General features: G+C 67.3%; 60 protein-coding genes (2 of these 60 running past the window's edge). 28 read left to right on the plus strand and 32 right to left on the minus strand.

Going from position 1 to position 55,053, the window contains the following annotated elements; all coding sequences use genetic code 11:
• On the plus strand, positions 1–93 hold the 3' end of the coding sequence (locus tag C491_RS03690; protein WP_005553871.1) for a DUF368 domain-containing protein. Its footprint begins 870 nt before the window's first position; 93 of the gene's 963 nt are visible here — the last part of the coding sequence; the start codon falls outside the window, past its left edge; the stop codon is at positions 91–93.
• A gap of 51 nt (positions 94–144) precedes the next feature.
• Positions 145–933 (plus strand): enoyl-CoA hydratase/isomerase family protein, encoded by a 789-nt coding sequence (locus C491_RS03695; RefSeq protein WP_005553873.1) that lies wholly within the window; start codon positions 145–147, stop codon positions 931–933.
• On the opposite strand, the gene C491_RS03700 is transcribed toward C491_RS03695, so the two are convergent.
• The gene (locus C491_RS03700) at positions 934–1,836 is read right to left on the minus strand and encodes a glycosyltransferase family 2 protein (RefSeq protein WP_005553875.1); all 903 of its coding nucleotides are present in this window, start codon (positions 1,834–1,836) and stop codon (positions 934–936) included.
• Positions 1,837–1,890: 54 nt separating this feature from the next.
• Positions 1,891–2,598, minus strand: coding sequence for a class I SAM-dependent methyltransferase (locus C491_RS03705; RefSeq protein WP_005553877.1), 708 nt, complete (start codon positions 2,596–2,598; stop codon positions 1,891–1,893).
• Between the two features lie 267 nt (positions 2,599–2,865).
• Between C491_RS03705 and C491_RS03710 the strand changes: the two genes are divergently transcribed.
• Together C491_RS03710 and C491_RS03715 are read left to right on the plus strand one after the other, a co-directional pair.
• Complete coding sequence (locus C491_RS03710) at positions 2,866–3,147, plus strand: MarR family transcriptional regulator (protein WP_005553878.1); 282 nt, start codon at positions 2,866–2,868, stop codon at positions 3,145–3,147.
• A 66-nt stretch (positions 3,148–3,213) separates the two neighbouring features.
• Positions 3,214–3,999, plus strand: a complete 786-nt coding sequence (locus C491_RS03715) for an MBL fold metallo-hydrolase (protein WP_005553879.1) — start codon at positions 3,214–3,216, stop codon at positions 3,997–3,999.
• On the opposite strand, the gene C491_RS03720 is transcribed toward C491_RS03715, so the two are convergent.
• Positions 3,983–4,246, minus strand: a complete 264-nt coding sequence (locus C491_RS03720) for a hypothetical protein (protein ID WP_005553881.1) — start codon at positions 4,244–4,246, stop codon at positions 3,983–3,985. The two genes, C491_RS03715 and C491_RS03720, sit on opposite strands and share 17 nt — an antisense overlap.
• 118 nt (positions 4,247–4,364) lie before the next feature.
• Here C491_RS03720 and C491_RS03725 point away from each other — a divergent pair, with 118 nt between their 5' ends.
• Positions 4,365–5,108: a YkgJ family cysteine cluster protein gene (locus C491_RS03725; RefSeq protein WP_049891455.1), complete on the plus strand. Its 744-nt coding sequence runs from the start codon at positions 4,365–4,367 to the stop codon at positions 5,106–5,108.
• A gap of 61 nt (positions 5,109–5,169) precedes the next feature.
• On the plus strand, positions 5,170–5,934 hold the full coding sequence (locus tag C491_RS03730) for a heptaprenylglyceryl phosphate synthase (protein WP_005553885.1): 765 nt from the start codon (positions 5,170–5,172) through the stop codon (positions 5,932–5,934).
• 410 nt (positions 5,935–6,344) lie between these two features.
• Here C491_RS03730 and C491_RS03735 read toward each other — a convergent pair whose 3' ends face one another.
• The 5 genes from C491_RS03735 to C491_RS03755 form a co-directional block, all read right to left on the minus strand.
• A complete protein-coding gene (locus C491_RS03735) occupies positions 6,345–8,927 on the minus strand; it encodes an efflux RND transporter permease subunit (RefSeq protein WP_005553887.1) in 2,583 nt (860 codons plus the stop codon).
• Between the two features lie 4 nt (positions 8,928–8,931).
• Entirely contained in the window at positions 8,932–9,453 is a 522-nt protein-coding gene (locus C491_RS03740) for an ATP-binding cassette domain-containing protein (RefSeq protein ID WP_152421277.1), read from the minus strand.
• Between the two features lie 177 nt (positions 9,454–9,630).
• Positions 9,631–10,542: an ArsR/SmtB family transcription factor gene (locus tag C491_RS03745; RefSeq protein ID WP_005553891.1), complete on the minus strand. Its 912-nt coding sequence runs from the start codon at positions 10,540–10,542 to the stop codon at positions 9,631–9,633.
• Positions 10,543–11,069: 527 nt separating this feature from the next.
• On the minus strand, positions 11,070–11,477 hold the full coding sequence (locus C491_RS03750) for a TRAM domain-containing protein (RefSeq protein ID WP_005553893.1): 408 nt from the start codon (positions 11,475–11,477) through the stop codon (positions 11,070–11,072).
• A 99-nt stretch (positions 11,478–11,576) separates the two neighbouring features.
• Positions 11,577–13,331: a radical SAM protein gene (locus C491_RS03755; protein ID WP_005553895.1), complete on the minus strand. Its 1,755-nt coding sequence runs from the start codon at positions 13,329–13,331 to the stop codon at positions 11,577–11,579.
• A gap of 238 nt (positions 13,332–13,569) precedes the next feature.
• Here C491_RS03755 and C491_RS23115 point away from each other — a divergent pair, with 238 nt between their 5' ends.
• Entirely contained in the window at positions 13,570–13,728 is a 159-nt protein-coding gene (locus C491_RS23115; RefSeq protein WP_005553897.1) for a DUF7559 family protein, read from the plus strand.
• Positions 13,729–13,877: 149 nt separating this feature from the next.
• On the plus strand, positions 13,878–14,345 hold the full coding sequence (locus C491_RS03765) for an Hsp20/alpha crystallin family protein (protein ID WP_005553898.1): 468 nt from the start codon (positions 13,878–13,880) through the stop codon (positions 14,343–14,345).
• Here C491_RS03765 and C491_RS03770 read toward each other — a convergent pair.
• The 8 genes from C491_RS03770 to C491_RS03805 form a co-directional block, all read right to left on the minus strand.
• Entirely contained in the window at positions 14,342–15,529 is a 1,188-nt protein-coding gene (locus C491_RS03770) for an NAD(P)/FAD-dependent oxidoreductase (RefSeq protein WP_005553900.1), read from the minus strand. The genes C491_RS03765 and C491_RS03770 overlap by 4 nt on opposite strands.
• Positions 15,526–16,290 (minus strand): creatininase family protein, encoded by a 765-nt coding sequence (locus C491_RS03775; protein ID WP_005553902.1) that lies wholly within the window; start codon positions 16,288–16,290, stop codon positions 15,526–15,528. Before C491_RS03775 ends, C491_RS03770 begins: the two co-directional genes overlap by 4 nt.
• Positions 16,291–16,526: 236 nt before the next feature.
• Complete coding sequence (locus C491_RS03780; RefSeq protein WP_005553903.1) at positions 16,527–17,306, minus strand: DUF7388 family protein; 780 nt, start codon at positions 17,304–17,306, stop codon at positions 16,527–16,529.
• 136 nt (positions 17,307–17,442) lie between these two features.
• Positions 17,443–18,033 carry an NUDIX hydrolase gene (locus C491_RS03785; RefSeq protein WP_005553905.1) on the minus strand — a complete coding sequence of 197 codons (591 nt, stop codon included), beginning with the start codon at positions 18,031–18,033 and terminating at the stop codon, positions 17,443–17,445.
• A 4-nt stretch (positions 18,034–18,037) separates the two neighbouring features.
• A complete protein-coding gene (locus C491_RS03790) occupies positions 18,038–18,535 on the minus strand; it encodes a DUF7109 family protein (RefSeq protein ID WP_005553907.1) in 498 nt (165 codons plus the stop codon).
• 143 nt (positions 18,536–18,678) lie between these two features.
• Positions 18,679–19,806, minus strand: coding sequence for a glycosyltransferase family protein (locus tag C491_RS03795; RefSeq protein ID WP_005553909.1), 1,128 nt, complete (start codon positions 19,804–19,806; stop codon positions 18,679–18,681).
• Positions 19,807–19,905: 99 nt separating this feature from the next.
• Positions 19,906–21,093, minus strand: a complete 1,188-nt coding sequence (locus tag C491_RS03800) for a DHH family phosphoesterase (RefSeq protein ID WP_005553911.1) — start codon at positions 21,091–21,093, stop codon at positions 19,906–19,908.
• A gap of 64 nt (positions 21,094–21,157) precedes the next feature.
• The gene (locus C491_RS03805; protein ID WP_005553913.1) at positions 21,158–22,042 is read right to left on the minus strand and encodes an SDR family oxidoreductase; all 885 of its coding nucleotides are present in this window, start codon (positions 22,040–22,042) and stop codon (positions 21,158–21,160) included.
• Between the two features lie 240 nt (positions 22,043–22,282).
• Between C491_RS03805 and C491_RS03810 the strand changes: the two genes are divergently transcribed.
• Positions 22,283–22,579 (plus strand): HalOD1 output domain-containing protein, encoded by a 297-nt coding sequence (locus tag C491_RS03810; RefSeq protein ID WP_049891420.1) that lies wholly within the window; start codon positions 22,283–22,285, stop codon positions 22,577–22,579.
• Positions 22,580–22,607: 28 nt separating this feature from the next.
• Here C491_RS03810 and C491_RS03815 read toward each other — a convergent pair whose 3' ends face one another.
• On the minus strand, positions 22,608–23,033 hold the full coding sequence (locus tag C491_RS03815; RefSeq protein ID WP_005553916.1) for a DUF5791 family protein: 426 nt from the start codon (positions 23,031–23,033) through the stop codon (positions 22,608–22,610).
• A 375-nt stretch (positions 23,034–23,408) separates the two neighbouring features.
• On the opposite strand from C491_RS03815, the gene C491_RS03820 reads away from it, so the two are divergent.
• The 5 genes from C491_RS03820 (at position 23,409) to C491_RS03840 (ending at position 29,028) form a co-directional block, all read left to right on the plus strand.
• Positions 23,409–24,290: a coiled-coil protein gene (locus C491_RS03820; protein WP_005553918.1), complete on the plus strand. Its 882-nt coding sequence runs from the start codon at positions 23,409–23,411 to the stop codon at positions 24,288–24,290.
• Between the two features lie 280 nt (positions 24,291–24,570).
• Entirely contained in the window at positions 24,571–25,872 is a 1,302-nt protein-coding gene (locus tag C491_RS03825; protein ID WP_005553919.1) for a carboxylate--amine ligase, read from the plus strand.
• Positions 25,873–25,940: 68 nt separating this feature from the next.
• Complete coding sequence (gene sppA, locus C491_RS03830; protein WP_005553920.1) at positions 25,941–26,936, plus strand: signal peptide peptidase SppA; 996 nt, start codon at positions 25,941–25,943, stop codon at positions 26,934–26,936.
• Positions 26,937–26,973: 37 nt separating this feature from the next.
• On the plus strand, positions 26,974–28,248 hold the full coding sequence (locus tag C491_RS03835) for a DUF373 family protein (protein WP_005553921.1): 1,275 nt from the start codon (positions 26,974–26,976) through the stop codon (positions 28,246–28,248).
• Positions 28,249–28,302: 54 nt separating this feature from the next.
• Positions 28,303–29,028 carry a diphthine--ammonia ligase gene (locus C491_RS03840; RefSeq protein WP_005553922.1) on the plus strand — a complete coding sequence of 242 codons (726 nt, stop codon included), beginning with the start codon at positions 28,303–28,305 and terminating at the stop codon, positions 29,026–29,028.
• 20 nt (positions 29,029–29,048) lie between these two features.
• Here the strand turns inward: C491_RS03840 and C491_RS03845 are convergent, their stop codons facing one another.
• The 3 genes from C491_RS03845 to C491_RS03855 are packed head-to-tail and all read right to left on the minus strand — an operon-like array spanning position 29,049 to position 31,179.
• Entirely contained in the window at positions 29,049–29,411 is a 363-nt protein-coding gene (locus C491_RS03845) for a DUF7344 domain-containing protein (protein ID WP_005553923.1), read from the minus strand.
• Positions 29,412–29,465: 54 nt separating this feature from the next.
• On the minus strand, positions 29,466–30,161 hold the full coding sequence (locus tag C491_RS03850; protein ID WP_005553924.1) for a bacterio-opsin activator domain-containing protein: 696 nt from the start codon (positions 30,159–30,161) through the stop codon (positions 29,466–29,468).
• A 55-nt stretch (positions 30,162–30,216) separates the two neighbouring features.
• Entirely contained in the window at positions 30,217–31,179 is a 963-nt protein-coding gene (locus C491_RS03855) for a sugar phosphate nucleotidyltransferase (protein WP_005553925.1), read from the minus strand.
• Positions 31,180–31,340: 161 nt separating this feature from the next.
• Here C491_RS03855 and C491_RS03860 point away from each other — a divergent pair, with 161 nt between their 5' ends.
• The 3 genes from C491_RS03860 to C491_RS03870 all read left to right on the plus strand — a co-directional run bounded on the left by C491_RS03860 (position 31,341) and on the right by C491_RS03870 (position 33,647).
• On the plus strand, positions 31,341–32,738 hold the full coding sequence (locus tag C491_RS03860; RefSeq protein WP_005553926.1) for an RNA-guided endonuclease TnpB family protein: 1,398 nt from the start codon (positions 31,341–31,343) through the stop codon (positions 32,736–32,738).
• A gap of 126 nt (positions 32,739–32,864) precedes the next feature.
• Positions 32,865–33,155 carry a transcriptional regulator gene (locus tag C491_RS03865; protein ID WP_005553928.1) on the plus strand — a complete coding sequence of 97 codons (291 nt, stop codon included), beginning with the start codon at positions 32,865–32,867 and terminating at the stop codon, positions 33,153–33,155.
• 132 nt (positions 33,156–33,287) lie between these two features.
• The gene (locus C491_RS03870) at positions 33,288–33,647 is read left to right on the plus strand and encodes a DUF7344 domain-containing protein (RefSeq protein WP_005553930.1); all 360 of its coding nucleotides are present in this window, start codon (positions 33,288–33,290) and stop codon (positions 33,645–33,647) included.
• Here C491_RS03870 and C491_RS03875 read toward each other — a convergent pair.
• Positions 33,644–34,072, minus strand: a complete 429-nt coding sequence (locus C491_RS03875) for a Rieske (2Fe-2S) protein (protein ID WP_005553931.1) — start codon at positions 34,070–34,072, stop codon at positions 33,644–33,646. The two genes, C491_RS03870 and C491_RS03875, sit on opposite strands and share 4 nt — an antisense overlap.
• 84 nt (positions 34,073–34,156) lie before the next feature.
• Between C491_RS03875 and C491_RS03880 the strand changes: the two genes are divergently transcribed.
• Together C491_RS03880 and C491_RS23120 are read left to right on the plus strand one after the other, a co-directional pair.
• Positions 34,157–35,248 (plus strand): saccharopine dehydrogenase family protein, encoded by a 1,092-nt coding sequence (locus C491_RS03880; protein WP_005553933.1) that lies wholly within the window; start codon positions 34,157–34,159, stop codon positions 35,246–35,248.
• Between the two features lie 68 nt (positions 35,249–35,316).
• On the plus strand, positions 35,317–35,484 hold the full coding sequence (locus tag C491_RS23120) for a hypothetical protein (RefSeq protein WP_169331728.1): 168 nt from the start codon (positions 35,317–35,319) through the stop codon (positions 35,482–35,484).
• A 59-nt stretch (positions 35,485–35,543) separates the two neighbouring features.
• On the opposite strand, the gene C491_RS03885 is transcribed toward C491_RS23120, so the two are convergent.
• The 6 genes from C491_RS03885 to C491_RS03910 all read right to left on the minus strand — a co-directional run bounded on the left by C491_RS03885 (position 35,544) and on the right by C491_RS03910 (position 40,535).
• Positions 35,544–35,753, minus strand: a complete 210-nt coding sequence (locus C491_RS03885) for a hypothetical protein (protein ID WP_049891422.1) — start codon at positions 35,751–35,753, stop codon at positions 35,544–35,546.
• Positions 35,754–35,806: 53 nt separating this feature from the next.
• Positions 35,807–36,673, minus strand: coding sequence for an aminotransferase class IV (locus tag C491_RS03890; protein WP_005553935.1), 867 nt, complete (start codon positions 36,671–36,673; stop codon positions 35,807–35,809).
• Positions 36,670–37,326, minus strand: coding sequence for an anthranilate synthase component II (locus tag C491_RS03895; RefSeq protein ID WP_005553937.1), 657 nt, complete (start codon positions 37,324–37,326; stop codon positions 36,670–36,672). Before C491_RS03895 ends, C491_RS03890 begins: the two co-directional genes overlap by 4 nt.
• Positions 37,319–38,857, minus strand: coding sequence for an aminodeoxychorismate synthase, component I (gene pabB, locus C491_RS03900; RefSeq protein WP_005553939.1), 1,539 nt, complete (start codon positions 38,855–38,857; stop codon positions 37,319–37,321). The genes C491_RS03895 and pabB overlap by 8 nt, the downstream gene beginning before the upstream one ends.
• A gap of 49 nt (positions 38,858–38,906) precedes the next feature.
• Complete coding sequence (locus tag C491_RS03905; protein ID WP_005553940.1) at positions 38,907–39,659, minus strand: helix-hairpin-helix domain-containing protein; 753 nt, start codon at positions 39,657–39,659, stop codon at positions 38,907–38,909.
• Positions 39,660–39,734: 75 nt separating this feature from the next.
• Entirely contained in the window at positions 39,735–40,535 is an 801-nt protein-coding gene (locus tag C491_RS03910) for a shikimate dehydrogenase (RefSeq protein ID WP_005553941.1), read from the minus strand.
• A 105-nt stretch (positions 40,536–40,640) separates the two neighbouring features.
• Between C491_RS03910 and C491_RS03915 the strand changes: the two genes are divergently transcribed.
• The 4 genes from C491_RS03915 (at position 40,641) to ftsZ (ending at position 44,824) form a co-directional block, all read left to right on the plus strand.
• Positions 40,641–41,585: a calcium/sodium antiporter gene (locus C491_RS03915; protein WP_005553943.1), complete on the plus strand. Its 945-nt coding sequence runs from the start codon at positions 40,641–40,643 to the stop codon at positions 41,583–41,585.
• Positions 41,586–41,637: 52 nt separating this feature from the next.
• Positions 41,638–42,105 carry an NUDIX hydrolase gene (locus C491_RS03920; protein ID WP_005553945.1) on the plus strand — a complete coding sequence of 156 codons (468 nt, stop codon included), beginning with the start codon at positions 41,638–41,640 and terminating at the stop codon, positions 42,103–42,105.
• Between the two features lie 60 nt (positions 42,106–42,165).
• On the plus strand, positions 42,166–43,485 hold the full coding sequence (locus tag C491_RS03925; protein WP_005553946.1) for a D-aminoacyl-tRNA deacylase: 1,320 nt from the start codon (positions 42,166–42,168) through the stop codon (positions 43,483–43,485).
• Between the two features lie 157 nt (positions 43,486–43,642).
• Positions 43,643–44,824, plus strand: coding sequence for a cell division protein FtsZ (gene ftsZ, locus C491_RS03930; protein ID WP_005553948.1), 1,182 nt, complete (start codon positions 43,643–43,645; stop codon positions 44,822–44,824).
• Between the two features lie 382 nt (positions 44,825–45,206).
• Here the strand turns inward: ftsZ and C491_RS03935 are convergent, their stop codons facing one another.
• Positions 45,207–45,533 carry a 2Fe-2S iron-sulfur cluster-binding protein gene (locus tag C491_RS03935; protein ID WP_005553950.1) on the minus strand — a complete coding sequence of 109 codons (327 nt, stop codon included), beginning with the start codon at positions 45,531–45,533 and terminating at the stop codon, positions 45,207–45,209.
• A gap of 123 nt (positions 45,534–45,656) precedes the next feature.
• Between C491_RS03935 and C491_RS03940 the strand changes: the two genes are divergently transcribed.
• From C491_RS03940 to C491_RS03950, 3 genes are all read left to right on the plus strand, one after another.
• Positions 45,657–47,060: a geranylgeranyl reductase family protein gene (locus C491_RS03940; protein WP_005553951.1), complete on the plus strand. Its 1,404-nt coding sequence runs from the start codon at positions 45,657–45,659 to the stop codon at positions 47,058–47,060.
• A gap of 220 nt (positions 47,061–47,280) precedes the next feature.
• Complete coding sequence (locus C491_RS03945) at positions 47,281–48,255, plus strand: DUF4397 domain-containing protein (RefSeq protein WP_005553952.1); 975 nt, start codon at positions 47,281–47,283, stop codon at positions 48,253–48,255.
• Positions 48,256–48,415: 160 nt separating this feature from the next.
• The gene (locus C491_RS03950; RefSeq protein WP_005553953.1) at positions 48,416–50,164 is read left to right on the plus strand and encodes a gamma-glutamyltransferase family protein; all 1,749 of its coding nucleotides are present in this window, start codon (positions 48,416–48,418) and stop codon (positions 50,162–50,164) included.
• A gap of 26 nt (positions 50,165–50,190) precedes the next feature.
• Here C491_RS03950 and C491_RS03955 read toward each other — a convergent pair whose 3' ends face one another.
• The 4 genes from C491_RS03955 to C491_RS03970 form a co-directional block, all read right to left on the minus strand.
• Positions 50,191–51,819: a M48 family metalloprotease gene (locus C491_RS03955; RefSeq protein ID WP_005553954.1), complete on the minus strand. Its 1,629-nt coding sequence runs from the start codon at positions 51,817–51,819 to the stop codon at positions 50,191–50,193.
• A gap of 210 nt (positions 51,820–52,029) precedes the next feature.
• Entirely contained in the window at positions 52,030–53,307 is a 1,278-nt protein-coding gene (locus tag C491_RS03960; RefSeq protein WP_005553955.1) for an amidohydrolase, read from the minus strand.
• Between the two features lie 69 nt (positions 53,308–53,376).
• Positions 53,377–53,853 carry a hypothetical protein gene (locus tag C491_RS03965; protein ID WP_005553956.1) on the minus strand — a complete coding sequence of 159 codons (477 nt, stop codon included), beginning with the start codon at positions 53,851–53,853 and terminating at the stop codon, positions 53,377–53,379.
• Between the two features lie 89 nt (positions 53,854–53,942).
• Positions 53,943–54,278, minus strand: a complete 336-nt coding sequence (locus C491_RS03970) for an uS10/mL48 family ribosomal protein (RefSeq protein WP_005553957.1) — start codon at positions 54,276–54,278, stop codon at positions 53,943–53,945.
• A gap of 110 nt (positions 54,279–54,388) precedes the next feature.
• Here C491_RS03970 and C491_RS03975 point away from each other — a divergent pair, with 110 nt between their 5' ends.
• Positions 54,389–54,829: a bis(5'-nucleosyl)-tetraphosphatase gene (locus C491_RS03975; RefSeq protein WP_005553958.1), complete on the plus strand. Its 441-nt coding sequence runs from the start codon at positions 54,389–54,391 to the stop codon at positions 54,827–54,829.
• A gap of 132 nt (positions 54,830–54,961) precedes the next feature.
• Positions 54,962–55,053, plus strand: partial view of a DUF5787 family protein gene (locus tag C491_RS03980; protein WP_005553959.1) — the 5' portion only. Its footprint extends 967 nt past the window's final position; only the first 92 of its 1,059 coding nucleotides appear in the window; it begins with the start codon at positions 54,962–54,964; the stop codon falls past the right edge of the window.

Raw genomic sequence — 55,053 nt, forward strand, 5'->3', positions numbered from 1 at the left:
GACATCCTGGCGCTAACGGCCGGCTGGGCGGTCGTCGGCGCTATCGCGCTGTTCGCGATCGATTGGCTCGCGGGCGGGTTCGACCCCGAGTGATCGGTCGGCGCGACCCCGTCCGTTATGGCCCTAGCGGCGAATCGCTCCGTCATGGAATCCGTTGGCACTGGACTCGCGCGTATCGATCGGAACGACCGACGAGCCGACGTCTACCTCGCCCGACCCGAGAAACGAAACGCGATGTCGGTCGAGCTCATGCGGGATCTGACCGCGGCGTTCGATCGCGTCGACGCCGACGAGGACGTCTGGGCGGTCACCCTGCTCGGAGAGGGACCCGTCCTCAGCGCCGGGATGGACCTCGAGATGATGCGCGACCGGGTCGAACCCGACTCCGACATCGATCGGGACGTCTTCCCCTCGCTGCTCGAGACCATCGAGCGGACCCGCCAGCCGGTCGTCGCCGGGATCAAGCGGGCCGCGCCGGCTGGCGCGTTCGAACTGACCCTGCCCTGTGACTTCCGGGTTCTGGGCCGCGATGCGAAGTACGGACTGCTCGAGGTGACGCTGGGAACGTTCCCCCACGGCGGGGGCACCCAGCGCCTCCCACGGCTGGTCGGGCTCTCGAAGGCCAAGGAGATCATCCTCACCGGCGAGTTCGTCGAGCCGGAGGAGGCGAAGCGGATGGGACTCGTCCACGAACTCTGTGCGGACGACGCAGTCGACGAACGGGCGAAGGCGTTCGCGGACCGACTCTGCGAGAACGCACCGCTGGGTCTCGGGAACGGGAAGCAGGCGCTCAACGCCGCTCTCGAGACGCCCCTCGAGCAGGGGCTCGAGTTCGAACGGGCACTGGGGCGCGAACTCGATGACACCGAGGACTATCGGGAAGGATTCGATGCGCGACTCGCCGACCGGGAACCCCAGTTCAGCCGGGAGTGATCATCGGCGATCGTAGATCCGAACGGCTCGATCGTGGCGCACTGACAGTCCGTTCGGATTGCGGCGGGTCGATCGATCCGCGTAGCGTGCACGCACACCGTCTTTGAACCCGCCTGCGGCGTTCGTGACGACGTCGACCCCGTCGGAGAACCAGCCGGTCGGCGTCGCGTCCCCGGTGACGATCTCCCGAACCCCCGAGAGGCCGTCCCGGATCGCGCTGCCGACTGTCCGTCCGAGTACGGTCGGTCGCGGGCCGTAGTTCTTCCCGAGACCGTAGGCCAGTGCCCGGTACGTCGTTCCCCACTCCGGGTCGGGCCGGCCGCCGTCGGCGCCGACGTCGCTGCGGACGGCCATCGACGGCGACCAGGCGACCTCGAAGCCCAGGCCGCTCACCCGGTGGGCACAGTCGCGCGCGCCGTCGCTCTCGAGGTACTCGTCGAACCCGTCCAGGGCCTCGAGCGAGGTCCGGTCGAACGCGACGTTGCCGCCGTCGAAGACCGTCACGCTGTGGCCGACGATCCGTTGGGTACGCTCGCTCTCCGGGACCGTTCCGTCGGCCTCGCGTGTCGGGCCCGCGACGATGTCGGCGCTGTCGGCGGTCGCATCCTCGAGGGCCTCGTACCAGCCGGGTTCGATCGCGTACTCGGCGTCGAGAAAGGCGACGATCTCCCCCGTCGCCACCTCGAAGCCGGCGTTACGGGAGACGTTGGGGTTTCGCTCCGAGATCTCGACGAGGACGTCGACGTCATCGCGTTCGCGAACGACGCCCGTCGTTCCGTCCGAGGAGGGGCCGTTGACGACGATGATCTCCGTCCCGTGTGGGGTTTCGGCCTCGAGCGCGTCGAGACAGGACAGCAGTCGCTCCCGGTCGTTGAGCGTCGAGACGACTACCGAGAGCTCCATACCGTATAGTAGAACTACCCGAGGATAAAAATAGGGCGGAATTCGATCCCGCGATCAGCGAACGCGCGTGTTCCAGTACGACACCGACGCGAAGTGATCGGTCAGCGAACGGCCGCCGACCGTCTCGTCGAGCGTGCGGATCGCGGTCGCCAGTCGGTTCGGGATCGACCGATAGAGCCCGTACGGCGCCAGGAAGTCGTCCTCGACGTCGACCAGCGTCAGATTCGCTTTCGCGAGCAACACGCTGACCTCGCTCTTCGAGTAGAGCCGCGACCCCATCGGAAGCGCCCAGTTGTAGACGCTGCGCGCGCTGAAGCGGTTGAACGTGTCGAAGACGATCTGGTCGCGCGAGACCCGACGCATCTCCCGCAGGAACGCCTCGGGGTCGTCCGCCAGATGGAAAAACCGCATCGCGATGACGGTGTCGAAGTGATCGTCGGGAAACGGCAGTCGTCCGGCGTCGCCCCGCAGGAACTCGAGGGTTCCGTCTAGGTTCGCCGTCTGCGCTTTCTTGCGTCCCTGTTGCAACATCGCTGCCGAAATGTCCAGTCCCACGACGTCTGCGCCACGCTCGGCGAGCATGACGGTAAACCGCCCGGTACCACAGGCGATCTCGAGGACGTTGCGGTCCTCGACGGGCATGATGGCCTCGAGTACGGCTTCCTTCTCCCGGCGGTCGATCAGCTGGCCGCCCTGGGAGAAGCGCTTGTCGTCGTACTCGGCGGCGACGTCGTCGGCTTGGTACCACTCCTGTCCTTTCACACTGGCTCCAACTACAGCAGCGACAGGATAAAACGATACTGGAGTCCGTCGGCGGCTGTCCCGAAAGTGACACACCGATCCACGGTACGAACGCCGTCGATAGTCGGCGACTGCAGCCACGAGGCAACTACTAGAGTGCTCGGTCAGACCAGAACCGGACGGTTCAGATACATGTGATAATATGACGTCTAAACACCTATTACAAACTGGATTGTTCGTATCCACATATAGGGAAGCTTTACCACCTCTGCTTCCGCTGTGGTAGGTATGAGCATGAGTACCGCAGAGGACCACGCTGCCGCCGCCGAGGACTCACTCTCCGAAGACGAGTACCGCGACCGCCTTCGCGACCTGCCGCCGAGTGCGAAGCTCGTCGCCAAGGTTCTCGAGGCCGACTCGCCGCTGTCGCAGGGACAGCTCGCCGAGGAGTCGCTGCTGCCCGACCGGACCGTTCGCTACGCGCTCAACCGCCTCGAGGATGTCGAGCTCATCGGCTCCCGGTACAGCTTCCGCGACGCGCGCAAGCAAGTGTACTTCCTCAAACACTGATTGCCGTCGGGACCGAACGCTGACGGTCTCCGATACGCCTTTTTTCGCCGACCGTGATGGCCGCCCATGAACGTCGCGTCCGTCGCCGTCCCCGTCCGTACCCGCGCACCCGGAGGGACGACCAACGCCTACCTGCTCGGCGAGGAGCCGTCGGTGCTCGTCGATCCCGCGGCCCGCACCGACGAACTCGATCGGCTCGTCGCCGAGCGGTCGGTCGAACACGTCGTCGTCACCCACACCCATCCCGACCACGTCGGCGCGGTCGACGCCTACGCGGCCGAAACCGGCGCGACCGTCTGGGGTCGGTACGGACGGAGCGAGCGGTTCCGCGAGGCGACGGGACGGGACCCCGACCGGGAGCTGCTTCCGGGGGCGACGATCGACCTCGGTGACGAGCGCGTGCGCGTTCTGGAGACGCCGGGACACGCACCCGACCACCTCGCGTTCGAGGCCGGCTCGGACGGGCCGATCGTCTGCGGGGACTGTGCCGTCGCCGAGGGTAGCGTCGTCGTCGGCGCCCCCGAGGGCGACATGCGCGCGTACCTGACGACGCTGCGTCGGCTCCGGGCGATCGATCCGCCGGCGCTGCACCCGGGCCACGGTCCTACGATCGAGACGCCGCGGGCGGTCCTCGAGCGACTCATCGCCCACCGACTCCGGCGCGAGCGACGGGTGCTCGAGGCGGTCGACGACGGCGCCGGCTCGCTCGCGGCGATCCTCGAGGGCGCCTACGAGAAGGACCTCGAGGGGGTTCGCGACCTCGCGCGGGCGACCGTCGGGGCCCACCTCGAGAAGCTCGCCGTCGAGGGCCGACTCGAGTGGGACGGCGAGCGCGCTACGAGTTCGAGGTGAACTGGAACTCGAAGGTGAGCTGATCCTCCATCCGCACCCGGACGCCGCCGAACTCCTCGGAAATCTGCTTGCGGGCCTCGGAGCTGGGTTCGACGGTGAGCGTGACGCTGTTGCTGTTCGCGTTGTACTCGATCCGGCTGACGGTGACGTCGAACGCGAAGAGGTCGGGGACCTCTCTCCGGAGGTGCTCGCGCACGTGATCGATCTCCGTCTGAACGTCGCCCATCTCCTCGTTGAGCGATGACATGCGCTAGCGTAGGTCTCGAGCGGTCGTAACGGTTCGTCCTCGCTCGGAAGACAGTCCGCCCCACGTAGGAGGCGGCGCCAAGCGACCGGCTTTTGCCCCTCGAGACGTAGTGACGAACGTGCGATCGCTGGAAGCCGAACTCGAGTCCGCCCGCGAGCTGGCCGTCGACGACCTGGCCGACGCCATCGAGTCGATCGGCTTCGAGTGTACCCGCTGTGGCGCCTGCTGTACGGGCCACGGCGAGGACGAACACACGGCGACGGTGTTCCCCGACGAGGTCCGTCGGCTCGAGGACGCGCCTACCGACGACAACCTCGAGGGCGAGGCAATTCCCGACGCCGAGGACCGCGAGTGGCGCGATGTCGCCCGACCGATGCCGTACGGCCTCGAGGAGGGCGACGACGGGCTCGAGGGCGAGACCTTCGAGTGGGCGCTCGAAACCGACGGCTGTGGGGACTGCGCGTTCTACGCGGAGGACGAGGCCGGCGTCGGCGCCTGTACCGTCCACGAGGACCGACCGCTGATCTGTCGCACCTACCCCTTCAGCGTCGGGCTCGCGGGAACGAGCCAGCCGATGGGCGAGGCCGTCGACAGCGTTTCGCTCCCGGCGCAGGCAGGTGCCGACAGCGAGGACGAAGCGGGCGTCCTCCGCGCACACGAGTGCGAGGGACTGGGCCGAGAGATCTCCCGCGAGGACGCGGAGGAACTCGCCCGCGCGCTGAAAGAGCGCGCAGTCCGGGAACTCGAGGAAGCGATCGGCGTCCGCGACGAGTACGAGCCCGCGGATCGGGAACCGGGCGAGGTCGTCGTCCACGACTCCGAGGGCGCAAAGCGGGTCGACGGAACCCCGCTCGAGGAGTGATCGACTCGGATCCGCGGCTTCGAACCGACAGGGATTTTACGCAACCGCGGAATCCGTCCGCATGAACGTCGACTGGGACGAGATCACCCACGTCACGAAGGTCGATCCGGCGAAATCCCTGCCGTCGGATCTCGGCGTCCTCGAGGGGACCGATCTGGTGCTCGTCGGCGGCTCCGACGGCGTCACCGAGTCGAACAGCCTCGAGGCGATCGAACGCGTCACGGACGTCTTCTCGGAGATTCCGGTCTTTCAGGAGCCGTACAGCTCGAGCCACGTCTCGCGGGAAACCATCGAGGCGGCCGACGCCGTCTCGATCCCCGCCGTCTACAACGGCGACCGGGACCACTTCGTCGGCAAGCACGTCGAGCTGTTCACCGAGGTCGGGCAGAAACCCGACGAACTGCTCGGCTCGAGCGTTCCCCTCGTCGGCGACCTGATCGCCTCGAAGGGCGTCGAGGTGGTCGCGGAACTCGCGGACAAGCTCGTCGGCGAGGGGTACGTCGTCCAACACCTCGAGTCGACGGCTGCAGCCGTCTCGGGCGTCGACACCGCCTACAGTCCCGACGAGGTCGCCGGCGCGGCCCTCGCGACGGAGGCGTTCTACGACTTCCCGATCTTCTACGTCGAGTACTCGGGCACCTACGGCGGTCCCGGCGACGTCGAGGCCGCCGCGCGATATCTCGAGGAGACAGCGCTGTTCTACGGCGGCGGGATCGACAGTTCCAAAAAGGCGAGCGAGATCCTCGAGGCCGGCGCGGACGCCGTCGTCGTCGGCGACTGCTTCCACGACGACCCGGAGACGTTCCGGGAGACGATCCCGGAGTAGAGTGGCTCGAGAGCCGGCAGGCTACTGTAACGGTTTTTGTGCGGTCTTCGGTAGGTGCGCTATGTACAGCGAACTTTTTTGCCGAGGGCATCGACTGACGCCATCGGCGTCAGCCTCAACCCCCGGCAAAAAACTTCGATGTCGTCAGAACGCGACGCGTTCTGACTGCTGATCAGAACCGCTTTGCGGTTCTGNACCCCCGGCAAAAAACTTCGATGTCGTCAGAACGCGACGCGTTCTGACTGCTGATCAGAACCGCTTTGCGGTTCTGATGATGAAAAAAGGCCGACGGCTCGCCCACGGGGCTCGCCGTCGGTGAAACCCCTCGCTTCGCTCGGCGTATGCTTCTCCGTTCCATTCGCAAAAAGATGTAACGCGGTGAGCCGTGACCTATTCCAGACTTGTCCATCTCAGTCCTGGGTAGACACTACGACGTCAGGGTCAGCATCTTCGGTCGCCGGTTCGGTGCTCACGGAGCGCGCCCACAGGTACAGCAGGCTCGGCAGGACGACCACACTCGCGACGAACGCGGCGACCATCGCCAGGACGACCAGCGTCGCGAAGTTCCCGAACGACGGATCGGGGTGAACCAACATGCCGGCGAAGGCAGCGACTGACGTCGACATGCTCCCGAGGAGGGCGCCGCCGGTACCGGTGACGGCGGTCTCGAGGGCGTCGAGATCGGTCCGGCCGCGAGCGCGCTCGTGTGCGAACCGGTCGCTGAGGTGGATCGAGTAGTCGACGCCAATTCCGATCACCAGGCTCACCAGCAGCGCTGTCAGGAAGTTCAGCGGGACGTCCAGCAAGTACATCCCGCCGACGACGTACCCGAGCACGAGCGCGACGGGGACAGCCGTCAGCAGGCCGAGGGTGGCGCTCCCGTGTACCCGCCGGTAGACGGCGACGAGCGTCAGGAATACCGCGGCCACGGCGACGATCATCACCCGGACGATGCCGTCGGTAATCCGCTCGATCGCCGCCTGCTCGGCGGTGGCGTCGCTGACGACGGTCGCCTCCAGGTCGCCGCCCTCGGCCTCGACCGCGTCGCCGACCGCGAACAGGTTCCCCGACCGATCGCCGTCGATCGCCGGCCCGTCGGCGGCCTGGGGTGGCCCGATCGCTCGCAGCGACTGGTACTCCCCGTCCTCCCGCTCGATCACCGCGCTCGCCGCCTCGGCATCGACCTCGTAGAGGTGGTCGTACACTGCCTCGAGGTCGCTGTCGGGGATCCCGTCGCCGGTCGTGTCAGCAGCCTCGACCGTGCTCGCGAACTCCTCGTCCTCGGCAGCGACCTCGTTAAGTACGGCCGTCGGCGTCTCGATAGTGTCCACGCGTCCCTCGGCGAACGTGCCACGTTCGACCCCCTCGTCGATGCCTGCCTCGAGCGCGTACAGCGCGTTGTCGTCGGTCACCGATCCCTCGACGAGGAGCTGGACGCGGTCGTCCTCGTCGGCCGCGGCGCTACGGAATTGCTCGCCGACGTACTCCTGATTCGCCATCGCCTCGTTTTCCTCCCAGCCGACGGGGCCGGGCAGCTCCTGTTTCCACTCGGCGACGTCGGGGTTCTCGGCGCCCATTGTCTCCTCGTCGAGGGCCGTCCACGCGACCGCACCGCCGGCCGCGACGAGGAGCGCAACGACGATTACGACGGGGGCCGCCCGGCGGGCCAGCGCCACCGTGCTCGAGAGGAGCGGGCCGACGTAGGCGCCGGCACCCAGCGGCCGCTTGCGACGATCCAAGCCGAGCCGCTCGAGGGCGTCGTCGATCGTGACCTTCAGTGCGGGCACCAGGGTGACGAAGACCACGAACGCCGACACCACGCCGAGCGTGATCGCGATCCCGAGGTCCTGTAGAGTACCGACGGGGTTGACGACGTTAGCGAGGAAACCGATGCCGGCGGTGATCGTCACGAGCCCGAACGCGACCGCGACCGCACGAAGCCCGCGAGCCATCGAGGATCGGACTGGGTCGTCAGGGCCTCGTTGCTCACGGGCCGCTTCGCTCCCGGTTCGCGTATCCGAGGCGCGTAGCGCCTCGCGCTCCTCGCGGTAGCGCGTAAAGACGTGGAATCCGTAGTCGATCGACAGCCCCGCGATCAGGACCGGGCCGATCACGACCGCGGGCCCGACCTCGACGCCGAGCCAGCCCAGGATGCCGAACATCCAGAGGATCGAGACGAGCACGCCCGTGAGCCCGACGACCACGTCGACAACGTCGCGATAGGCGAAGGCGGCGACGGCGAGGATCAGCCCGAGCACGACCGGCAGCACCAGGAAGACCGTGTTCTCCACGCTCGTCTCGGACATCTCGTCCATCGCCGGCTCGCCGAGCGTGAAGAACTCGGGGGTTTCGCGGTCGGCGGCCCCGTCGGCCAGCGCGTACTGGGCGTCGGCGGACGCCTCGCCGTCCTCGGTGGGCTCGAACGCGAAGACGACCTGTGTGCTCTCGGCCTCGGCGGTACCGGGCGCATAGCTGTTGGGCACCAGCAACTGGGCACGAGGATCTTCGGCGAGCGTCGCCTCGACGAGTGCGGCGACCTCGTCCTCGTCGGCCGCCTCCAGGGCGGCAATCTGTTCGTCGAGGCTGGCGTCGGGATCACTGGCGGCCTGCGTCCCGACCAGCGAGGCGATGCTCAGGACCTCGTCGTCGGTCTGCGCGTCGGCGACGGCGTCGTCCTCGGCGACCGACTGCTGGTACTCCAGCGTGGCGATCAACGCGTCCGTCGAGAGGGCGTTGCCGCCGTCGTCCCGCACGTAGACTGGGAAGTGCGCTGCCGGATCGTCGCCACTGTCGGTTTCGTAGTTCGCCTGGACGTATCCTTCCGCCTCGTCGACGTCGGTCTCGACGGCACCGGCGAAGCCGCCGTCGCCGCCCATCTCGGCGTTCGTGATGCCGGCGACCAGGCCCGCCGTGAGCACGAGCGCGAGGATGACGACGAGGTAGTTGTGTGTCGTTACGACGTCGGCCGTTCGATGGGGTAGCGTTCGTAGCATGGTGTTAGCGTTCGTCACCGGTGGTTCGGCTATCGGTGGGTCGCTGTCGATTCGAGTCGTCGGGTGCCGCGACGGCGAGGTCATGGATCGCGGCGCCAACGTGGGCGATCTCCTGGACGACCGTCGCCTTGGCGTCAGCGTCGGAGACGCACGCGACCAGTTGGCCGGACTGCTCGATCATCGACTCGACGCCGGGGATCGCCTCGTCGTCGATCGTTCGGCCCGTCGTCATCCGGAGGTGTTCCCACCCGGATCGCGTGCCGTCGAGGTCGACGGTCTCCCGGAGGTACCCCACGCGTTCGTTGAGCCGGTCCCGGTCGTGCCGGGGATTCAGCCCCGGAACCGTCGCGCTCCCTCTGGAGGGCCGGACGCTCCCAGCCAGCAGATCGAGCAGCGTCGATCTGCCGGCACCAGTGGGCCCGACGAGGCCGAACACCTCCCCGCGCTCGACCGTCAGGCCCAGTGCGTCGATGACCGGCCGGCCACCGTAGCGTTTCGTCAGGTCGTTTGTCTCGAGTACGCTCATCGCGTATTCGGACGTCACCCGGACTCACCCTTAACTATTATCGAATAAATTACATATGTCGCATCTGGTTCAAAAAATGGGTTGAGTATATCCGGCGGTTCGTTGCAGGTTCGACGCGGCGGATCGGCTCACAGGGCAAAATCGCTCAACTGCTATTGAGTAACGAATCCGAGAGGATCAGCGATCGCCGACCGAATCGCGTCGCACGCGTTCGGCCCGCTCGACGGACAGGTCGTCGCCGACGAGCAACCGGAGGGCGTCCTCGTCGACACGGTAGGTCACCTCGTACGTGTCCGCGGCGAGACGGTCGGTGGACCACCGCTCGTCCATGACGCGTGGTACCATCTCGAACGTGCTCAGAGACGTGGTGTCGATACCGTGTTCCCAGTGGAAGGCGATCGAGGCGGGATGGGTGGCGAGCCACACCGATAGCGGACCGTTGAACCTGGTCCAGCAGCTCCGACAGCGTGCGATCGCGACGAACCGGAGCGACCCGGGCGCCACGTCCTCGACGTTCCTGACATCGAGGTCGTTGCGCCCCCCACAGATCGCACAGACCCCCTCGCGGAACTGCTGGAAGTAACTCGCAGTCCGCGTCTTCACGCTCTCGATCACGGCCTCGTCGTCCCGAGCAGTCACCTGCGCGGGGGTCACGGGAATGTTCCCGAAGCACTCACCACACTCCTCACAGCGGTGCATCAACATCCTGTCCTCGACGTCGGTCACGAGCTCTTCGGCGTCACAGTGCAGACAACTCCCCTCGATTTCGAAGGGGTCGAGTTCGACGTCGCCGGCGTACGCGCCCGCGAGGTACTGTCTGACGATCGCCTCGCCGGCGTAGGTGAACTTCCAGCCTTCGTCGGTGTGCCGAAGGTAGGCCCCATCGAGCTTCTCGAGGTGATATGACAATCGTGACGTCGAGTCGATCTCCACTCGCTCGTACAGCTCCGAAAAGGACAGCTCCGGCATCGATCCCCCTGGAGTGAGCCCCTGCTCGTCCAGCGCCTCCGCGAACGCCCGCAAAATCGCGATCCGCGTGGGATCGGACAGCGTTCCGAAGGCCTCGGCCGCTGCCTCCTCGTCCGGCATGTCTCTCCTTTCGAGAACCTACGCTATTATCGTTCGGGAGGACTGCCCGATTCGCGACCGGATGACTGCTCCGAATATGCACTGTCGGATAGAGGCGGACAAACGGAGTCTTGCGGGCCCTGTCCCTAGAACGACAGCGGCTTCGAGAACCGCCAAGCTTGTATACGGCGCACGAAGTACGCCATCTCTCCGAGCGCGCCTTACTCGCGGCTTCGCCGCTCGTCTTTGTTACGGTTCTCGCCTGCACTGCTCGCTCCAAACCGACCCACGGCGCGCTCGGCCTTTCTCGCGAGTTCCGATGGAACGAGCGAGAGCTCGAGAGAGCACGTTCTTCCGGTGGTTGTTGATCGAAGTCCGCAAGCGTGGGCGCTTACGACTCCATCAGAAATTTTCGATTTCTGAGGACGGTTTTTATGGGGGGTGAACGGATTACGGGCCGTCAGCCCGCAACCGGATGACGTGGCGACGGAACCGCCACGCGACCGGCCGTAGGCCGGTCACGATACCCCGTGAAAGGAGCGCGTTCCTTAGAACGTGTCCTCGATGATCTCGCCGACCGCGAAGTTCGACTTGACCTCGGTGATCTCGACCTTGACGCGCTCGCCGACGTCGGCGCCCGGAACGATGATCACGTAGCCTCGCTCGACGCGAGCGATCCCGTCGCCCTGCTTGCCGATGTCCTCGATCTCGACGTATCGAGTCTCGTTGACGTCGACCGGCGGCTGCGGTTCCGACGGCGCGGTCTTGGGCTGGGGCGTCGATGCGGACGACTCCTCGGTTGCTTCATCACGAGAGATGAGCGCGACACGATAGACGTCACCGGCGTCGATGTCGCCGGTTTCGACCTCCTGTCGGGGCACCTCGATGACGTACCGATCCTCTTCCTCCGAGACTTCCGTACTGAACAAACACAGCAGTTTTTCAGATATTTCCACAGGTAGACCCTCGACTTTGACTCTGCGTGCCAACCGTAATAGAACTACCGAACGACTACCGTGGTGTGCCGTGGCACTCGCGGGACGTCACCGCGGTCATCAGTCGGCGCGCTCGAGCGGCCGGATCGTCGCGAACCCCTCGAGATCGACCTCGCCGCCGAACTCGGCGTCGGCGACCGAGTCGTAGGGCCGGTTGACGACGATGTTTCCTGCAGTCGAACTCCCGATACCGGGGATAGTCGTCAGCTCGTCCATCGACGCCTCGTTGAGATCCAGCGGGTACGGCACGCCGGTCACCGATCGGTAGCCGTGGTCGACGACGGCGACGTCGATCGTCTCTCCGAGCGGGCGTTCGCCCGGGATGCCGACCAGCAGCGGGTAGGTTCCCAGCTGACGGCCGAACGTCTTCCCGTCCTGGTGGTACTCGAGGTGGACGTTCGGCAACACCGTTCCGAGCGGGGCGACGCGGGCAAGCATCGGGTTGTCGATCTCCTCCCGTACTTGCGTCTTGTAGCGTTTGAAGAGCTTCTTGTGGTCGTTTGCTATCTCGGCGCCCGTCTCGCTCATCTCGGTGCCGTCGAACGACATCACCTGCCGGATGTTCACCCGACGAAGCATGTACCCCTCGTCGTACACCCGGTGGAGAAACTCGAGGTTGCGCTCGTAGGTCTCCTCGCGCTCGCCCTTGAGCCCGTGTAAGAGGTTGATCCCGGGCAGGAGCTTGGGGAGACGGGTCGGTGCGTCCTTGCCCGCGCTTGCGACTGCGCCGTTCGCGCGTTCGGAGGGCCTCGGATCGTCCGGCCCTCCCGGGCGCCACCCTGCTTCCTCGTTGACAATCTTGACCGCCTCGAAGCACTCCTCTGCGGTGACGTTGAGGTTGTTCTCCTCCTGGACCAGCGGATCGGCCGACTCGAGGCCGAAGGCCGCGGTGTCGCCCGGCGTGTTGTGCTCGGCGATGATTCGGATCCCCTCCCGACTCTTCTCGGGCCACTCGACGATCGTGATGGGGTTCATGTTGTCGAGGTGAAGCGTCTCGAGGTCGGGTGCGACCTCGCGGATCCCGCCGTACAGCGAGCGCAGGGCGTCTGGGTTCGGGGCCTCGCCGTCGCCGCCGTAGGCGAGGATGTCTGCCTGGCGGCCGATTCGGAAGTGCCGAACGCCGAGATCGGAGAGGGCGTCGACCTCGCCGACGACCGACGGCGGCGGGCGGAACGTCGGATTCCCGTAGAGGGGTTCGGTACAGAACGAACACCGGTAGGCACAGCCTCGAGAGGTCTCGAGCTCGGCGATAAGGTAGTCGGGATGATTCGGATGTTGCTCGACGATAAAGGCCCCTTCCTGGGCCCACCGCGAGACCTCGTCGACGTCGCGCATCCGGTTGTTGAAACCCTCGAGGCCGCTCTCGACCAGATCGTGGACGGCGGCCTCGACGTCGCCCTTGGCGACGAAATCGAAGTCCAGGTCCTGGCGCTCGGTTTCCGTGGCGCCGGCGTTCTCGTCGCCGACGCCGAACTTCACGGGACCGCCCATCAGACTCGTGCCGCTTGCGGTCCAGGCGAGCTTGCGAACCTCGTCAGGTTCGGCCGGCGTGCCGCCGACGTACTTCCCGGGGACGGTCATCCCACCCAAATAGATCAGGAGGTCGGCCTCGTCGACGTCACGCCACCGGTCGGGCTCGTCGCGTAGGCCGTCGATCGTGTGGTACGTGATCTTCTCGCGGGGAACGCCCGCGTCGACGAGGGCTCCCGCGGTGTAGCGGGGGTACGTCGAGATGTACGGCGGCACCCCGAAGTGAGCGGGCTCGTCGACGTAGCCGTCGACGATCGTCACCGACAGCGTCTCGGGGTCAGTCATGGCGCCAGGTAGCGCCTCGAGCGGTAAAACGGTGACTACACGAAAGCCCCGACGCGCCGAGCGCGGCTCGGCGCATCGCCCCTTTCAGTCCCGCCCGGCGTGGTCAGACCGAGCGGTAGAGGCCGGAGGACCACTCGGCTTTCGAAGCGACCCGGATGGCTCGACGCGCTTCGAACTGACGACGGCCTGACGTACCGTAACCCCGACGTTGATGGTCGTCGTGGCGCTACTATCGTGTATGCCACCAACCGAGGAAATCGTCTGTACCGCCGAGGACTGCTTTCTCGACCTCTTCGAGAACCACTACACGTACGACGTTCCCGACGACTTCGACGTCTCCGAGCTGTCCTGTCCGGTCTGTGGCGGCACGGACTGTCTGAAACCCGTCGAGCTGTAGATCCTCCCAGAAACGCCGTACAGTCCCGTAGTTTCCGCGCCACAATCACTAAGAACGAGCCGAGCGTACCGTTCGAATCTGACCATGATCAGGATCCCTCGGTCGTCGTGCTCGGTTCGGCTGCGTTCGCCCCGCGGGGTTGATCGCCGATGAGTCTCTCGAGTTTCGCGGACGCGGTCGGCGCCGCCCTCTACCGCCAGATCGGTCGCGCCAACGGTCGCGTACAGCGCCACCGCCCGCTGGCGGTCGACCTCCTCGAGAACGAGACCGGCTACCTCGTCGTCTTCGACGCCCCCGGTGCCGGCCCCGACGACATTCAGGTTCGGTATCTCGAGGGGACGGTCACGGTCAAGATCGACCGCTTCCGACAGTTCCACGACGGCTACGAGATGCGCTTTCCCGGCCGCGGGATGGAACTCGAGGGCGAAGCCGAACTTCCCGGCGACGCGCTCGTCGAACCCGACGCGGGGACGGCCACGCTCTCTGAAGCGGGGGCCCTGCGGATCGAGATTCCGAAACACTCGGCGATCGACGACGGCGAGATCGAGGACGCCTCGACGGCCGAGGACGCGAGCGATACCGAGCCCGGTACCGACGAGATCCCGATCGACGACTAGTTCTCCCGAATCGTCATCCCCTCGACGACGTCGAACGCCTCGTCACCATCGAAGCGAGTCGGATCGAAGGGGTCGATCCCCTCGCCGCCGAGCACCTGGTCGGCGACGCGCTCGCCGATTGCGGGCGCACGCATGAAGCCGTGGCCCTGGAACCCGGTGGCGACGTACAGCCCGTCCTCGAGTTCGCCCACCAGCGGGTCCCGATCCGGCGTCGCCGTACACAGCCCCGCCCAAGCCCGCACGACGTCGTCGGGCTCGAGGTGGATCCCCGAAACTCGGTGATCGACGCGCTCGAGCAAGTCCGTCGCAAAGCCCGGCGAGGCGTCCCGGTCGTAGTCGTCGGGGTCGGCCTCGACGTACTCGGTGCCGTCGCCCGCCAGCACGCCGTCGGCGTGGGGCCGCAGGTAGAACTCCCCGGTGGCGTCGTAACACATCGGCTCGGCGAGCTCGCAGTCCGCGACCAGCGCCTGCACGCGGTAGGGCTTCATCGCGATCGAGACCCCGGCGTCCGCGAGCACCCGCTTCGTGTGGGCGCCCGCGGCGACGAGCACGGCGTCGACCTCGTGGGTGCTCCCGTCGGCATCGTGCACGACACGGGCGGGATCGGTCCGAACCCGAACCGGCGTCTCCGGACGCAGCGTCGCGCCGGATCCGTCGGCGGCGGCCGCGAGACAGGCCGTGTACGTCGCCGGGTCGGTGTAGCCCGCGGCACCGGCGATCCCCGCGACCGCGACGTCGTCGGTCCGCAGGGCGCGAAACCGTTCTGCGAGTTCGTCCCCGTCGACCTCGAGCGCGATCGTCCCGTTTTCTTGCATGCGCGTGATCTGGTCGCGAAGCGCCTCGGCGTTGCGCTCGTCGCCCTCCCGAGCGAGCCAGACGTAGGGACACTCGACGAACGGGAACGTGTCGTCGCCCGACAGCTCCCGGAAGCGCTCGATCGCGTCGCCGCCGATCTCGGCGTCCAGCGGGTCGGCGAAGGCGTCGTAACAGACCCCCGCCGCGCGCCCGCTCGAGCCGCTCGCGATCGAGCCGCGGTCGTACAGCGTCACGTCGGCGCCCTCCCGGGCCAGGTCGTAGGCCGCGGTCGCGCCGATCGCCCCCGCGCCGACGACGGCCACCTCGAGGTCGCGACCGCGCTCGGTGAACGCATCCGCGCCGACGGCGAGTTCGGGCTCCCCGCTCATCGCTCATCACGAGGCCAGCAGGCCTCGAGCGGGCGCTCGACGAGCCAATCGAGCAGCGCCTCCAGTTGGTCGCAGCCGGTCTCGAACAGCCGTCGGCCCTTCTCGGGATCGGCCTGGGTCGGCCGCCCGACCGCGCCGCTCTCGGAGAAGTCGATCGTGTCGAACCCAAGGACGGCGCCGTGGACCGACTCACCCCAGCCCTCGCTCGCGCCGGCCTCGGCGGCCTCGAGCGCGTCGGGCCGGACGAGGTCCTCGCGGAGGTGCCAGAGCAGACTCGACTCCGCCGCGTCGGCGTGGCCGCCGTCTTCCTCGAACAGCTCGTCGGCGAGTTCGTCGACAGCGTCCCACCAATTCCAGGGCGGGGCGAACGCCGTTCGCTCCTCGCGCAGCCGACGGGCGGCCCGCCGGAGCGCCCCCGAGTTGCCGCCGTGGCCGTTGACCACGACGGCCTTCCGGACGCCGTGGTTGGCGAGGCTCGAGATCGTTTCCCGAACATAGTCCTCGAAGGTCTCCGGGCCGACGTACAGCGTGCCGTCGAACTGGCGGTGGTGTTCGCTGACGCCGACCGGGAGCGTCGGGAGGACGACTGCGTCCTCGCGGTCGGACACTGTGTGAGCAAAGCCCTCGGCGGCCATGTGATCCATCCCCAGCGGGAGCGCGGGGCCGTGCTGTTCGGTGCTTCCGACGGGAAGGACGGCGACGGAAGCCGCCTCGAGGTCCTCGGCGGCCGCCGTCGTCGTCCGTTCGGCGAGCAACGTCATACCCGGCGGTGGGCACCGGAGGGACTTATTTACACGGGACGGGATCGAAAAAGAGGGCTCGAGGAGCCCCTCGAGGGTGGTTGAACGCGTCTACCTGGGAGGAGGTGATTAGTATTTACGCCGGTACGGAATCGAGACACACCACCGTTTCAGCAATTATGGGAGACGAGCCTCTTGCCGCACCCACCACCGTTTCAGCAATTATTCAGAAGCCGAAAACAGGAGACGAGACCGCGCTACTCGAGCAGGGGATCCAACCCTCGAGCGGGGTAGCCGACGACGGTCGTCGCGCCGGCCTCCCGGAGGGTCTCGGTCTGCTCGCTGACCTCCCGCTCGGTGCCGACGAGCGCGTAGTCCCCTGCGGCCTTCAGCAGGACTTCGCGCGCGCGTCCGCTGGCGCTCGAGTCCGTCGCACAATCCTCGGGCAGCGCGCGGGCGACGGGACGGCGGCGGGCGACGTAGTCGCCGACGGCGTCGAGGACGGCGTCGTCCTCGGCGGCGAACACCGCGGGCGCGTAGACCGCGAGGTCACCCTCGAAGCCGGCCGACCGGAGGGCCCGAAGCTCGCGGGGAGTCGACCGCGAGAGCAGGTCGTACTGGGTCGCGCCCGTCGCCATCGCGATGCGCTCGACGCTCTCGGAGCCGACCCAGGCGTCGGGGTCGGTCTCGAGGGCCGCACCCAGTCGGGGCGCGACGGCCCGCTCGCGTTCCTCGTCGGTGAGGTAGGCGGGGTGGCCGGCGACCAGCACGCGCCCGACTCCGGACGGCAGCTCGGCAAGCAGGGAGTCGTCACCCAGCGGATCGAAGCCGTCGGCCCGGACCGGGGTCGTCACGAAGACGTCGGCGTCGGTCGACAGCGACTCGAGGACCGACGCTGTCGGGATGTGGTCCCGGCCCTCGTAGTCGACGGCGATCGTCTCGGCGGGGATCGATGCGGCCAGGGAGACGTCACACTCCGCGGGTTTCAGCGCGATCCCGTCCAGTCCGGCTCGGGCGACGGTGTTCGTAGTTAACATTGGGACTCACCTCGCGCGACGAAAAGGCGGCTACGATCGGTTCGGAACGCGATCACTCGTCTGCGCGATCATGGACGTGCTGGGCGGGCCGCGAGCAAAAAGCTGACGTTCCGCGCAGGACTCGTACGGGAGCGTCTCACAGCGTCGAACGATCGATTCGTTCGGGCGCCTCGAATCCGGTGGTCAGCTCGAGCAGCTGGACCAGAATGCGCCCCGTCGCCCCCCAGACGGTGTAGCCGTCGACGTGGAAGTAGTGGATGACGATGTCGCCGTAGTAGGGGTGGTCGCGGCGTTCGCACTCGTAGTTCTCGGGGTCGAGAAACCCCGAGAGCGGAAGGACGACAATCTCGGCGACCTCGATCCCGTCGCGCTCGTACTCCCGGTCGGGCACCCTGGCCACGAAGGGGGTGACGGCGTACTCCGAGATCGTCCGGATATCGTCGAGCTGGCCGACGACCTCGGCCTCGTCGGGCTCGAGCCCGATCTCCTCGTTCGCCTCCCGCAACGCGGTCGCGAGGATCGACTCGTCTTCCGGTTCGGCGCCGCCGCCGGGGAAGCTCATCTGCCCGGGGTGGTTGCCCAGATCGTCGGATCGGCGGGTAAACAGCAGGTAGTCCTCCTCGTCGCGCTCGATGACGGGGGCGACGACGGCCGCGTCGTGTTCCTGATCGTCGATGCCGATCGGGGGGTGGTCCGCGATCGGCGCGAGGTTCAGTCTCGGTCCCATCTGATCACTCGAGGGCAGCCTCCAGTCGCGCGCGTTCGTCCGCGAGATCGACGGGCGCCCACGTTTCGACGTCGTAGCTCACGTCCAGCAGCGTTTCGATCCTGTCGTCGTCGCCGTCGTCGACGGCCGCGTCGGCCGCCGCGACGAACTCCTCGCGAACCGTCTCGCCGAGGGCCTCGCGATCGGGCCGTCTGGGCTCGATGTCAAGGATGTGGGGAACGTCCTCGGCGCCCTCGGGAACGGTCGGAAACGCGGTCGGCCCGGCGACCAGCAGCGGTTCGTCGGACTCGGTTCCGTCGGGGGTCGGTTGCTCGAGAGGGTCGTAGGCGACGAGGGCGAACGACTCCCGGGCCCGGTCGATCCCCGTCTCGAGGGCGTCAGAATCGACGTCGCCGCCGTCGGCGCGAAACGCCGCCTCGGAGAGGGCCCGCTCGAGTTCGGCTCGGGTAAGCCCGCCGAAGAGGTCGACGACGCCGGCGAGTTCGTCGGCGGTCGCGTTCATACGCCGTCCACGGTCGGTGCGCTGTTGAATGTTGCCCCGCACACGGAGACACGGGGAATCCGTCCCCCGCCGAGCGCCGGTTTCGGTCCCGGCTACGGGGCCTCGGGGCGTTCGTCTCGCAATCCAGTACGACGGTCAAAAAGTCAGCCGCCTCCCGCGGAGCCGACCCGAGGTCCGTGCCACGGACGCGCCCGTTCGCGGACGGTCTCGGACTCGATCGGGACGTCGAGCCAGCGGGGCAGCCGGCGGTCCGGTCCGGGCGGTTCGATCGCAGCGGCGTAGCGCTCGAGCTGGTCGTGTTCGCGCTCTGGATCGTACGCGAGCCCGTTGAACGCCGCGTCGGCCCGGTACTGGGCGATCAGCTCCCGTCCGGTCTCCCGGTAGCGCCCCGGTAGCGTCTCGTAGTCGGGGTCGACGCCGCCGGCCTCGAGCACCCGAAGCAGTTCGGCGCCGACCGTCCGGCTCATACCCTCGAGCCCGGTCTCGCCGGCGACCGCACGGTGGTCGTGCTCGTGGACGCCAAGATCGACCTGCGCGGTGCCCGCGAACCCGGCGTGATCGAAGGCGTCGCCGAGGGTTCCGACCTCGAGTCCCCAGGTCCGGGGCGGGCGGAGCCGTTCTGCGAGGTCGGCGGTCATCGCGAACTCGCCGGCCAGCGCGTACCGGAAGGCGCTACAGTACTCGAGGATCGGCTCGTCGTGTCGGGCCGACAGGGTTCTGAGCAGCGGCTCGTAGAACAGCCGGAACAGACGCCCGTAGAGCCGTCCGCGTTCGACGCGCGCGTAGTAGCCCTTCGAGAAAGCGAACTCCATAGTCAGGGGCGCGAGCAGCCGACGGACGTGGTCGGCCTCGTAGCTGCGGGCGTCGGCGTCGTGGACGACCACGTACTCGCCGGCCTCGGCGGCGGGGCCGAGCGCGAGCCAGACGTCCCGTCCCTTGCCGGTCTCGCCGGCGAGCCCGGCGTCCGCGAGTCGCTCCTCGAGGGCCGGCGCGTTACACCATAGCACCTCGATCGGCAGGGCGAAGGTCTCGAGCCACTCGCGGAACGGGCCGATCCGAGCGGGCGACGCCCGGACCGGAACGACGACCGCGGCGGGCTCGAGAGACTCGAGTTCGGCGAGCACGCGGGTTGCGGCCGGGCTCTCGTGTTCCCGGTCGGTCATCGGAACGACGACGGCCGTGTCGGCGACGGGATCGCCCTCGAGACCAGTAGCGAGCGGTTCCCCGCCGAGGTCGTGGAGCGTCGCGATCCGATCCTGGACGTACTCCATCGATCCACTGTTGGAGCGAGCCGGTAAAACGGCCACGACTCCGGCGAACTGGGGTTGGCGACACAGTGCGTACGGCGAGCCGAACCGGTTCGGCCGTCGCTACCGGCGGCTGCCCGACATCGCCTCGAAGAGCCGATCGTCGAACACCGCCCGCCCGCGACCGTCCTCGGTCTCGATCGCCTCGAGGTAGTCGACCGGGATCTGTCCGCCGCCCATTCGGGCGTGGCCGCCGGCGTTGGCCATCGGGACGTCGCTGACGGCGTGGCGAAGCGTTTCCCCCATGTGGACCCGATCGTCCCGGGACCGGCCCGAGACGTGGATCGTCCCGTCGTACTCGCCGTAGACGGCGACCGCGGTGACGCCCTCGAGCTGGAGCAGCTCGTCGGCGGCCTGAGAGATCGCGTCGACGTTGGTAACCGACTCGACGTCACAGACGGCGAACGAGCCCTCGATCCGTCGATCGGTGATCGCCCGCGCCTTCGTCTTGAGGACATCGTCGCTCACCTGCGGGTTGGCGATCCGGTCGAGCAGGTCCTCGTCGATCCCCGGGTAGAGGTAGCCACAGGCCTCGAACTCGGCCCACGAACAGCCTCGAGTCAGGTGGTTCGTATCCGACTGGATGCCGTAGAGCAGCCCCGTCGCCAGCGCCGTGGAGAGCGCGGGCTCGTCCGCCGTTTCGTCGCCATCGGGCGAGACGTCCAGCTCCTCGAAGTACGCGGCGACGATCGTCGAAGCCGAGCCGTAGTCGCTTCGAACGTCGGTGAACTCGGTTCCGGTTCCGTTCCCGGGGTGGTGGTCGACGACGGCGACGGGTTCGACGATCTGTGCGCCGGTGAACCCCCGCGGCGTGTTGTGATCGACGAGCACGACCGCCTCCGCCACGAGCTCCGAGGCCGCCTCGATGCGCTCGAGTTCGAGCCCCAGGACCGTCCGAAAGGCCCGGTTCTCCTGGTGGCGAATCTCGCCGGGAAACTGCAGCGTCGCGTCGGTGTCGACCGACGAGGCGATCTCGGCGACCCCCATCGCACACGCCATCGCGTCGGGATCCGGGTTCGGGTGTAACAGGACGGCGACCTCGTCGCGGCTCTCGAGGAGGTTGCGAAGGCGCACGCCCGGCGGGCGCCGAAGCCAGCGGACGAGCCACCAGACGCCGACCACCACCCCGCCGACGGCGACGACGAGCAGGGAGAGCACGAGCGGGTCGAGCGATCGGAGCGTCTCCGCGGCGGGCTCGAGGACCAACGTGTCACCTCCGATCCCGCCGCTGTCGACGCCCCGGTGTCGCATACCGCACCATTACATCGGATCCCCAAGAAGTTTCCTATCAACTGGAGAGAGACTTTCCCGACCCCTACCGACGGGCGTCGATCGCCTCGCGGTACCCCTCCCGGAACGTCGGGTACGCGAGCTCGTACCCCAGCTCGCGGAGCTTGCCGTTCGAACAGCGCTTGCTCGTCAGGATCCGACGGCGGGCGGCCTCCGAGAGGTCGTCCGCCTCGAGCCGTTCGGCCTTCGTCTGCTTCGGCGGCCGTTCGACGCCCGCCTCGTCGGCGAGCCAGTCGGCGAAGGCCCACTTCTCGACGGGTTCGTCGTCGACGACCTGGACGACCTCGTCGCGAGCGAGGTCCTCGCGGAGCAGGTAGCGGACAGCGCCGGCGGCGTCGTCGCGGTGGATCATGTTCAGGAAGCCCTCCGTGACCGGCCCCTCGAGGTAGCGCTCGAGACGGTAGCGATCCGGACCGTACAGACCCGCGTAGCGCGCGACGGTCCCCTCGAACCCGTACTCGGGCGGCAGCTCGAGGGCGACCCGCTCGGCCTCGGCAAGCACCTCGGTCTTGTCGGTCGTCGGCTCGATCGGCGTCTCCTCGTCGACCCAGCCGCCATCGTGGTCGCCGTAGACGCCCGTCGAGGAGGTGTAGACCAGCCGCTCGGGCGGGTTCTCGCGCTCGCCGAACGCCTCGATCGCCGTCTCGAGCCCCTCGACGTACACCTCGCGGGCGGCGTCGGCGCCCCGACCGCCGCTGCTGGCCGCGAAGACGATCGCGTCGACGTCGGGGACGGCCTCGAGCGCCGGCGGGTCGGTGACGTCGGCCTGGACGGCCTCCAGCCCCGCCGATTCGAGCGACTCGAGTCCGTCGTCGGATCGACGGACGCCGATCGCGTCGTGGTCCCGTTCGACGAGCTGGCGGCCGAGTTCGCGGCCGACGTAGCCACAGCCGAGAATCGCAACACGCATACGCCGACTCGGGCTCCGGGCCACATAATCGCACCGACGGACCGACCGATCGGTCAGGAGGTGCGTCGTCGAGTTCGAACTCTCGACGCCGATCCGCTGCGAGATGGCCACCGCGCCTCGAACGTCGACGTCCCGCGTGACGCGACGCCGTTGCGAATCGCGATCGCGACGGACGACCCCACTTGAAAGGTTGGCGATCCAACCAGCGTCCTTTCACCGCTCCCGGCGATACGGGGAATCATGACCTCCACGACAGCTACTCGAGAGACGGATCAGACGCCAGTGAACTACCAGGCCGATCCCGAGCAATCGCTCAGCGAGGCGGTTCTCGAGGCGGTCGCCACGGCGACCGACGTCGATCAGATCGCGCTGGCCGACGAGTTCGGCCCGCTGTACCACGCCGTCGATCCGTCGGCGCTCGACTCGCTGTTTCACGACCGGTGCGAGACCGACCGAGCGGTCGGCTCGGTCACCTTCGAGTACGCCGGCTTCCTGGTCTCGGTCGACCGAACCAGACAGGTAACGCTGACTTCGTAGCGTCCGCCCGGCGTTCCGGCGGTATCCGCTACTGGGATCGGCCGACGATGACGTGCTGTAGGTGGACGTACTCCGCGAACGACATCGGCGCACGCCGTTCGATCTTCTGTTGCACCTCCTTCGCGTCGAGATCGATCTCGAGGTGGCTCTCGACCGCGTCGACGTCGAGCACCGCCGTCGTCATGCCGAGCAGCAGGTGCTCGCAGGCCATCGTCTCGATCGTCTCGGCGTCGGGTTCATCGCTCTCGAGCGCCTGGATCTCGGCGGCCTCCTCGAGCGAGAGGTCGGGCGACTCGCCCTCGAGCAGTGCCTCGAGTTCCTCGCGGTCGACGCCCGTGCGATCGAGAGCCGTCTCGAGGCCGTGTCGGTCGGCGATCGAGGCGAGCTGATCGTCGTACTCGGCGCGGAGGTCGGCCGGCGTGTCCGGGACGGACATCCGCTGTTCGTAGAACATACTCGACACCACAGCGGTCGGCCACAAGTGGGTTGTCCTTCCGGCGGCGTCGGCGATATTTATACGCTGTCCGAGGTCGCTGAATCGGTCCAGACAGCTCCACGCGGGCCCTGCTAACGGTTTTCACGGGTGAGGTGACCGGTACATTTAAATTACCAGCGACAGTAGATGTGGTCACCAGAACGCCACCGGGGCGCGTATCGCTCGACGATCGATGACAGGAAATCTTATTCACCGAGGTTTCGCAGGTCGTGAGCGAACGCTGTACGCGGCGACGCGACGAGTCGGCGATCCGCCGAACGTGCGGATCACCACCGACGATGACCGCGTCCGTCTGCTCCCGGTGCGGGTATGGCACAGAGGTTTGACTAACACATGGTAGACGAATCGAAAAACATCGAACTGACAGACGACGACCTCGAAAACGACTCCAAGGGACAGCTTATCAAAAAGGCGGGCCAGCTCCGAGATCGACGAAACGATCTCAACCAGATGGCCTCCGAGCGCGCATCCGAGCGCGACGACCTCAACGCGAAGACTCGCGAGAAGGTCGACGAGGCCCAGGAGCACCGCGAGAAACGCGACGAGCTCAACGAGCAGGTCCAAGAGCACAAGGACAAGCGAAACGAGCTCAACGCCGAGGCCAACGAGCTGTTCGACCGCGTCGAGCAGCTCAAGTCCGACATGGAGCTCAACGAGGGCAAGGACCTGGAAGAACTCGAGGAGGAGATCGAACAGCTCGAGTTCAAACAGCAGACCGAAGTGCTCTCGAGCGAGGAAGAACAGGAGCTCATCGAGAAGATCGAGTCCAAGCGCGAGGAGTACGAGGAGCGCAAGGGCAAGCTCGAGCAGAACGACGACCTCGAGGAGCTCGTCGAGGAAGCCGAGGAAGTGCGTTCGGAGGCCTCCCAGCACCACCAGAAGGTCACCGAACTCGCTGACAAGGCCCAGGAGCACCACAACCAGATGATCGAGGCCTACCGCGAGGCCGACGACATCCGCGACGAGGCCGACGAGATGCACGAGTCGTTCGTCGAGGCCCAGGAAGCCGCCGACCGTCACCACGAGGACTTCGTCCGCGTCCAGAAGCGCCTGCGCGAACTGGACAAGCAGGAAGAGGAACAGCGCAAGTCCCAGCGTGACAAGAAGAAAGAAGAGGCCAAAGAGGAGGCCGAGGAGATCTATCAGAAGTTCAAGGAAGGCGAGACCCTCGACACCGAGGACCTGATGAAGCTCCAGAAGACGGGACTGCTGTAGGCCGATTCGTCAACCTGTGTCTGCTGCCGTTCGCTTTTTGCAGTAGCGGTCGCGTTCTCTCTCGGTTTTCGGTTCCCGTTTTCGGGCGAAACGGACGCGTACAGCCATTTTGGTTCCTGCGTTGGTCACCCGTTCGTGAGCCGATGGTTTCAACTCTCGAGCGGTCCGGCGTCGGTAACCGACACATACAGTGCCGGTAGGGCACCGCTCTCGGCCGCCGAACGACTCGTTCGGCGGTAGTTCGGCCATAACAATGCCCTCGTCGCTGGGGAATTCTCGCATGCACGAGTCCAGGGACGACGTCGCCGTCTTCGTGCCGGGGATCGACGCCCCGAGTACGGTCGCCTGTCTCCGTTCGCTTCGACCCCGCGGCATCCGGACGATTGTCGGCTCCGAGTCGACCGCTACTCCCAGTGCGGTCTCACGGTACTGCGACGAGTTCGTCCGCTTACCTGATCCGACCCGAGACCTGGCCGCCTACGGCGACGCGCTCCTCTCGATCGCTCGCCGGCCCGGCGTCGAGACGATCATCCCGGTCCGCGAGGAAGATATCTACTCGTTGGCGCGAAACCGGGAGGCGTTCGCGGCGGAAGTCGCGACGCCGTGGCCGACGTTCGAGACGCTGCGGCAGGTCCAGGACCGTCTCGAGCTGTTCGCGGCGGCCGATCGCGCCGGCGTCGCCGCTCCCGACACCGCGCTCGTAGACGAGTGGGACGACTGGGACCGCGAAACGATCGTCAAACCTCGCTACTCGGTCGCCGCGCCGGAGTACCTCGGTTCGGGGTTCGACCGCGTCGAAGTCGGCTCGACCGCCTATCAGACGCCGGGGGAGCCCCCGAACGTGGCCGCCTGTACCGAGGCCCGAGGCCACGTTCCGCTGGTCCAGGAGCGGATTCCCGACTCGAGGGAGTACGGGTTCTTCGCGCTGTACGACCGCGGCGAGGCGGTCGCGACCTTCCAGCACTGCCAGCGCCGGGGCTGGGAGTACTGCGGCGGACCCAGCGCGTACCGCGAGTCGATCTACCTCCCCGAACTCGAGGCCGACGGCAGGGCACTGCTGGACGAACTCGAGTGGCACGGGCTGGCGATGGTCGAGTTCCTGCGGGACCCTCGCGACGGGCGGTTCAAGCTGATGGAGATCAACCCCCGGTTCTGGTCGTCGCTACCGTTTACCGTCCAGGCGGGGGCGGACTTCCCGTTTTACTACTGGCAGCTGGCGATGGGTGAGCCGATCCCGGGCCGGCCGACCTACGAGACCGGGCTCGGCGGCCATCTCCTGCGGGGTGAGCTGAGCTACCTCCACAGCGTACTGACCGAGGAGTATCCCGGCCTCGAGCGGCCGTCACCGTGGCCCGCACTGGTGGCGGTCGGGCTGTCGCTCGTCCGCCAGCCCCGGTTCGACTACGCGGTCGCCGACGATCCCATGCCGTTCGCCAGGGACGGCTGGAACGTCCTCCGGGAGTGGTTCGGCGACTGGACGGCCGACCCCGACGAGGAGCTCCCCCACGCCGGCGAGGTCGAGCGAGAGGCGCGAGACGACGGAGATACCGCTGACGCGCCCGGCGGCCTCCCGGCGGAGTAACGGCTCCGAATCGCCAACGCTTAACGGGGTTGCGGCGTCACTCACGGGTATGACTCGAGGTGGCCGGAGTGGTCAGTAATGAAGGTATCGGTCGACTCGCCGTCCTCGCAGCCGGGGCCGCAGTGTTCGCCGCGATCGGCGTCGCGCTGTTCGTGATCTACCCCGACACGCTGGCCGATCTCGTCGGCGTACTCGTCGCCCTCGCCGTGATCGTCCTCGGGGTGCGGATCGCCGGCTCGATCGCCGGCAGCCTCTTTCCCGGGTACGACGTCGCCGAGGTCGCCGTCGAGGGACCGATCACCCGCGACGGCGGTGGCGGGCGATTCCCATCGGGGCCGCGTTCGACCCCGGCCGACGACATCGTCGAGCAGATCGACCGGGCCGACGAGGACGACAGCGTCGACGCGCTTCTCCTGAAGCTGAACACGCCCGGGGGCGAGGTCGTCCCCAGCGACGACATCAAGCTCGCCGCCGAACGGTTCGACGGGCCGACGGTCGCCTACGCGACCGACGTCTGTGCCAGCGGCGGCTACTGGATTGCCAGCGGCTGTGACCAACTCTGGGCGCGAGACGGCTCCATCGTGGGCTCGATCGGCGTCATCGGCTCGCGGGTCAACGCGAGCGACTTCGCCGACAAGGTCGGCCTCTCCTACGAGCGCTTTGCCGCCGGGAAGTTCAAGGACGCCGGCACGCCGCTGAAGGAGATGGACGACAGCGAGCGGGCCTACCTCCAGGGACTGATCGACGACTACTACGAGACGTTCGTCGAGCGAGTCAGCGAGGGCCGGGACCTGGAGCCGGAGTTCGTTCGCGAAACCGAGGCCCGGATCTACCTCGGCGAGCAGGCCCACGAGATGGGGCTGGTCGACGAACTCGGCACGCGCCGGGAACTCGAGGACGAACTCGCCGACCGGCTCGAGCGCGACGAGATCGCCGTCGAGGAGTTCGAGCCCGAGCGACCGCTGATGGCCCGCGTCGGCGGTGGCGCCCGAAGTATCGCCTACGCCTTCGGCGCCGGCGTCGCGAGCGTCGTCGGCGACCGGGAGTTCCGGCTGCGATTCTAGCCGTGGTTTTATCGTTTCAGGGGATCGAACGCCTACCGTGACAACGCTGGTCGTCTGTCTCGACCGGACCGACGACGTCGGGCGCAAGACCGGACTTCGGTCGCCCGTCGTCGGCTGGGAGGCAGTCCGCGCGCTGGTGACCGACGTCGGCCTCGCGGATCCGGAGGATTCGGGGGTCAACTCCTTGCTCGAGACCCTTCGGGTCGCCCAGAGCCTCCGCGACGAGAACGAGGACGTCGTCGTCGCGGTCGTCTCGGGCGACCGGGAGTCGATGGTCTCGGCGGACCGATCGGTCGCACGGCAGGTGGACGACCTGATGGCCGCCCACGATCCCGACTCGGCGGTCGTCGTCATCGACAGTGCCGAGGACGAACGGCTGGTCCCGATCGTCGAGAGCCGCGTGCAGGTCGACTCGGTCGATCGGGTGGTCGTTCGCCAGGCCCGGGACATCGAGTCGACGTACTACCTCCTCAAGCAGTTCCTGGCCGACGAGGAGCTCCGACAGACCGTCCTGGTTCCGATCGGCCTGACGCTTCTGGTGTTTCCGATGCTCGCGTGGTTCGTCGGCCCCGCGGAGGGCGCCGCCGCGATCACGACCGTCATCGGCCTCTTCTTGCTGTACAAGGGATTCAGCGTCGACGAGGTCGTTACCGGGCTCGCCCTCCAGATCCGCGAGTCGCTGTACTCCGGACAGGTCTCGGTCGTCACCTACGCCGTCGCAGCCGGACTGACCCTCGTTGGCGTCTTCGTCGGCGTTCTCGGCGTCTCGAACCTCGAGGAGCCGTCCGGCATCGTGCTCCCGGCCGTCCAGTTCGCCTTCGACAGCGCCCCCTGGCTCGCCGCGGCCGCCCTGACCGCCAGCGCCGGCCGACTGCTCGACGAGGCGATCGGCGAGGAGCCGATCGGCAGCTCCTACCTCAACCTCCCCTTCATCGTCGTCGCCGTCGGGCTGGTGGTTCGGGGGTTCTCGGCGTACTTCCTCGAGCAACAGGCCCTCATCGAGTCGGTTCAGGTCCCCGCGATCGAACTGGGCGTGCTCTCGATCGACACGTTCGGGATCACGGCTGGCGAGCGGCTGGCGCTGTACGTCGTCAGCGCGATCGTCGTGAGCCTCGTCGGCGCCAAGGTCGCAGCCACGTTCAGCGGCGACACCGATCGAACGGTTCTCGAGGACGTCACGCCCGAGTCGGGGCTCACCGACGGCGGGCCGCGCTCGCAGCCGGCCGACGGTCAGGACGCCAGTCGCGACGAGAGCGACACCGACTCGGGACGCGGGAACGAGGAGGACTCGGGTCCCGACTACCCCCGGTAGTCGCCCGGCGACGAAACTCGCCACCCCTTTAGCCTCGTCGCTCGAGTAATCCCCATGAGCGATGCAGACGGCGCCTGGATCAGCCTCTTCTCGGGCGGGAAGGACTCCGCCTGGGCGCTGTACCAGGCCCTCGAGCGCGGACTGAACGTCGAGCGACTCGTCACGGTTCACCCGACCGGTGACTCCTACATGTACCACGTCCCGGCGACCGAACTCGCGGGACTGGCCGCCGAGAGCATCGGCATCGAGCTGCTGGAGGTCGAACCCGACGACTTCGGAGCCGACGACGTAACGGATGCGGGCGCGCAAGGTGACGACGAACTCGAACCCCTCGAGGCCGCCCTGCGGGAGCTCGACGCCGAGCTGCCGGGTGGGATCGCTGGCGTCACCGCGGGGGCCGTCGAGAGCGAGTACCAGACGAGCCGGATCGAGGCGATGTGTGACCGCCTCGGCTGTGACCTGTTCGCGCCGCTGTGGCGCGAGGACCCCCGCGAACTCGCCGACGCGATGCTCGCCGCGGGCTTCGAGATCAAGATCATCCGGGTCGCGGCCTACGGGCTCGACGAGTCCTGGCTCGGCCGCACGATCGACGCGGACGCCCTCGCGGAGCTCGAGTCGCTCAACGAGGAGTACGGTGTTCACATCCTGGGAGAGGGCGGTGAGTTCGAGACGCTGGTGGTCGACGGCCCGCATATGGATCGACGGATCGATCTCGAGTACGAGACGGAGTGGGACGGGACTCGTGGGACGCTGCGGGTGACCGACGCGCGGCTGGAGTGAGAGGCGGGTCTCGAGGGGACTCAGGAACCGTCGCGCTCGGAGCGCGGTTCGGGGTCGCTTTCGGAGACGATCGAGAGATACGGCTCGAGCCCGGCGAGCCGGTCGGTCGGCTCGACGAGTCCCCGATTTCGGTCGTACTCGACGAGTTCGAGATCCGCGAGCTTCGGAACGTGAACGTGGCGGAGCGAGACGAAGATCTCGCGAACGGTCTCGGCGGGGACGTCGGTGATGAGCGGGCCGGCCTCCTCGACGGCGAGCTCCCTGGTCAGATCAGTTATCGTCAACTGGCGGTCGTCGGACCTGAGTACAGTAAGGGTCCTGCGACGCCGTCGGTTCGCCAGGAGGTCGAAGACGGCATCGGTGTCCGTGAGACCGTGTTCCATGGTCGGACGTTCACAACCCGCCCCATTGGTCGGGCGGGTTGTATGTTCAACCGTTCAAGTATCCGGTCGCTCGAGACGGCTCTCGGTCGGTGCCGCCTCCTGGCCCGGTGGGGTCACGGCTAAGGTGTTACCGATTAGCGCCTCGTAGCCGCGGTGGAGCCGCTCGGAGAGCGACTGCTGACTGATGTCAAGTGTGTCGGCGACGTCGGCGAGCGAGACCGACGACGAGGAGAAGTACCCCATCTCCCAGGCAGTGAGCAGCGCCTCGTGTTGTTTCTCCGTTAGCTCGTACTGGCCGACGCCGCGGGGGTGTGCGCGGGCGAACAGCTGCGTGAGCCGATAGGGGACGTCGAAGTCGTGGCAGTACGTCTGGAACTCGTCGAGGCTGTTTCGATCCGCGAACCGCATCCGAAGCTCCCACTCGTCGTACTGCGCCGACGCCTCCAGGATTGTCGCGCCCAGTTCCGTGTACGCGTAGACCAGCGAGTCGACATTCCCCGTCCACTCCCCGCGGTACAGCATCGATCGCTCGTAGTCGTCGATGTGTTCGACGTCTCGAATCGTCGGATCGTCGGCCGTTGCTCGCTCGAACGTTCGGTGATCGACCCCGGATACCCACAGATACGGCGTGAGCACGTCGTCCGCCGCGACGACGCGCTCGATCTCGATAACGAGATCCCGCTCCGATCGGAGGGTCTCGTGGAGCGCGAACGCCTCGGCGGGAATGCGAAACTCCCCGAAGAGACTCATAGCACCTACTTTTCCCGAGCAATTATAAACGGCTCGGCTACTGCAAGGCGGGCGATCACCTGGTGATGGTCGTGTGGGCTCCGATGAGCGCGCCCGCGAGGTCGAGGTCCTCGAGTCGGGTTCCCTCGTCGATGATCGATCGCCTGACGCCGCCGTTCTCGATGGTCGCCTCCGGGAAGACGACCGCGTGGTCGAGCTCGGTGTCGATCAGCGTGACGTCGTCCATCACGTGGACGTTCTCGCCGATCGTCGCGTTCTCGAGGGTCGCCGAGTCGGCGATCAGCGACTCGCCGTCGAGGTGCCAGGCGACGGCGTCGAGGTAGCTTTCGGGGGTGCCGATGTCGAACCACGCTCCCTCGAAGGTGTAGGCATAGGTCGGCTCCCGATCCTGGAGCCACTGGACGAACCAGCCCGGCTCGTCGGGGTTGTTGTCCCCCTCGAGATAGGTGTCGAACAGCGACAGTGCATCGCGGGGAAACGCGTAACAGGCGATCGACACCAGGGTGCTCTTGGGATCGTCAGGTTTCTCCTGGAAGTCGACGACGCGGTCGCCCTCGAGCTCGACCAGACCGTAGGATTTGGCCTTCTCGCGGGAGCCGACGTCGTAGGCGGCAAGCGTCGGGGCCTCTCGCTCGAAGAAGTCGTCGACGAACTCGGAGAGATCGAAGCTCAGCAGGTTGTCGCCGGCGACGACCAGCAGGTCGTCGTCGACGTTCTCGCGGTCGATCAGCTGGGCGAGCGCGCCGACGACGCCGAACTTGTCGTCTTCCTCTCTCGTCTCCTCGACCGACAGCGTCGGCTTCTCGAACTTGCTGTCGGCGAGATGGGCCTCGAACTCGTCGGCGAAGCGCTCATTCGTGCTCACGAACACTTCGTCGATCCGGTCGTCGGCCTCGAGCTCCGCGAAGATCCGATCGATAACCGTGGCGTCGCCGATCGGGAGGAACATCTTGGGGCGGTGTTTCGTGATCGGCCACATCCGGGTCGCGTATCCGCCTGCCAGAACGACGGCTTTCATGGCCCGTGTTTCACCGAGCCGATGTAAGTCGTTTACGGGAGCGCGAGGAGAAAGCCTCGCCGTTCACGGCGGGGATGAATCCGACATAACATACGGCAAGCCACCGTACTCCGTCCAGTCACATCCACACATTAACAATACTATATAGAATACCTGTTCGTGTGAGCGACCGACCGCAACGGACGAACGAGTACATCGCGGAACCCGCTAGCCAACGGTACCGCAAGTGCTTGTTCGAGTGGTTGGCCGCCCACGCCCCTTTGTGGAATCAAATCAATTACCGACGCCGACAACAATACTTCGCCGAAGGCGGCGACGTCTGGGACGCCGAGTACACGGATTTATATGACGAGTACGCACCCATCCTGGGCAAGGCAGCGTGCCAGCAAGTCGCCCGCAAGAACAGCGAGGCATGGCGAAGCCACTTCGACCTCCTCGACAAGTACCACTCCGACGACCCATCAGTCACAGAGAATCCATCTCCGCCCGGGTACTGGGGCAATCGTGACGACGGGTACGTGCTACACGGTCTCGTCCGCAACGACCTGTACGCGTTCGACTGGGGCGAAAAATGGAGTACGCTTGAATTCGGTGTCGGTGACGTTCTCGAAGACAAATACGACTTCGAGTATCAAGAACGCGTCACGCTCGAAGTCCGCGGCAACCCGCAGTGGGACGGTGACGATAGCAGGTTAGAACTCGTCTACGACGAGGCAGTAGACACGCTTCGTGTCAAGCATCCGGTTCGCATACGGCCAGACAAGTTGCGAGAACAGCGGCTGGATGCCTTCACTCACACACTCGACACCGAGAACACGACGCACAAGGCTGCCATCGACGTGGGCGCGAACAACACGCTCGCCATCGTCACCAGTACGGGGGAAACCGCTGTGTACCACGCTCGCCCTGAATTCGACCAGTTCCAAGTTGTATCCGAGTTGATTGTCGAGTTGCAATCCGCGCTTCCCGGCGACCAGTATTCGAGCCAGCGGATTCAACGGGTGTACGATGAGCGGTCTCGGAAGCGCGACCATAGTCGGGATGCCGCGGTGAAACACGCCGCCGAGTGGCTGCTCGCTCGCACCGTCCACACCGTGTACGTCGGCGACCTAACCGACGTGTTGGACACCCACTGGTCGGCTGCAGTGAACGAGAAGACGCACGCGTTCTGGTCACACCGCCAACTCGTTAACCGGCTCGAACTCACGCTCGGTGACGTCGGCATCACCGTTGAGCAAGTGAGCGAGTTCGATTCGAGTAGCGAGTGCCCCGCGTGTGGGGGAGGGGACGTGGCACGGAATGGTGATTCGTTCCGGTGCCACGACTGCGAGTTGGACGCACACAGTGACGTTGTAGGGGCGTGGAATCTGCTGCAAGACAAAGTGGGGCCGATGGCGCGGCCCGCTGCCCTATCTGCTGAACGCGATAGGGACACACCTCGAGAGGGGGCGTACTGGAAGTGGAATGGACACGAGTGGACACCCGCGAGTTTTGGGGAACAGTCGTGCCCGTTCGACCAAACCAGTGTCAGCAAACCCGCAAGTTCACGGCCGGGGTAGTCCACTGGCCGGATTGCCCACGGAGGAATCCTCGTCCTTCAGGGCGGGGAGGACGTCAACCCTGCACGGCGTACAGTTTCACGGACGAACCGAACACCTATCCGGATCCGGGCGATGAACCCACGTATGCGGGAAGCAGACGAGACGACCCGACAACGACTCGCCGACGCGCTTCGGGCCGAGCCGGCGACGCCGAGCGAACTCGCGGTCCAGTTCGAGCTGACTCCGGAGACGATCCTTCGACACCTCGAGCACGTCTCGCGGTCGGTCGACGGCGGCGACGAGCAGTTCCTCGCCGCGCCCCCGACCTGTCGGGACTGCGGGTTCGACGGCTTCGACGAGCTGTTGAACCGGCCGTCGCGGTGTCCCGACTGCAAGAGCGAGGCGATCGACGAGCCGACCTACACGATCGAGTAGCCACGGCCACGAACTGCGAGCGCGGTTTCGACACGCCTATCTGTCGGCACGGCGACGATCCGATATCGACGCCCCGAGCGGTCGATCGCCGGTTCTCGCCGGCCGCCGCCGGGCTCGCGACGCAACATACGCATGACCACCTCCGACTCCGACTTCGACTCCCCCGGGTTCGTTCTCGCGATGCTCGACTGGCTCGAGCGCCGCGAGGAGTCCCCCGCTGCGGTCGACGAGAGCCTCGAGCTGTTGGCCGATCGGCGACGCCGGCTGTTGCTCGAGGTCATGCGCACCTACGGCGAGGAGCTGACGCTGCCCGACGCCGCCGAGGAGGTCGCAGTTCGCGAAACCGGCCGAAAGGTAACCGAGCTGTCGGCCGAGCGGGTCGCGAACGTCTACATTTCGCTGTACCACGATCACATGCCTCGGCTCGTCGAGGCCGACCTCATCGAGTACGACCAGGAGCGGGATCTCGTGATCCCCCTCGAGATGCGCTAGAACTCGACGTTCGACGTCGAGGTCAGGTCGCCGTCGTCCTCGATCGGTCCTGTCGCGACGAACTCGTACTCCTCGTCGGCGAGGTAGACGTCGCCGTTCGAGACCGTCACCTCGAGTTCGGTCAGGTACGCCCCCTCGCAGGGACCGAACGTACACTCCCCCGAGTCGGTCTCGAAGTACGCGCCGTGGTTCGCACAGATCACTTCGCCGTCGCGCATCGGCGCGCCGTCGCCCTTGTCGAGTTTGATGTGGGTAAAGTGCTGACAGTAGTTCAGCCAGCACGAGACGTCCGCGTCGGTCGACCCCGTGCCGTTCGCCACGAGAATCGCCTCCCGACGGTCGCCCAGTTCGTCGGCGACGCGAAAGAGGAAGGTCGACTCCGCGGGGACGTTCTCCAGGCTCGTGATCCGCTGTGTAGCCGCCATCGGTGTCCAGTTACGAGTCAGTGTTCGTGAACGTTTCGAGACTGTCTGACGGAGTTTTAACACGCCGAACCCCTAACGGCTGGCATGGACTCCCTCCTCATCTACGGCTCGTACGGCTACACCGGCCGGCTGATCGCTCGCGAGGCCGTGGCTCGCGGCGGCTCGCCGACGCTCGCGGGGCGCAACGGAGACCGGGTCGCCCGACAGGCCGAGGACCTCGGCCTCGAGGGACGGGCGATCGATCTCACGGACGGCCCGCTCGAGGACGATCTCGAGGCGTTCGACGCCGTGTTGAACTGCGCCGGTCCGTTCGAGCGAACCGCCGAACCGCTCGTGCTGGCCTGTCTCGAGGCGGGGACGGACTACCTCGACATTACCGGCGAGTTCCCGGTGTTCGAACGCCTCCGCCAGTACGGGGAAACCGCCAGCGCGGCGGGGATCACGCTGCTCCCCGGGGTCGGGTTCGACGTCGTCCCGACCGACTGTCTGGCCGCGATGCTCCACGAGCGCCTGCCGACCGCCGATCGGCTTCAACTGGGCGTCAAAAGCGAGTACGGCTTCTCCCCGGGAACCGCCCGGACGTTCGTCGAACTGGCTGGAGAAGGAGGCGTCATCCGTCGGGACGGACGGCTACTCAGCGTTCCCGCGGCCTTCCGCAGCCGGAAGATCGACTTCGGTGAGGGTCCCGAACACGCCGTGACGATCCCGCTGGGCGACGTCGTCACCGCGGCCCACACCACAGGAATCGAGACGGTCGAGGTCTACGGCGCCGTTCCAGAGTGGAGCAAGCCGCTGCTGTCGGCGACCGACTCGCTGGGGTGGCTCCTCGAGCGGCCGTCGGTCGAACGCGCGGCGACCCGCGCGATCGACGCCCTCCTCGACGGTCCCGACGGAACGGCCCTGGCGACCGAATCCGCGACCGTCTGGGGCGAGGTCGTCGACGACGACAGCGGCGAGCGCCACAGCGGCCGCCTCCGGACGCCCAATCCCTACGCGCTGACGGCCGACGCCGCGGTCAGCGCCGTCGAACGTCTCCTCGAGGACGGCGTCGAGAACGGGTTCCAGACCCCGGCCAGCGCGTTCGGCTCGGCGTTCGTCACGGAACTCGCGGGCGTCGAACGGGAGCTCCTCGAGGCCGACGCCGAGGGATCGGCGGTGCCCGAACCGGCCGACTGACCGACCTCGAAACCCTCGGCGCCGAGAACCCGAAACGGTATCGCGGACCGAATCATCCCTCGAGCCGAATGATCCGTCCGTTCGCCCGTTCCGTCTTCCTCTGGTCGATCTTTGCGTTCGTGGCTCTCTCAAGTTTCGAGCTGCTGCTGTTCGGTCGGCTCGAGCCGACGCGCTCCCTCCCTAGCGTAATCGGCCTCGCCATCGCGGATCGGACCGTTCCGATCGGCAGGCCGTGAACGAGAGTCCGGTCCGCGTGTGGCGGTTCCCGACGGCTCGAGGCGGAGCCCCGTTCCGATCAGTCGTCGCTCGCGTCTCGAGCCCCGCGGATCTCGTTGCGCAGACTGGCCGCGCTGATGCCGACGATCAGGCCGACGCCGAACCCGGGCAGGAAGTCCGCGGGCTCGCCGAGGACGGCGAGAAACGCACCCAAACCGAGTGGTGGAGCCAGGAGGAGAAACGTCATCTCCAGGACGAAGACGTCCATACTCTTTTTGGGTTTGTCCATGCGACCAGTGGTTAGTACAACACACTGATAGTTTCGGTCCGCGAACCGGTCGATCAGTAACAGGCGTTCTCGACGCGCTCGTCGTACAGCCTCGAGAGCCGATCCGTCACCGGGCCGCCCCCGAGTTCGACCCTATCGAGCGAGGCTACCGGGCGTAGCTCCCAGGTGCGGTTCGTGAGGAAGGCCTCGTCGGCCTCGAGGACGTCGGCCAGCCCGTAGCTCCCCTCCTCGACCGGGAGATCGCCCGCTCGAGCCAGCTCGAGGACCGTCTTTCGGGTGATCCCGGGCAGGACGTCGCCGTCCGTCGTGGGGGTACAGACCGTCCCGTCGCGGACGAAAAACAGGTTGCTCGTCGCGCCCTCGGCGACGTTCCCCTCGAGATCCGAGAGCAAGGCCTCGTCGGCCTCGCCCTCGAGTTCCGCCCGGGCGATGATCCCGTTGAGGTAGTTGTGGGTCTTCGCACTCGAGGGAAGCGCCGCGTCGGGGATTCGCCGGGTCTCGACGCTGCGAACCGTCGCGGGTCCGTCCCAGACGGGCTCGCCCTCGAACCCGCCCCGGGGGAGCGGTTTGGCGTAGACGACGACCGTGGGATCGACCTCGGGCTGGGGGGTGAGCTTGCCCGGCTGGACCCCGCGGCTGATCGACAGCCGGACGTAGGCGTCCGCGAGGTCGTTCGCCGCGAGCGTCTCGTCGATTCGATCCCGGAGTTCGCTCCCCGAGAGCCCGTGCTCGAGGGAGAGGGCGTCGCAGGTTCCCTCGAGGCGCTCGCGGTGGGCCGCCCAGTCGAGGACGGTCCCGCCGTAGGCCCGTAGGGTCTCGAAGGCGGCGTCGCCGTAGCGAAAGCCGCGGTCGTCGACGCTGACGGTCGCCTCCTCGGCGGGGACGAGTTCGCCGTCGACGTGGTACAGTCGGTCGCTCATCGCCCGCCCCGCGAGTCGGACCGTTCGTGGTCGGCGGCGAACCGACAGAAGTTCTCGACCATTCGCTTGCCGACCGAGAGCGAAATTTCCCCATTGGCGTCCTCCTCGGGGTCGCGAGTGAGGATGCTCTCGGGATGGAACTGCACGCCAAGCTGCGGTTTTTCCCGGTGCCGAACCGCCATCAGGACGCCCCGCTCGTCGGCGGTCCGGGCCGTCTCCGCGAGGCTGTCGGGGAGGTCCTCGCGCTCGACGGCAAGCGAGTGGTAGCGACCGACCTGGAACCGCTCGGGGAGGCCGTCGAACAGCCCCGAACCGTCGTGGGAGATCCGCGAGGGCTTGCCGTGGACGACGTGGGGTGCGTGGACGACCGGGGCGCCCTCGGCCGCACACAGCGCCTGGTGGCCCAGACAGACTCCGAGGATGGGGTACTCCGTTTCGGCGAACAGCGGGATCGAGAGTCCCGCCTCCTGGGGGGTGCCAGGGCCGGGCGAGACGACGATCCCGGTCGGATCCAGCTCCCGGACGCCATCGATGTCGATCTCGTCGTTCCGTCTGACTACGACCTCGTCGGCAACTTCGCCGACGTACTGAACGAGATTGTACGCGAAGGAGTCGTAGTTATCCACGACGACGATCCGCGTCGGCTCAGTCATCCTCGCCACCTCCCTCCGTCGACTCGAGACCCATTCCGGCTCGCTCCCCGAGCGCGTCGTCGATGGCGTTGATCAGCGCCCGCCCCTTGTCGAGGGTCTCGTCGTACTCGCTGTCGGGATCCGAGTCGTGGACGATCCCCGCGCCCACGCGAAGGTGGTACTCCTCGCCGTGGCGGACGAGCGTTCGGATGACGATGTTCAGCGTCGCTCGCCCGTCGAAGCCGAAGATGCCGACGCTACCGGTGTACGGACCTCGCCGGGTCGCCTCGAGCTCGTCGATGATCTCCATCGTCCGGGGTTTGGGCGCGCCCGTGATCGTCCCGCCGGGGAACATCGCCGCGACAGCGTCGGCGAGCGTCGCGTCCGAACGGAGCCGGCCCGTGACGTCCGAGACGAGGTGCATCACCTCCGAGTAGCGGTCGATCCGTCGGTACTCCTCAACATCGACGCTGCCGTACGCGCTGACCTTCCCGAGGTCGTTTCGCTCGAGGTCGACGAGCATCGCGTGCTCGGCACGTTCCTTCTCGTCGGCGAGCAGGTCGGCCTCGAGCTCGGCGTCCTCCTCCGGAGTCGCTCCCCGGGGGCGGGTGCCCGCGATGGGCTCCGTTCGAACGAACTCGCCGTCTCGCTCGAGCAGCAGTTCCGGGCTCGCGCTCACCAGATCGGCGCTGCGGAACTCGAGCAGTCCGGAGTACGGCGCCGGATTCACCCGCCGGAGCGCGTCGTAGGCCGCGACGGGGTGGACCGCGGCGGGCGCGGTCAGCCGCTGTGAGATGTTCGCCTGGAAGGTGTCGCCGTCCCGGACGTACTCCTTGACTCGCTGAACGCGGTCGGCAAAGGCCTCGCGGCCGCAGTCACTCTCGAAGGTCGCCTCGTCGGTCGCAACGGGTGGGTCGCCGACTTCGGGATCGCCCTCGAGACACGCCCGGGCAAGCTCGAGCGCTCGCTCCCGACCCCGGTCGTAGGCGTCCTCGAGGTCGTCGCCGGGCTCGAGGCGCGGACAGGCCGTGATCCGGAGTTCGGTCGCCTCGTCGTCGGCCGTCGGCTCCTCCCAGGCCGCCAGCCGGTCGTAGACGCCGACCTCGAGGCGGGGGAGCCCGCGGTCGTCGACCGCCGACTCGGGCAGCTCCTCGAGTTCGCGGACGATGTCGTAAGAGAGCCAGCCGACGGCGCCGCAGGGGTAGGGAACCGCGCAGTCCCCCCGAACCAGTTCCTCGTCTGCGAGGACGCCCTCGAGTGCCGAAAGCGTCGGCGACTCGCCGCTTCGGTCCCGCGCGACCGCATCCGGGCCGACGGTGAGTCCGTCGACGGGATCGGTGCCGAAGTACCCCCAGCCGGGCTGGCCGCCGGTGGTCTCGAGGTAGACACCGCCGTCGCCGTCGCGGGCGCTGCGATACGCGAGAAAGGGATCGGAGACGGAGAGACGGACGGTAACCGGAACGCGGGCGGCCGCTACCCCGTCGACGTCGAGGCCGCCGCGGGCGGCGGCGCGAAACGAGTCGGCCGTCGTGACGACGCGCGGATCGCTCATACCCTCGCGGAGGGTCGTGACCCTAATCAGTGTACGGTTCTCTCCAAGACTAGCGGACCTTCGCCCGGTCGATCCAGCCCTGGATGCGTTTCTCTGCGATGTCGGTCTCGGACTCGAGGTGGGCGGCGTCGGCATCGGCGAGCTCGGCCACGGTTTCGACGCCCGCGTCGGCCAGCCGATCCGCGTACGCAGGGCCGATCCCCTTGACGACGTCGACGGGTTCGTCCGGAACGTCCGGCGTCTCGTCGTCGTCCGGCTCGTCGGTTTCGGCCTCAGCTTCCGTACCTGGGTCGTCCGGCGCCTCGCTCTCGGGCTCCGATTCGTCCAGTGTCTCAGTCTCGGACTCGGCCTCCAGTTCGGATTCGGCAGCCGCGTCGGAGTCGTCCGGAGACGTCGGTTCGGGGTCGGTCGACTCCTCGAGATCGTCAGCTTCGGCCGACTCGATCGGGTCGGCCGGTTCTGCAGACTCGGTCTCGGATTCGGCCTCGAGCGCCGGCTCGTCGTCGACGAGTTCCTCGTCGCGAACACCCTGCTCACCGGGCTCTTTGGATTCAGTCGGCGTTGCGTCCGACTGTGTCGGCCCGGCTGCCTCGGCGGGCTCCGCCGCAGTGTGTGGTGTGTCGTTCGCCTCGGTCATCGACCCCGTCGAGGCCGAAGCCGTCGTTTCGGCGGCCGCCGACTCCTCGTCGGGATCGGCGCCGCGCTCTCGTTCGACCGTTACCCCGACGTCCCGAGCGTCCCCACGCTCCGAGCTAGAGTCGTCGAACCCCAGCAGCGACTTCAGCTTTTGGAGGATTGCCATTAGCTGGATATAGTTAACTCGCACCACTTAAATTCGCCTGATGCCCGCGGTGAACGACCGCTCCTCCGGTCGCGTCTACAATCTCGAGCGAAGCGCCTCGTTCATCGCCTCGACGGGCGCCTCCCGGTCGGTCCACAGCTCGAGCGCCTCGACGCCCTGGTAGAGCAACATCCAGGCGCCGTCGACCGTCGTCGCGCCGACCGCCGACGCCTCTCGCAGCAGTCGCGTCTCGAGCGGGCGATACACCGCGTCGAGCACCGCCAGCTCGTCGTGGAGCGCCGCGGCCGGCACCGGCGTCGCGTCCTCCTCCATCCCGACGCTGGTCGCGTTGACGAGCACGTCGGCGTCGGCGAGGAGTGCCTCGAGGTCCTCGAGCCCCCGACCGACCGCGCCGGGCACCTCGTCGGCGAGTTCGTGTGCCGTCGACTCGGTCCGGTTCGCGATCGTCACGGCGGCGCCCGCGTCTGCGAGGCCGAACGAGATGGCCCGGCCGGCGCCGCCGGCACCAACGACCACGGCGTCGGCCCCCTCGAGCGCGACGTCGTGATCCCGAAGCGCGCGCAACGCGCCGGCTGCGTCGGTGTTGTGGCCGGTGGGTTCCTCGCCGGAGAAGTCGATCGTGTTCACCGCGCCGATCCGAGTCGCCAGCTCGTCGGCCGCGACGACCTCGAGGGCGTCCTGCTTGAAGGGGATCGTCACGTTCAGTCCCCGAACGCCGAGCGCATCGGCGCCCCGGATCGCCGCCTCGAGCTCGTCGGGAGCGGGTTCGAAGGTGACGTACCGTGCGTCGAGTGCGAGTTCGTCGTAGGCAGCCTCGTGCATCGGCGGCGACAGCGAGTGGCCGACCGGGTTGCCGATCAGTCCGTAGACGTCCATGGCCATACGTCGACTCGAGCGAGCGGGCGTATAACGGGTGTGGCTCCGGCAGCGCTTCGGTCGGGTTCCGGGTCGCTTATCCCACGGTCTCGAGTAGCGACCGGTATGCTGTCGGAGACCGGGGTTTCCGTGCTCCTGCTCGGAGCCGGGATCGTCGCGCTGTACGCCGGTGCGGAGCTGCTGGTCGCCGGGGCCGGCCGCCTCGCGCTCGGGATCGGGCTCCGGGCGGCGACGGTCGGCGTCACGGTGATCGCGTTCGCGACGACCGCTCCCGAACTGTTCGTCGCGACGATCGGCGCCCTCGACGTCTCGACCGATATCGGACTGGGCGCGGTCGTCGGCTCGAACATCGCGAACGTGGGGTTGGTGCTCGGCATCGCCGCGCTCATTAGGCCGCTGTCGGTCAGCGAGACCGTGATGAAGCGCCACGTTCCCTTCATGGTGTTCGCGGCGCTACTGCTCGTTGCCTTCGGGGCGAACGGCCGGATCGGCCGGCTCGAGGGAGCGATCTTTCTGCTGGTGCTGGCCGGATTCACCGCCTACCTGCTGTACTACATCAACGCCGACCCGATGCCGACCGAGGAGAAACCCGAGGCCAGCGACGGGGTCTCCTTCCGTGATCTCGCGCTCGTCGGGGGCGGGCTGCTCGCGCTCGTGGTCGGCTCGCGGTGGCTCGTCGCCGGCGGCACCGACCTGCTGCTCGAGCTGGGCTTTTCCGAGCTGTTCGTCGGGCTCACCGTGTTGGCGCTCGGGACGTCGCTCCCCGAACTCGCCGCCTCCGCCGTCGGGGCCGTCCGCGGCGAGACCGGGTTCGCGATCGGCAACGTCGTCGGCTCGAACATCTACAACGTGCTCGCGGTGCTCGGTATCGTCGCGCTGATCACGCCCATCGAGATCGCCTCGAGCACGCTCCGGTTCGAGCTCCCGATACTGGTCGGCTTCACCGTCGTTCTGGTCGCGATGATGGGGTACGGACGGCGGCTCTCACGGCTCGACGGCGCCGTTCTCCTCGCCGGCTACGCCGGCTTCCTCTACCTGCTCGTTCCGTAGTGCCCAAAGGATTTGGGAGTGGACTTTACGGGATGCCCCTTGTACGAAACGTATGAGCGAATCGAAAGAAACCACGTACGTCGGGAAGGCCTGTGCGTACATCACCCGGGAGACGGGCGAGTTGCTCGTCTTCGAAGGCCCGGGACATGAGGGCCTGCAGATTCCGAAGGGTACCCTCGAGGGCGACGAGTCCCCTCGAGAGGGGGTGTTCCGCGAGGTACGCGAGGAGAGCGGTCTCGCGACGCTGCAGGGAACCGAACACCTCACGACCGATATCTGGGTTCGGCGCCAGTCCCCGCCGAAGTGTTACGTCCGCCACTTTTTCCACGCGACCGTCCACGAACCCCGCGACCGCTGGACCCACACGGTTCGGGACGGCGGCGAGGAACACGGCTCGGAGTTCGAGTTCCGGTGGATCGAGCCGACGACCGATCGAGCGTTCGCGCTCGACCTCGACGACTACGTCGGCCTGCTGCCGTCCGGAACGACTGGCCGGAACCCGCAGGTCGCCTCCGACTGAGTTCCTTCGCTGCCGATCGAAAGCGGAGCGTATTCGAGGCGCCGCCCCCGAGGAGTCGACGTGATCGCAATCGTCGAGAGCCGCGCCGATCGTGCCTCCGTCCATATCTGTGAGCAGCTTCGCTCGCTCACCGACTGGATCGAACGCGAGGACCCCGACCGTCCCGCGGCCGACGGCGGCGGCACGTACTACTGCCTCGAGGGCGCCGAACTGCGCTCGTTCGACGACCTCCACCTCGACCTCGAGCGCCCTGCCGAAGCCTTCGACTGCGACCCCGAGCTACTGGTGTTCGCCTCCCGCCACTCCGGCGACACCGGCGCCCTGCTGACGGGCCACTTCACAGGCAACTTCGGCTCCGCGGAGTTCGGCGGCGAGGACGACGCCCTCGCCGAGGCCTGCCCGAACGCCCTCGCCGAGTTGCTCGCTGCCTTCGAGGCCTACGCGCCCGAGGGATACGACGTCGGGATGGAGTGTACCCACCACGGCCCGAGCGACGTCGGCTGTCCCTCGCTGTTCGCGGAGCTCGGAAGCGACGACGAGCAGTGGGACGACCCCGACGGCGCCGCGGCCGTCGCGCGGGCGATCCTCGAGCTCCGCGGGGTCGACGCCCACCGCGACAGGCAGGTCGTCGGCTTCGGGGGCAACCACTACGCGCCCCGCTTCCAGCGGGTCGTCGAGGACACCGAGTGGGCGGTCGGCCACATCGCGGCCGACTGGGTCCTCGAGTCGATGGGCCACCCCGAGACCCACCGCGAGGTCATCGAGCGAGCCTTCGAGGCGAGCGGTGCCGACCTCGTAGTTCTCGACGGCGAGTGGCCCGTCCTCGAGGACCTTCTCGACGACCTCGACCGTCGGATCGTCGGCGAGACCTGGCTGCGCGCGGTCGGCGACCGCCCGCTCGAGCTCGTCGACGCCGTCGAGTCCGAACTCGGTCGCGTCGAGGAGGGGGTTCGCTTCGGCGACCGCCGCGAGGAGTCGTTCGTCGTCCGCGAGCTGCCGGCCGACTTGCTCGAGACCGCCCAGGGGATCGACCCCGACCGGGTCCGGAAGCTGGTCGAACGCCACGCGGTCGCCTTCGAGACCGAGAACGCCGGCAGCCGCGTCGGAAGCCGCGTCGCCCTCCCCGACTCCGGGATGAAACGGGAGCTTATCGAGGCCGTCGCCGACGTCCTCGAGGCGAAGTTCGAGCGCGTCGCGGTCGAGGACGACGCCGTCGTCGCCGAAGAGCTGGCGTTCGACCCCGAGCTCGCCCGGACCCTCGGCGTCCCCGAGGGGCCGGCGTTCGGCGCACTCTCGAGCGGGGAGGCGGTGACCGTCGACGGCGAACGGATCGACCCCGAGGTCGTCCACCGCGAGCGCACCCACCGGTTCGAGTACTGACCGGTCCGGTTCCGGAGGGAAGTTTCCGGTTGGTCCACCGTGGCTTGCGGTGGATCGGTTCTCGACTCCCGACACGTAACCCCGCCTTATCCCGCCTCCGGGCGCCTGACGTGTAGGGGAAAGGTAATTATGCTCCATCTACTACTGGCTCCCAGGAATGGACTCTCTTATCGAAGACGCGATCGACGAGGCCGAGAACGCGGAGGGGAACGTCCCCGACGCGTCGGGGTCGGACCGGTCGAGCGCGAACGGCGTCGACAACAGCGGCACGATGACCGACGACGAACTCGAGGACGTTCTGCAGGATCTCCAGACCGACATCACGGTCGTCGGCTGCGGCGGCGCTGGCGGCAACACCGTCAACCGCATGCACGAGGAGGGGATCCACGGAGCGAAGCTCGTCGCCGCGAACACCGACGTCCAGCACTTAGTCGAGATCGAGGCCGACACCAAGATCCTGATGGGCGAGGACAAGACCGGTGGCCGGGGCGCCGGCTCGCTCCCGCAGGTCGGCGAGGAGGCCGCCCTCGAGAGCCAGGAGGACATCACCGGCGCGATCGACGGCTCCGACATGGTCTTCGTCACCGCCGGACTCGGCGGCGGCACCGGAACCGGCTCGGCGCCCGTCGTCGCGAAGGCGGCTCGTGAGTCCGGAGCGCTCACGATCTCGATCGTCACCACGCCGTTTACCGCGGAGGGAGAGGTCCGCAGAACCAACGCCGAGGCCGGCCTCGAGCGTCTCCGGGACGTTTCCGATACCGTCATCGTCGTCCCCAACGACCGCCTGCTCGACTCCGTGGGCAAGCTGCCCGTCCGACAGGCGTTCAAGGTCTCCGACGAGGTCCTGATGCGCTCGGTGAAGGGGATCACCGAGCTGATTACGAAGCCCGGCCTCGTCAACCTCGACTTCGCCGACGTTCGGACCGTCATGGAACGCGGCGGGGTCGCCATGATCGGCCTCGGCGAGTCCGACTCCGAAGCGAAGGCCGAGGACTCGGTCAAGACCGCGCTGCGCTCGCCGCTTCTGGACGTTGACATCTCCGGGGCGACCTCCGCGCTGGTCAACGTCACCGGTGGCAACGACATGTCCATCGAGGAAGCGGAGGGCGTCGTCGAGGAGATCTACGACCGGATCGACCCCGACGCCCGCATCATCTGGGGGACCTCGATCGACGAGAGCCTCGAGGGCAGCATGCGGACGATGATCGTCGTCACGGGCGTCGAGTCGCCACAGATCTACGGCAACGGTGACGAGGAGCCGACCCAGCCCGAACGCGGCTCCCAGGCTCGAGGTCGGGGCGGCGCTCGCGGCGAGGACGACATCGATTTCGTCAACTAATCGCCGGACTCCTCGAACCTTCTCCGCAGAACTCGGCGATCGACGGGGCCACCGCACGGACCGCCGTCCGTCAGCTTCGGCCACTCTAGTAGATAGTAGCGCGGTTTCGGTATTCAACCTCGAGCCCGAAACTGAAACTGGCCATTCGCTAACTACGTCTGCCCACGTACCTTTTTCCGCCTCGGGATTCCTCACTGCGTTCGGAACCGCTCGGCGCAAAAATCTACGCTAAAAAGGCCGCTCGCTTCCCGCTGGTCGCTCGCGGGTGCTGCGCTTGTGACACTACCGCGGTGGTACCGCCTTCGCCTGTATGCAGCGCGAGTTTTCCGGGGACCTCCGAATAACGAGATCGTACTCCCAACTACTGTTACAGCAAATCGTCTCAGTCGTCGGCCGTCACCGGCTCGTCGCCCGCGAGGTCGTCCTCGATGCTCGGGGGATACTTCCCGCGCTCGAGTTTCAGATCCGACTGCGGCCGGGCCATGCAGGTCAGCGCGTAGTTCTCGGCTTCCTCCTCGGTGAACCCTCGCGCCGCGGGCTGGGTGACCTCCCCCTCGAGGATCTCGGCGGTACAGGCCAGACACATCCCGACCCGACAGGAGAACTCCTGGGCGATCCCCTCCTCGAGACAGCGGCTGAGGATCGTCTCCTTGTCTGTGCAGGTGATCGTCTCCCCCGTGCCGACGAACTCGACGGTGTACTCGGTCATACGGAGCGATACGAACGACCCCGACAAAACTCTTTATTAGCTCTGTTGTGGCGGATTCGCCGTTGTCGGCCCGCCGAAGCGCACATAAAACGTTTTCTTACCCCGCAGTTCACACTGTTCCATATGAATACGCAGGAGCAGTCGGCCGTCGAGACGTCGGGGACACGATCGGCGGACGTGGTCGTCGTCGGCGCCGGCACCGCCGGCAGCTACGCCGCAGCCACCGTCGCACGCGAGGGGTACGACGTCGTCCTCCTCGAGCGCAAATCGGAGGACGAGGCGGGCCACATCGCCTGCGGGGACGCCCTGAAGGGCGCGGCGGACTTCCCCGACGCGATCCCCCGGTCCCAGATCGAGCCCGCGTTCACGAACACCGACGTCGACCACGGCCGATTCGAGATTCCCCAGGAGGACACCGTCCTCGAGATCCCGATCCCGGGAGAGCTGGCCGTCGTCGACCGCTGGGAGTACGGTAAGCTCGTTATCGAGGGTGCCGCGAACGCGGGCGCGGAGATCCACTACGACACCGTCGTCCAGAACGTCACGCAGGCCGAGGACGGCCGCGTCACGGGCGTTCGGGCGAGGCGGAAGGGCGAACCGCTCGAGTACGAGGCCGAGGTCGTCATCGACGCGGCGGGCTCGCTGTCGGTGCTCCAGGACCACGTCGACTTCTCGGAGTCGACGTTCGATACGAACGTCAACTACACCCACTTCTGTTCGGGCTACCGCGAGGTCGTCACCGTCGACGACCCCGTCGAGTGGTCCGACGCGCTGGTGTTCAAGCCGACCGATCGCGCGGCGGGCTACCTCTGGTACTTCCCTCGCACCGAGACCGAGATCAACGTCGGCCTGGGCTTCCAGATGACCGAGGAGCCGATGAAGCTCGTCGAGAGCCTGAAACGCGACCTCCGGAGCCGACCGGAGTTCGAGGGGGCACAGGTCGACGACAAACTCGGCGCCGCGCTCCCGACGCGTCGGCCCTACGACTCCGCGGTTCATCCGGGCTACATGGCCGTCGGCGATGCGGCTGGCCACGTCAACCCCACGACGGGCGGGGGGATCGCCGGCGCGGCCTACGCCGGCAAGTACGCCGCCGAGGCCGCCGTCGAGGGGATCGAGGCCGGCGACGTCGGCGAACGAGCCCTCTGGGAGTATAACCAGCAGGTGATGGACCACTTTGGCGCCCGCTACGCCGCGCTGGACGTCTACAACGTTCTCTCGACGGCCGTCGACGTCGACGACCTCATGGGGCTGCTCGCGGCGATGCCCGGCGACAAGCTCGCCGAGGCGCTGTACTCGGGCAGCACGGACATCGGCACGAAACTCAAGCTCGAGGCGATGCTCAAGAGCCGCGACCACTGGGGGACGATCTGGACCCTCTACCGGACGAAACAGTGTGCGGACGACCTGCTCGAGCACTACGGTCACTACCCCTCGCATCCCGGCGCGCTCGACAGCTGGCAGGATCGCCGCGACGACCTGATGGAGGCGGTGTACGAGACGACTGGTGCCGATCCCAAGTACTAGAGTCGCGGCCCTTCGCTCGGCGAGCGACGCAGCTGTGACGCAGTGTTGTCGCTCCGAGGCGCTCTACTCGCTGACTCCCCTCTCGGGTAATCGTCGCGTGCTCGGGACACACGGGAAACTCGTTGCCCGCCAGATCCCACGTTAAACCGGTCTCGCGACTTCTCGTCTTCCTACCTCGTTAGGGATGATCGATAATATTGCGAACGCCCAACATGTGTCTATGTCGCAAGGACATACCCGCAGACGCACGCTAACGCTGATCGGAGCCACCGGAGCCGGACTGGTTGCGGCCAGTTTCAGCGGGACGAGCGACGAGCACGGGGGGGACGACGACGAGTACGATGACCACGACGATCACGACGATGAGTACGACGACCACGACGACGAAGGGGAGGTCGCGCAGGTACGAGCAGCCCATCTCTCGCCGGACGCGCCGAACGTCGACGTGAGCGTCGAGGGCGACACCGTCCTCGAGGACGTGCCGTTCCGCGCGGTCAGCGAGTATCTCGAGCTGCCGGTCGGAACCGCGAGCGTCGCGATCTCGGCGGCGGAGGATCCCGATACGGTGGTTTTCGACGAGGAGCTCGAGCTCGCCGAGGGCGCGTTCACGATCGCCGCGCTAGGCGAACTGAGCGAGGAGAACCAGCCGTTCGAACCGGCCGTTCTCGAGGACGACCTGAGCGACCCCGGCGAGGACGCCCGGGTTCGCCTCGTCCACGCCTCGCCCGACGCGCCGGCCGTCGACGTCACCGTCGACGACGGCGAGATGGTGCTGTTCGAGGACGTCGCCTTCGGCGAGGCAGGGGCGCTCGAAGTACCGCCAGGTGACTACTGCCTCGAAGTGCGACCCGCGACGGAGTGCAACGACGGCGACGTCGTCGCGACCTTCGAAGTCAGCCCCGAAGCCGGGAACGTCTACTCCGCGTTCGCGGTCGGCTACCTCGACCCCGACGCCGCGCCCGCTGACGAACCGTTCGACCTCGAGGTCGTCCTCGACGCCGCGGCCGACGACGAGGACGAAATGGACGAGGAAGACCACGACCACGACGAAGAAGACGACTACGACGACGAGGAGGAACACGACCACGACGACTACGACGAAGAAGACGATTACGATGACGAGGACGAAATGGACGAAGAAGACCATGACCACGACGAAGACGACGATTACGACGACCACGACGACGACTACTGATCGGCCGACACTGACGCCGTCTTCGACCGTCTGAGACGGCCGATCGACCGCTACCGGTTCGCCCGAGGACGGTTCATCCCTGTTCCCGCGCGGACCGTAACGTCTCGCTACGGTTCGAATCGTCCCGTTCGCTTTTGTTCTCGCGTCGCTGGACTTCGGTATGGGTACGAACGTTCGCCGTCGGGAGTTGCTGGCAGCGAGCGCCGGAGCCGGCGCCGCGGGTCTCGCCGGCTGTGCCGGCTTCTCGAGCGACGGACCCGAAGAACAGTCGGAGGGAGACCAGCGGGCCGTCGTCTCCCAGCACCACCTGGCGACCGAGGCCGGCCTCGAGACTCTCGAGGCGGGCGGGACAGCAGCCGATGCCGCCGTTGCGGTCGCCGCCGCCCTGAGCGTCGTCGAACCCTGGTTCTCTTCGGCGCTCGGCGGGGGGACCTGGGCGCTGTACTACGACGCCGAGGCCGACGAGGTGACCAGTCTGGACGGCGTCGGCCCCGTCGGACTCGAGGCGACGCCCGAGGACTACGAGGAGCGCGCGGACGAGGCGGGGATCCACCAGGCCGTCGTCCCTGGCGCCTGGGACGGCTGGATGCTGTGGCTCGCCGAGTACGGCGATCTCGATCTCGGGGACGTCCTCGAGCCCGCGATCGCGTTCGCCCGAGAGGGGTATCCCGCCAGCTCGGAGATGGAGGGCTGGCTCGCCGACGAGGCCGAACTGATCGTGGATCGACCCGCTGCGGCCGAGATCTACCACGACGACGGGGAGCTCCTCGAGGAGGGCGACACCGTCACCCAGGACGCGATGGCGGACACGTTCGAATCGCTCGCCGACGCCTACGCCGACGGGGACGACCGGTTGGACGGGATCCGGGCCGCGCGGGACTACTTCTATCGGGGACCGATCGCCGAGGCCATCGTCGACCACTCCGACGAACACGGCGGCTACCTGACCCTCGAGGAGTTCCACGAGTTCGAAGCCGAGATCGTCGAGCCACTCTCGATCGCGTACGACGAGGACATCGAGGTCTACCAGAACCCGCCGAACAGCCAAGGGATCACGCAGCTGCTGGCGCTGAACGTCCTGAAGGAGTACGACTTCGACGACCTCGAGCCCGACGACGCCGACGCGGTCCATCTCCAGGCCGAGGCGATCAAGCTCGCGTTCGCGGATCGGTACCACCACGTCGGCGACCCCGATCGGGTCGACGTCCCTGTCGCGGACCTCCTCGGGGAGGAGTACGCCGCCGACCAGCGCGACCGGATCGACCCGGACGAGGCGATGGAGTGGCCGATCGACACCGGACTCGAGGAGACCGACGACGACCACACCACCACGTTCCACGTCGTCGACGACGACGGCAACGCGGCCGCGGTGACGACCAGTCTGGGTGCCCAGTTCCTCGTGATCGGCGACACCGGGATCCACGTCAACAACCGCATGCGGATGCTCGCCCTCGAGGACGACGACCCGAACCGGCTGACGCCCGGCTACGAGGTGCGTCACACCTCGAACCCCTATATGACGCTTCGGGACGGCGACCCGTACGTGCTGGGCGGCGTCACCGGCGTCGACACCCAGCCACAGGGCCAGACCCAGCAGTTCCTCAACGTCGCAGAGTTCGGGCTGGACGCCCAGGCGGCGGTCGACCGCCCGCGGTTCGTCAGCACCGCCTTCCCCTCGACGGAGTACCCCTACGAGGCCGACGGCACCCTCCAGATCGAAACCGAGTTCCCCGAGCCCGTCCGCGAGGACCTCGAGGACAGAGGCCACGACCTCGAGGAGGGTGCCGGCATGTTTGGCACCGGGAACGCGATCGTCGTCGAGAACGACGACCTCCAGGTCGGCGCCGAGCCGCGACACTCCACCGCCGAGGGAGCGGTCTCGCGGGGGAGCGACAACGACTCGAGCTAAGCGCTGACGGGCCCGCGGGCAGGTCCCTACGTGCGAATCCGGAGCCGATCGATCCGTCGCTCGGTCGCGGGGTGGGTCCCGAACAGTCCGCGAGCCACGAGGCGTCGCGTCCGATCGAAGAATCGCTGTTCCTCCCACGGCGGCGGAACGATCGAGAACGCCGCCGTTACATCCCGCTCCCGCAGATCCGACTCCGGGCGGCGCTCGAGGTCGGTGTCGAGCGTCTCGAGCGCGCTCGCCAGCCCCGCCGGATCGCCCGTGATCGCGACGGCCGCGTCGTCGGCCGCGTACTCCCGGCCGCGGGCGACGAACGCGACGGCGGCGCGGCTGACCGCGTTCGTAAGCATCGCCAACGGCTCGAGGACGGGATTGAACCCGTACCGACCGGTCGCCGTCCGCGCGACGCTGCCGGGCGCCGACAGCGCGGTCAACACCGCCGCGTCGCGGTTCGCGACGTGGGCGAGCTCGTGAGCCAGCACGGCCTCGAATTCCCGGCCCTCGAGTGAGTTGACGATCCCTCGCGAGAGCACGATCGTCGACGTCGCGGGTCGGTAGCCGACGGCGAGCGCGGTCGGCGTCCGCCGATCGACGAGTCGGAGGTCGGGAACCGGAACGTCCGCCTGCCCGGCGAGGCGCGCAACGGTGGTCCGGATGTCGGCCAGTTCGCGGTCGTCCACAGTCGTTTCGGCGACCGAGTCGCGGTCGAGATCGCCCTCGAGCTCGAGGTTCCGGAGGACGGCGGCGTTGCCACCGAACTCGCCGCGAATTGCGCCGACGAAGTGACCGCCGACGAACGCCGACGCGGCGACCGCGCCGACGGCGACGGCCAGCGCTTCGAACGGCCAGATCGTCGTCGCCGCGTAGCTTCCCAAGAGGAGGGCAGCGCCGACGAGCGCGACGAGAAGTGTCGGCCGCGGGCCGGGCGCGCGCTCGAGACCGGCGGCGATCTGTCGCGCCTCCTCCGCGATCCCGTGGTACGCCTTCTCCGGATCCACATCCTCGTCCCCGTCCTCAACGTACGCCACGAGCCGATTCCGGGCGACGTCGAGCGCGCCGGGGGCGAGTATGGCGCCCAGACCGATCGCGACGAGGGCGACCACGAGCACGACGGCGAACAGCTCCGAGTACGCGAGACTCATGTAGCCGACGGCGAGGACGGCGACGAGCAGCTGGTCGCCCGCGGCGCTTCGTTCGAGTCGATCCGCGTCGTCGCTTCGCGAGCGGACCCAGACTCGAGCGGCCCAGACGTACGAGATCGTAAGCAGATAGAAGGCACCGAACACGACGAGCGCGGCGAAGACGGGCGCGGGGAGGACGCCGGCCGCGAACGGCAGGACCGCGAGGGCGACGAGCAGCGAGGAGAGCAGGAGGACGTACGCGCCCAGCTCGACGACGCCCTCCGCGATCGGGTCGGATCGCACCGAATCCGCGTTCTCCCGGGCCGTCCGAAGCGATCGAAGAGCCAGCTCGACGGCGAACAGCGAGAGGGCGACGGCGGCGACCGCGAGGACCGTCGCGACTGGGACAGGGAGGACGAACGCGAGGACGTCGACCGCGTACCAGACGAAGCCGGCGACCGGGACGGCGACGAGCACCAACCCGGCGCCGACGACGACGCCGACTAGCAGGAGACAGAGTGCCGAGGCGAGGGCCATGCGTGCCCAGAGACCGAGCCGGATGCGGGTCGAACTCACGGCTCGATCACGCTCCGGGAACGCGCTCGAGGGTCAGGGAACGAACAGCGGGGCTGCGGGCGAGGTCGCATCACTACTCGACTGTTTCGATCGAGTGGCAATAAAGTTCATCCGGTAGACAGGTTCGTTTCGATCCGGCGTCGTAGTCAGCCGATTGCGGGGGGTGCGTCGTCAGGGACGGTCCCGGCCGATCCGCTTGATCGCGCCGGCGACCGTCTCGATTCCGTGGCCGAGGCTCGCCTCGTCGACGTCGAACGTCGAGGTGTGGTGGCCGCCGGGGTGGTCGGTGCCGACACCGACGTAACACGCCAGCCCGCCGTTTTGCTGGACCTCCTGCATGAGGAAGGTGGCGTCCTCGCTGCCGCCGAGTTCGTCGCGCTCGAGGACGGTTTCGACGCCGTCGACGCTACCGGCGACGTCGGCGACGACATCGACGAGCGCCTGGTCGCTCGTGGCGCTTGGCGCAGCCGCGCCGATCTCGAGGTCGACCTCGCAGTCGTGCATCTCGGCTGCCGATCGCATCACGCGCTCGGCTTTTTCGTACATGTACTCCATGAGTTCGGTCGTCTCGCCTCGCACCTCGGCGACGATGCGGGCCTCCTCGGGGATGACGTTGGCCGCGCTGCCGCCCTCGACGACGCCCGCGTTGATCCGCGTGGGACCGTCGCTGTGGCGCGGAATGCCGTAGCAGTTCTGGACGGCCGTCGCCATCGCCTGGACGGCGTTGCGGCCCTGCTCGGGGTGGCCGCCCGCGTGGGCCGGCTCGCCGGTGAACGTCGCCTCGAGGTGTCGCACTGCGAGGAAGCCGTCGATGCCGGCGACGATCTCGCCGGTGGGGTGGTCGAGGCCGACGTGGAGTCCGAGCAGGTAGTCGACGTCGGCGAGGTGCTCGCTTTTCGCCATCGACTTCCCGCCGCCGACGACCTCCTCGGCGGGCTGGAAGAATACCTTCAGCGTCCCCTGAAAATCACTGTCCGCAATCGTCTCGAGGACGCCGATCCCGATTGTCGCGTGGGCGTCGTGGCCGCAGGCGTGCATCGCGTCGTCGTGTTCGGAACGGAAGCCCTCCGCGACGGGCAGGTGGTCCGGGTCCTCGGATTCGGGCTGGGGAAGGCCGTCGATGTCGACCCGCAGGCCGACCGTCGGCCCCTCACCCTTCCGGAGGACGGCGACGGCGCCCGTGTACCCGCCCTCGAGGGACTCGAGGACGGCCTCGTCGGCACCGTGCTCGCGGGCCTGCTCGTACCACGTCCCCAGTTCGGCCTCGTCGGGGACGCCCATGCGGTGTTCGGCCGCGATGGCGTCGGGGCCGACGTGGAGTTCGTCGAGGTCGACGCGGGACTCGAGTTCCTCGACGATCCGCGCGGTGGTGTAGAACTCCCGCCAGGCGGGTTCGGGTTTGCGGTGGAGGTCTCGGCGCAGCGAAACGAGGTCCGGATCGGTGGACATAGCGCCGTATTGGGAGTGGGTTCCCAAAGCAGTGGCGGGTTCGGTCCGTTGGTCCGCAAGACGGCGGCGTCAGTCGCGGTCGGTCCCCGGCTCCGTGTTCGCCGCTCGAGCGACAGGGGCGTCCAGCTCGCGAAGCGCCCGCGTGACGACGTGGGCCTGGATGAGGTCGCGATCCGACGGCGGGTACTCGGTGTCGCCGGCGAGAACGCGTCGACTCTCCCGCCAGAACCGCTCCTCGACCGGCTGTTGATCCGGCTCCTCGCGCGTGCGGCCGGTGAACGCCTCGAAGTCCGCCCGGAGATCGAACGAGGCGCGGGCGACGTTACAGCGGGGCAGCGGCGACATCCCCGTCTCGAGGACGAGCGTCCGAACCGTCTCCCAGTCGGACGCACAGAAGTGGATCGACACCTCGCCGACGACGTCCCGCCAGGCGACGGCCTCGCTGTACCGCAGCCGCTGGATGAGCCGCGGCGGCAGGTCGATCCGACGGTGGATCTCGGGGTCGTCACAGAGACAGCAGGGTTTCTCGACCTTGCCCGTGTACATCGCTCGAGCGTTCGACCGTGCGGAGAAAAGCCCCTCGATCGCGGCGACCCCGTCCGGATCGGCCGTCCCGTTTCGAGACCCGGTTGGCCTCAGTTTCCGCGGCCCGCGCCGTGAATCTGTTCTACCTCGGCCTCGATGTGGACCGAGTCCGGGAAGTCGTGTTCGGCGATGTTGCGCGCGAGGTCGTCGTGACCGTGGATCTCGAGTTCGCGCGTGAAGACGGTGTAGTTCCAGGAGTCGAACCGTCGGTCGTCGTCGCCGTGCAGGCGAGCGTGCTGGGGAACGGTCAGCTTCTCGGGCGGATGAGAGTGGGGTCCCTTCAGCGCGGCGCCCTTGCGCTCGGCGGTGGATTTGATGTCGTCGACGATGCCGTCGAGTGCGGCTCGATCGCCGCTCTGAAGCGTGAGCCGGGTGACGAAGGTCATGCTGGTACTGTACAACTGTGAACGGTCGGCGCGTAAAAACCTGCTGAGATGCGGTGCCGGCGGATACACAGTCCGATATTCTCTTAACGTCCCGCACGTTACTCGAGGTAATGGCAGTCGAAGCTACGAGCGCAGGCGCGATCCTCTTCCGCGATACGCGGGGCCGGCGCGAGTATCTTCTACTCAAGAGCCGCCCGGGTGACTGGGAGTTTCCGAAGGGCGGTGTCGAGGGAGATGAAGAACTTCAGCAGACGGCGATCCGCGAAATAAAGGAAGAGGCAGGTATCGATCAGTTCCGACTACTCGACGGCTTCCGCGAGGACTACGACTACGTCTTTGAGGCCAACGGCAAGACGATTCACAAGACCGTTCACCTCTTCGTCGCGAAGTCCTTCGAGGCGAGCGCGGAGCTCTCGAACGAACACCGCGACCTCCAGTGGCGCGACTACGAGCAGGCGGTCAACACCGTCACGCAGGACGGGCCGCGAGAAATCCTGGAGGAGGCCCACGTCTATCTCGACGAGATCTTAGAAGAGGACGACGAGGAGTAAGGCGAGCGACGAGCGGACGCGCAGAACGGATCTGGCGTCGACAGCTCCAGCTGTGGCCTCAACTCGGACTCCGATTCCAGAACCGGCGGCGGACCACAGCGCACTTGTCGCCGATCACCCTACGGACGGCCAGTGACGCGAACGCGAGCGACCGACAGCGAGTTCGCCTTCGAGCTGCGGAGCTGTCGCTGGGCCGAGCGGGAGTGGCCGCCGGCCGAGACCCT

This window comes from Natronococcus amylolyticus DSM 10524 (assembly GCF_000337675.1).
Classification (GTDB): Archaea; Halobacteriota; Halobacteria; order Halobacteriales; family Natrialbaceae; genus Natronococcus; species Natronococcus amylolyticus.

Excerpts from the sequence above, each read along its gene's own strand:
- C491_RS03695 (WP_005553873.1), top strand. The coding sequence starts at position 145 with ATGGAATCCGTTGGCACTGGACTCGCGCGTATCGATCGGAACGACCGA.
- C491_RS03700 (WP_005553875.1), bottom strand. The coding sequence starts at position 1,836 with ATGGAGCTCTCGGTAGTCGTCTCGACGCTCAACGACCGGGAGCGACTG.
- C491_RS03710 (WP_005553878.1), top strand. The coding sequence starts at position 2,866 with ATGAGCATGAGTACCGCAGAGGACCACGCTGCCGCCGCCGAGGACTCA.
- C491_RS03715 (WP_005553879.1), top strand. The coding sequence starts at position 3,214 with ATGAACGTCGCGTCCGTCGCCGTCCCCGTCCGTACCCGCGCACCCGGA.
- C491_RS03720 (WP_005553881.1), bottom strand. The coding sequence starts at position 4,246 with ATGTCATCGCTCAACGAGGAGATGGGCGACGTTCAGACGGAGATCGAT.
- C491_RS03730 (WP_005553885.1), top strand. The coding sequence starts at position 5,170 with ATGAACGTCGACTGGGACGAGATCACCCACGTCACGAAGGTCGATCCG.
- C491_RS03735 (WP_005553887.1), bottom strand. The coding sequence starts at position 8,927 with ATGCTACGAACGCTACCCCATCGAACGGCCGACGTCGTAACGACACAC.
- C491_RS03740 (WP_152421277.1), bottom strand. The coding sequence starts at position 9,453 with ATGAGCGTACTCGAGACAAACGACCTGACGAAACGCTACGGTGGCCGG.
- C491_RS03745 (WP_005553891.1), bottom strand. The coding sequence starts at position 10,542 with ATGCCGGACGAGGAGGCAGCGGCCGAGGCCTTCGGAACGCTGTCCGAT.
- C491_RS03755 (WP_005553895.1), bottom strand. The coding sequence starts at position 13,331 with ATGACTGACCCCGAGACGCTGTCGGTGACGATCGTCGACGGCTACGTC.
- C491_RS23115 (WP_005553897.1), top strand. The coding sequence starts at position 13,570 with ATGCCACCAACCGAGGAAATCGTCTGTACCGCCGAGGACTGCTTTCTC.
- C491_RS03765 (WP_005553898.1), top strand. The coding sequence starts at position 13,878 with ATGAGTCTCTCGAGTTTCGCGGACGCGGTCGGCGCCGCCCTCTACCGC.
- C491_RS03770 (WP_005553900.1), bottom strand. The coding sequence starts at position 15,529 with ATGAGCGGGGAGCCCGAACTCGCCGTCGGCGCGGATGCGTTCACCGAG.
- C491_RS03775 (WP_005553902.1), bottom strand. The coding sequence starts at position 16,290 with ATGACGTTGCTCGCCGAACGGACGACGACGGCGGCCGCCGAGGACCTC.
- C491_RS03780 (WP_005553903.1), bottom strand. The coding sequence starts at position 17,306 with ATGTTAACTACGAACACCGTCGCCCGAGCCGGACTGGACGGGATCGCG.
- C491_RS03785 (WP_005553905.1), bottom strand. The coding sequence starts at position 18,033 with ATGGGACCGAGACTGAACCTCGCGCCGATCGCGGACCACCCCCCGATC.
- C491_RS03790 (WP_005553907.1), bottom strand. The coding sequence starts at position 18,535 with ATGAACGCGACCGCCGACGAACTCGCCGGCGTCGTCGACCTCTTCGGC.
- C491_RS03795 (WP_005553909.1), bottom strand. The coding sequence starts at position 19,806 with ATGGAGTACGTCCAGGATCGGATCGCGACGCTCCACGACCTCGGCGGG.
- C491_RS03800 (WP_005553911.1), bottom strand. The coding sequence starts at position 21,093 with ATGCGACACCGGGGCGTCGACAGCGGCGGGATCGGAGGTGACACGTTG.
- C491_RS03805 (WP_005553913.1), bottom strand. The coding sequence starts at position 22,042 with ATGCGTGTTGCGATTCTCGGCTGTGGCTACGTCGGCCGCGAACTCGGC.
- C491_RS03810 (WP_049891420.1), top strand. The coding sequence starts at position 22,283 with ATGACCTCCACGACAGCTACTCGAGAGACGGATCAGACGCCAGTGAAC.
- C491_RS03815 (WP_005553916.1), bottom strand. The coding sequence starts at position 23,033 with ATGTTCTACGAACAGCGGATGTCCGTCCCGGACACGCCGGCCGACCTC.
- C491_RS03820 (WP_005553918.1), top strand. The coding sequence starts at position 23,409 with ATGGTAGACGAATCGAAAAACATCGAACTGACAGACGACGACCTCGAA.
- C491_RS03825 (WP_005553919.1), top strand. The coding sequence starts at position 24,571 with ATGCACGAGTCCAGGGACGACGTCGCCGTCTTCGTGCCGGGGATCGAC.
- C491_RS03840 (WP_005553922.1), top strand. The coding sequence starts at position 28,303 with ATGAGCGATGCAGACGGCGCCTGGATCAGCCTCTTCTCGGGCGGGAAG.
- C491_RS03845 (WP_005553923.1), bottom strand. The coding sequence starts at position 29,411 with ATGGAACACGGTCTCACGGACACCGATGCCGTCTTCGACCTCCTGGCG.
- C491_RS03850 (WP_005553924.1), bottom strand. The coding sequence starts at position 30,161 with ATGAGTCTCTTCGGGGAGTTTCGCATTCCCGCCGAGGCGTTCGCGCTC.
- C491_RS03855 (WP_005553925.1), bottom strand. The coding sequence starts at position 31,179 with ATGAAAGCCGTCGTTCTGGCAGGCGGATACGCGACCCGGATGTGGCCG.
- C491_RS03865 (WP_005553928.1), top strand. The coding sequence starts at position 32,865 with ATGCGGGAAGCAGACGAGACGACCCGACAACGACTCGCCGACGCGCTT.
- C491_RS03870 (WP_005553930.1), top strand. The coding sequence starts at position 33,288 with ATGACCACCTCCGACTCCGACTTCGACTCCCCCGGGTTCGTTCTCGCG.
- C491_RS03875 (WP_005553931.1), bottom strand. The coding sequence starts at position 34,072 with ATGGCGGCTACACAGCGGATCACGAGCCTGGAGAACGTCCCCGCGGAG.
- C491_RS03880 (WP_005553933.1), top strand. The coding sequence starts at position 34,157 with ATGGACTCCCTCCTCATCTACGGCTCGTACGGCTACACCGGCCGGCTG.
- C491_RS23120 (WP_169331728.1), top strand. The coding sequence starts at position 35,317 with ATGATCCGTCCGTTCGCCCGTTCCGTCTTCCTCTGGTCGATCTTTGCG.
- C491_RS03885 (WP_049891422.1), bottom strand. The coding sequence starts at position 35,753 with ATGGACAAACCCAAAAAGAGTATGGACGTCTTCGTCCTGGAGATGACG.
- C491_RS03890 (WP_005553935.1), bottom strand. The coding sequence starts at position 36,673 with ATGAGCGACCGACTGTACCACGTCGACGGCGAACTCGTCCCCGCCGAG.
- C491_RS03895 (WP_005553937.1), bottom strand. The coding sequence starts at position 37,326 with ATGACTGAGCCGACGCGGATCGTCGTCGTGGATAACTACGACTCCTTC.
- pabB (WP_005553939.1), bottom strand. The coding sequence starts at position 38,857 with ATGAGCGATCCGCGCGTCGTCACGACGGCCGACTCGTTTCGCGCCGCC.
- C491_RS03905 (WP_005553940.1), bottom strand. The coding sequence starts at position 39,659 with ATGGCAATCCTCCAAAAGCTGAAGTCGCTGCTGGGGTTCGACGACTCT.
- C491_RS03910 (WP_005553941.1), bottom strand. The coding sequence starts at position 40,535 with ATGGACGTCTACGGACTGATCGGCAACCCGGTCGGCCACTCGCTGTCG.
- C491_RS03915 (WP_005553943.1), top strand. The coding sequence starts at position 40,641 with ATGCTGTCGGAGACCGGGGTTTCCGTGCTCCTGCTCGGAGCCGGGATC.
- C491_RS03920 (WP_005553945.1), top strand. The coding sequence starts at position 41,638 with ATGAGCGAATCGAAAGAAACCACGTACGTCGGGAAGGCCTGTGCGTAC.
- ftsZ (WP_005553948.1), top strand. The coding sequence starts at position 43,643 with ATGGACTCTCTTATCGAAGACGCGATCGACGAGGCCGAGAACGCGGAG.
- C491_RS03935 (WP_005553950.1), bottom strand. The coding sequence starts at position 45,533 with ATGACCGAGTACACCGTCGAGTTCGTCGGCACGGGGGAGACGATCACC.
- C491_RS03940 (WP_005553951.1), top strand. The coding sequence starts at position 45,657 with ATGAATACGCAGGAGCAGTCGGCCGTCGAGACGTCGGGGACACGATCG.
- C491_RS03945 (WP_005553952.1), top strand. The coding sequence starts at position 47,281 with ATGTCGCAAGGACATACCCGCAGACGCACGCTAACGCTGATCGGAGCC.
- C491_RS03950 (WP_005553953.1), top strand. The coding sequence starts at position 48,416 with ATGGGTACGAACGTTCGCCGTCGGGAGTTGCTGGCAGCGAGCGCCGGA.
- C491_RS03955 (WP_005553954.1), bottom strand. The coding sequence starts at position 51,819 with ATGGCCCTCGCCTCGGCACTCTGTCTCCTGCTAGTCGGCGTCGTCGTC.
- C491_RS03960 (WP_005553955.1), bottom strand. The coding sequence starts at position 53,307 with ATGTCCACCGATCCGGACCTCGTTTCGCTGCGCCGAGACCTCCACCGC.
- C491_RS03965 (WP_005553956.1), bottom strand. The coding sequence starts at position 53,853 with ATGTACACGGGCAAGGTCGAGAAACCCTGCTGTCTCTGTGACGACCCC.
- C491_RS03970 (WP_005553957.1), bottom strand. The coding sequence starts at position 54,278 with ATGACCTTCGTCACCCGGCTCACGCTTCAGAGCGGCGATCGAGCCGCA.
- C491_RS03975 (WP_005553958.1), top strand. The coding sequence starts at position 54,389 with ATGGCAGTCGAAGCTACGAGCGCAGGCGCGATCCTCTTCCGCGATACG.